The organism is Azoarcus olearius (assembly GCF_001682385.1).
GTDB classification, from domain to species: domain Bacteria; phylum Pseudomonadota; class Gammaproteobacteria; order Burkholderiales; family Rhodocyclaceae; genus Azoarcus; species Azoarcus olearius.
This window is the reverse complement of sequence record NZ_CP016210.1, coordinates 1,925,646-1,981,579: the sequence shown is the minus strand read 5'-3', so window position 1 is coordinate 1,981,579 and position 55,934 is coordinate 1,925,646. Positions and strand designations below refer to the sequence as shown.

55 protein-coding genes (2 of these 55 cut by a window edge) are annotated in these 55,934 nt (G+C 68.0%); 28 read left to right on the top strand and 27 right to left on the bottom strand.

The genetic code is table 11. From position 1 onward, the window contains the following. Both dqs_RS20495 and dqs_RS20490 read right to left on the bottom strand, forming a co-directional pair. Window positions 1-239, bottom strand: the 5' portion of a protein-coding gene (locus tag dqs_RS20495; RefSeq protein ID WP_236778745.1) for a DUF4254 domain-containing protein. It extends 1,267 nt beyond the left edge of the window; 239 of the gene's 1,506 nt are visible here — the first part of the coding sequence; the start codon lies at window positions 237-239; the stop codon falls past the left edge of the window. Beyond that, entirely contained in the window at window positions 232-792 is a 561-nt protein-coding gene (locus dqs_RS20490; protein WP_084018355.1) for a DUF2795 domain-containing protein, read from the bottom strand. Before dqs_RS20490 ends, dqs_RS20495 begins: the two co-directional genes overlap by 8 nt. Before the next feature lie 324 nt (window positions 793-1,116). On the opposite strand from dqs_RS20490, the gene dqs_RS09170 reads away from it, so the two are divergent. Next, window positions 1,117-1,383: a hypothetical protein gene (locus dqs_RS09170; protein WP_065340270.1), complete on the top strand. Its 267-nt coding sequence runs from the start codon at window positions 1,117-1,119 to the stop codon at window positions 1,381-1,383. A gap of 64 nt (window positions 1,384-1,447) precedes the next feature. Here the strand turns inward: dqs_RS09170 and radA are convergent, their stop codons facing one another. Together radA and dqs_RS09160 are read right to left on the bottom strand one after the other, a co-directional pair. Beyond that, complete coding sequence (radA, locus tag dqs_RS09165; protein ID WP_065340269.1) at window positions 1,448-2,818, bottom strand: DNA repair protein RadA; 1,371 nt, start codon at window positions 2,816-2,818, stop codon at window positions 1,448-1,450. Continuing rightward, a complete protein-coding gene (locus tag dqs_RS09160) occupies window positions 2,818-3,738 on the bottom strand; it encodes a LysR family transcriptional regulator (RefSeq protein ID WP_084018352.1) in 921 nt (306 codons plus the stop codon). The genes radA and dqs_RS09160 overlap by 1 nt, the downstream gene beginning before the upstream one ends. 155 nt (window positions 3,739-3,893) lie before the next feature. Between dqs_RS09160 and lplT the strand changes: the two genes are divergently transcribed. Continuing rightward, window positions 3,894-5,144 carry a lysophospholipid transporter LplT gene (gene lplT, locus dqs_RS09155; protein ID WP_065340268.1) on the top strand — a complete coding sequence of 417 codons (1,251 nt, stop codon included), beginning with the start codon at window positions 3,894-3,896 and terminating at the stop codon, window positions 5,142-5,144. A gap of 21 nt (window positions 5,145-5,165) precedes the next feature. Here the strand turns inward: lplT and dqs_RS09150 are convergent, their stop codons facing one another. The 4 genes from dqs_RS09150 to dqs_RS09135 all read right to left on the bottom strand — a co-directional run bounded on the left by dqs_RS09150 (window position 5,166) and on the right by dqs_RS09135 (window position 7,554). After that, window positions 5,166-6,017, bottom strand: a complete 852-nt coding sequence (locus tag dqs_RS09150) for a uracil-DNA glycosylase (RefSeq protein WP_065340267.1) — start codon at window positions 6,015-6,017, stop codon at window positions 5,166-5,168. Continuing rightward, window positions 6,014-6,436 carry a ribosomal protein S18-alanine N-acetyltransferase gene (gene rimI, locus dqs_RS09145; RefSeq protein WP_065341684.1) on the bottom strand — a complete coding sequence of 141 codons (423 nt, stop codon included), beginning with the start codon at window positions 6,434-6,436 and terminating at the stop codon, window positions 6,014-6,016. Before rimI ends, dqs_RS09150 begins: the two co-directional genes overlap by 4 nt. 29 nt (window positions 6,437-6,465) lie before the next feature. Continuing rightward, window positions 6,466-7,155 carry a tRNA (adenosine(37)-N6)-threonylcarbamoyltransferase complex dimerization subunit type 1 TsaB gene (tsaB, locus tag dqs_RS09140; protein WP_065340266.1) on the bottom strand — a complete coding sequence of 230 codons (690 nt, stop codon included), beginning with the start codon at window positions 7,153-7,155 and terminating at the stop codon, window positions 6,466-6,468. A gap of 69 nt (window positions 7,156-7,224) precedes the next feature. Continuing rightward, window positions 7,225-7,554, bottom strand: coding sequence for a hypothetical protein (locus dqs_RS09135; protein WP_065340265.1), 330 nt, complete (start codon window positions 7,552-7,554; stop codon window positions 7,225-7,227). 223 nt (window positions 7,555-7,777) lie between these two features. Between dqs_RS09135 and ompR the strand changes: the two genes are divergently transcribed. The 7 genes from ompR (at window position 7,778) to dqs_RS09100 (ending at window position 12,464) form a co-directional block, all read left to right on the top strand. Continuing rightward, a complete protein-coding gene (gene ompR / locus dqs_RS09130) occupies window positions 7,778-8,515 on the top strand; it encodes an osmolarity response regulator transcription factor OmpR (protein WP_041643492.1) in 738 nt (245 codons plus the stop codon). 34 nt (window positions 8,516-8,549) lie between these two features. Beyond that, window positions 8,550-9,926, top strand: a complete 1,377-nt coding sequence (locus tag dqs_RS09125) for an ATP-binding protein (protein ID WP_169823535.1) — start codon at window positions 8,550-8,552, stop codon at window positions 9,924-9,926. A gap of 104 nt (window positions 9,927-10,030) precedes the next feature. Next, window positions 10,031-10,444, top strand: coding sequence for a group II truncated hemoglobin (locus dqs_RS09120; RefSeq protein ID WP_011765440.1), 414 nt, complete (start codon window positions 10,031-10,033; stop codon window positions 10,442-10,444). A 43-nt stretch (window positions 10,445-10,487) separates the two neighbouring features. Beyond that, entirely contained in the window at window positions 10,488-11,096 is a 609-nt protein-coding gene (locus dqs_RS09115; RefSeq protein ID WP_065340263.1) for a septation protein A, read from the top strand. After that, window positions 11,096-11,395 (top strand): YciI family protein, encoded by a 300-nt coding sequence (locus dqs_RS09110; protein WP_011765438.1) that lies wholly within the window; start codon window positions 11,096-11,098, stop codon window positions 11,393-11,395. The genes dqs_RS09115 and dqs_RS09110 overlap by 1 nt, the downstream gene beginning before the upstream one ends. Further along, window positions 11,392-11,685, top strand: coding sequence for a BolA family protein (locus dqs_RS09105; RefSeq protein ID WP_011765437.1), 294 nt, complete (start codon window positions 11,392-11,394; stop codon window positions 11,683-11,685). Before dqs_RS09110 ends, dqs_RS09105 begins: the two co-directional genes overlap by 4 nt. After that, window positions 11,682-12,464 (top strand): peptidylprolyl isomerase, encoded by a 783-nt coding sequence (locus dqs_RS09100; RefSeq protein ID WP_011765436.1) that lies wholly within the window; start codon window positions 11,682-11,684, stop codon window positions 12,462-12,464. Before dqs_RS09105 ends, dqs_RS09100 begins: the two co-directional genes overlap by 4 nt. Before the next feature lie 90 nt (window positions 12,465-12,554). On the opposite strand, the gene dqs_RS09095 is transcribed toward dqs_RS09100, so the two are convergent. Genes dqs_RS09095 through dqs_RS09080 form a run of 4 tightly spaced genes read right to left on the bottom strand, consistent with a single transcriptional unit; the run spans window position 12,555 to window position 16,800 of the window. Further along, window positions 12,555-14,354 carry an acyl-CoA dehydrogenase C-terminal domain-containing protein gene (locus dqs_RS09095; RefSeq protein WP_065340262.1) on the bottom strand — a complete coding sequence of 600 codons (1,800 nt, stop codon included), beginning with the start codon at window positions 14,352-14,354 and terminating at the stop codon, window positions 12,555-12,557. Between the two features lie 60 nt (window positions 14,355-14,414). After that, window positions 14,415-15,080 carry an energy-coupling factor ABC transporter permease gene (locus dqs_RS09090; RefSeq protein WP_084018343.1) on the bottom strand — a complete coding sequence of 222 codons (666 nt, stop codon included), beginning with the start codon at window positions 15,078-15,080 and terminating at the stop codon, window positions 14,415-14,417. A gap of 38 nt (window positions 15,081-15,118) precedes the next feature. Then, window positions 15,119-16,051 carry an electron transfer flavoprotein subunit alpha/FixB family protein gene (locus dqs_RS09085; RefSeq protein ID WP_065340260.1) on the bottom strand — a complete coding sequence of 311 codons (933 nt, stop codon included), beginning with the start codon at window positions 16,049-16,051 and terminating at the stop codon, window positions 15,119-15,121. Then, window positions 16,051-16,800: an electron transfer flavoprotein subunit beta/FixA family protein gene (locus dqs_RS09080; protein ID WP_011765655.1), complete on the bottom strand. Its 750-nt coding sequence runs from the start codon at window positions 16,798-16,800 to the stop codon at window positions 16,051-16,053. The genes dqs_RS09085 and dqs_RS09080 overlap by 1 nt, the downstream gene beginning before the upstream one ends. Window positions 16,801-16,977: 177 nt before the next feature. Here dqs_RS09080 and dqs_RS09075 point away from each other — a divergent pair, with 177 nt between their 5' ends. Continuing rightward, on the top strand, window positions 16,978-17,601 hold the full coding sequence (locus tag dqs_RS09075) for a TetR/AcrR family transcriptional regulator (RefSeq protein WP_065340259.1): 624 nt from the start codon (window positions 16,978-16,980) through the stop codon (window positions 17,599-17,601). Here dqs_RS09075 and dqs_RS09070 read toward each other — a convergent pair. From dqs_RS09070 to ppx, 8 genes are all read right to left on the bottom strand, one after another. Further along, a complete protein-coding gene (locus dqs_RS09070) occupies window positions 17,569-18,390 on the bottom strand; it encodes a TatD family hydrolase (protein WP_084018768.1) in 822 nt (273 codons plus the stop codon). The genes dqs_RS09075 and dqs_RS09070 overlap by 33 nt on opposite strands. Window positions 18,391-18,392: 2 nt before the next feature. Further along, window positions 18,393-19,193 carry an enoyl-CoA hydratase gene (locus dqs_RS09065; RefSeq protein WP_065340258.1) on the bottom strand — a complete coding sequence of 267 codons (801 nt, stop codon included), beginning with the start codon at window positions 19,191-19,193 and terminating at the stop codon, window positions 18,393-18,395. 113 nt (window positions 19,194-19,306) lie between these two features. Beyond that, entirely contained in the window at window positions 19,307-20,959 is a 1,653-nt protein-coding gene (locus dqs_RS09060; RefSeq protein WP_011765428.1) for an acyl-CoA synthetase, read from the bottom strand. Window positions 20,960-21,007: 48 nt separating this feature from the next. Beyond that, window positions 21,008-21,640, bottom strand: coding sequence for an ABC-type transport auxiliary lipoprotein family protein (locus dqs_RS09055; RefSeq protein ID WP_169823511.1), 633 nt, complete (start codon window positions 21,638-21,640; stop codon window positions 21,008-21,010). 10 nt (window positions 21,641-21,650) lie between these two features. Further along, entirely contained in the window at window positions 21,651-22,589 is a 939-nt protein-coding gene (locus dqs_RS09050; protein WP_065340257.1) for an MlaD family protein, read from the bottom strand. Next, window positions 22,579-23,337 carry an ABC transporter ATP-binding protein gene (locus dqs_RS09045; protein ID WP_236778744.1) on the bottom strand — a complete coding sequence of 253 codons (759 nt, stop codon included), beginning with the start codon at window positions 23,335-23,337 and terminating at the stop codon, window positions 22,579-22,581. The genes dqs_RS09050 and dqs_RS09045 overlap by 11 nt, the downstream gene beginning before the upstream one ends. A 14-nt stretch (window positions 23,338-23,351) precedes the next feature. Continuing rightward, window positions 23,352-24,449 (bottom strand): MlaE family ABC transporter permease, encoded by a 1,098-nt coding sequence (locus dqs_RS09040; protein ID WP_065340256.1) that lies wholly within the window; start codon window positions 24,447-24,449, stop codon window positions 23,352-23,354. Window positions 24,450-24,554: 105 nt separating this feature from the next. Then, complete coding sequence (gene ppx / locus dqs_RS09035) at window positions 24,555-26,057, bottom strand: exopolyphosphatase (RefSeq protein ID WP_041642474.1); 1,503 nt, start codon at window positions 26,055-26,057, stop codon at window positions 24,555-24,557. A 140-nt stretch (window positions 26,058-26,197) separates the two neighbouring features. On the opposite strand from ppx, the gene ppk1 reads away from it, so the two are divergent. Continuing rightward, window positions 26,198-28,279 (top strand): polyphosphate kinase 1, encoded by a 2,082-nt coding sequence (gene ppk1, locus dqs_RS09030; RefSeq protein WP_065340255.1) that lies wholly within the window; start codon window positions 26,198-26,200, stop codon window positions 28,277-28,279. Window positions 28,280-28,315: 36 nt separating this feature from the next. Here the strand turns inward: ppk1 and dqs_RS09025 are convergent, their stop codons facing one another. Continuing rightward, entirely contained in the window at window positions 28,316-30,517 is a 2,202-nt protein-coding gene (locus tag dqs_RS09025; protein ID WP_011765421.1) for a RelA/SpoT family protein, read from the bottom strand. A gap of 169 nt (window positions 30,518-30,686) precedes the next feature. Here dqs_RS09025 and dqs_RS09020 point away from each other — a divergent pair, with 169 nt between their 5' ends. The 4 genes from dqs_RS09020 to dqs_RS09005 all read left to right on the top strand — a co-directional run bounded on the left by dqs_RS09020 (window position 30,687) and on the right by dqs_RS09005 (window position 36,142). Beyond that, window positions 30,687-33,716 (top strand): transglycosylase domain-containing protein, encoded by a 3,030-nt coding sequence (locus dqs_RS09020; RefSeq protein ID WP_236778743.1) that lies wholly within the window; start codon window positions 30,687-30,689, stop codon window positions 33,714-33,716. An 85-nt stretch (window positions 33,717-33,801) separates the two neighbouring features. Continuing rightward, window positions 33,802-34,707, top strand: a complete 906-nt coding sequence (locus dqs_RS09015) for a DMT family transporter (RefSeq protein WP_011765419.1) — start codon at window positions 33,802-33,804, stop codon at window positions 34,705-34,707. Between the two features lie 2 nt (window positions 34,708-34,709). Then, window positions 34,710-35,513, top strand: a complete 804-nt coding sequence (locus tag dqs_RS09010; protein WP_065340253.1) for a M90 family metallopeptidase — start codon at window positions 34,710-34,712, stop codon at window positions 35,511-35,513. Between the two features lie 191 nt (window positions 35,514-35,704). Then, a complete protein-coding gene (locus dqs_RS09005) occupies window positions 35,705-36,142 on the top strand; it encodes a host attachment protein (protein ID WP_011765417.1) in 438 nt (145 codons plus the stop codon). Between the two features lie 108 nt (window positions 36,143-36,250). Here the strand turns inward: dqs_RS09005 and ispF are convergent, their stop codons facing one another. Further along, entirely contained in the window at window positions 36,251-36,739 is a 489-nt protein-coding gene (gene ispF / locus dqs_RS09000) for a 2-C-methyl-D-erythritol 2,4-cyclodiphosphate synthase (protein ID WP_065340252.1), read from the bottom strand. Beyond that, window positions 36,736-37,446, bottom strand: coding sequence for a 2-C-methyl-D-erythritol 4-phosphate cytidylyltransferase (gene ispD / locus dqs_RS08995; protein WP_179948022.1), 711 nt, complete (start codon window positions 37,444-37,446; stop codon window positions 36,736-36,738). Before ispD ends, ispF begins: the two co-directional genes overlap by 4 nt. A gap of 116 nt (window positions 37,447-37,562) precedes the next feature. Here ispD and dqs_RS08990 point away from each other — a divergent pair, with 116 nt between their 5' ends. The 10 genes from dqs_RS08990 (at window position 37,563) to corA (ending at window position 48,617) form a co-directional block, all read left to right on the top strand. Further along, on the top strand, window positions 37,563-38,831 hold the full coding sequence (locus tag dqs_RS08990) for an MgtC/SapB family protein (protein ID WP_011765414.1): 1,269 nt from the start codon (window positions 37,563-37,565) through the stop codon (window positions 38,829-38,831). Window positions 38,832-38,878: 47 nt separating this feature from the next. Beyond that, entirely contained in the window at window positions 38,879-39,703 is an 825-nt protein-coding gene (amrB, locus tag dqs_RS08985) for an AmmeMemoRadiSam system protein B (RefSeq protein ID WP_011765413.1), read from the top strand. Beyond that, complete coding sequence (amrA, locus tag dqs_RS08980) at window positions 39,684-40,250, top strand: AmmeMemoRadiSam system protein A (RefSeq protein WP_065340251.1); 567 nt, start codon at window positions 39,684-39,686, stop codon at window positions 40,248-40,250. Before amrB ends, amrA begins: the two co-directional genes overlap by 20 nt. Window positions 40,251-40,290: 40 nt before the next feature. Then, entirely contained in the window at window positions 40,291-40,971 is a 681-nt protein-coding gene (locus dqs_RS08975; protein ID WP_065340250.1) for a Crp/Fnr family transcriptional regulator, read from the top strand. A gap of 93 nt (window positions 40,972-41,064) precedes the next feature. After that, on the top strand, window positions 41,065-41,406 hold the full coding sequence (cowN, locus tag dqs_RS08970; protein WP_050976110.1) for a N(2)-fixation sustaining protein CowN: 342 nt from the start codon (window positions 41,065-41,067) through the stop codon (window positions 41,404-41,406). Window positions 41,407-41,487: 81 nt separating this feature from the next. Next, window positions 41,488-42,561 (top strand): AmmeMemoRadiSam system radical SAM enzyme, encoded by a 1,074-nt coding sequence (gene amrS / locus dqs_RS08965; RefSeq protein ID WP_011765409.1) that lies wholly within the window; start codon window positions 41,488-41,490, stop codon window positions 42,559-42,561. Between the two features lie 69 nt (window positions 42,562-42,630). Next, window positions 42,631-43,338, top strand: a complete 708-nt coding sequence (locus dqs_RS08960) for a hypothetical protein (RefSeq protein ID WP_050976109.1) — start codon at window positions 42,631-42,633, stop codon at window positions 43,336-43,338. A gap of 76 nt (window positions 43,339-43,414) precedes the next feature. Next, a complete protein-coding gene (locus dqs_RS08955; RefSeq protein ID WP_065340249.1) occupies window positions 43,415-44,068 on the top strand; it encodes a putative metalloprotease CJM1_0395 family protein in 654 nt (217 codons plus the stop codon). 108 nt (window positions 44,069-44,176) lie between these two features. Further along, window positions 44,177-47,629, top strand: a complete 3,453-nt coding sequence (gene mfd, locus dqs_RS08950; protein WP_065340248.1) for a transcription-repair coupling factor — start codon at window positions 44,177-44,179, stop codon at window positions 47,627-47,629. A 22-nt stretch (window positions 47,630-47,651) separates the two neighbouring features. After that, entirely contained in the window at window positions 47,652-48,617 is a 966-nt protein-coding gene (gene corA / locus dqs_RS08945) for a magnesium/cobalt transporter CorA (protein WP_065340247.1), read from the top strand. 7 nt (window positions 48,618-48,624) lie between these two features. On the opposite strand, the gene dqs_RS08940 is transcribed toward corA, so the two are convergent. Together dqs_RS08940 and dqs_RS08935 are read right to left on the bottom strand one after the other, a co-directional pair. Beyond that, window positions 48,625-50,997: a putative bifunctional diguanylate cyclase/phosphodiesterase gene (locus dqs_RS08940; RefSeq protein ID WP_065340246.1), complete on the bottom strand. Its 2,373-nt coding sequence runs from the start codon at window positions 50,995-50,997 to the stop codon at window positions 48,625-48,627. A gap of 52 nt (window positions 50,998-51,049) precedes the next feature. Beyond that, window positions 51,050-51,577, bottom strand: coding sequence for a putative pterin-binding protein (locus dqs_RS08935; RefSeq protein ID WP_084018334.1), 528 nt, complete (start codon window positions 51,575-51,577; stop codon window positions 51,050-51,052). 182 nt (window positions 51,578-51,759) lie between these two features. Between dqs_RS08935 and dqs_RS08930 the strand changes: the two genes are divergently transcribed. Further along, window positions 51,760-52,836: a 3-deoxy-7-phosphoheptulonate synthase gene (locus dqs_RS08930; protein WP_011765402.1), complete on the top strand. Its 1,077-nt coding sequence runs from the start codon at window positions 51,760-51,762 to the stop codon at window positions 52,834-52,836. Next, the gene (serB, locus tag dqs_RS08925) at window positions 52,833-53,663 is read left to right on the top strand and encodes a phosphoserine phosphatase SerB (protein WP_065340245.1); all 831 of its coding nucleotides are present in this window, start codon (window positions 52,833-52,835) and stop codon (window positions 53,661-53,663) included. The genes dqs_RS08930 and serB overlap by 4 nt, the downstream gene beginning before the upstream one ends. A gap of 10 nt (window positions 53,664-53,673) precedes the next feature. Here serB and dqs_RS08920 read toward each other — a convergent pair whose 3' ends face one another. Further along, window positions 53,674-54,390 carry an ABC transporter ATP-binding protein gene (locus dqs_RS08920; RefSeq protein ID WP_011765400.1) on the bottom strand — a complete coding sequence of 239 codons (717 nt, stop codon included), beginning with the start codon at window positions 54,388-54,390 and terminating at the stop codon, window positions 53,674-53,676. Here dqs_RS08920 and dqs_RS08915 point away from each other — a divergent pair. Further along, entirely contained in the window at window positions 54,374-54,985 is a 612-nt protein-coding gene (locus tag dqs_RS08915; protein WP_065340244.1) for an arylesterase, read from the top strand. The two genes, dqs_RS08920 and dqs_RS08915, sit on opposite strands and share 17 nt — an antisense overlap. Before the next feature lie 6 nt (window positions 54,986-54,991). On the opposite strand, the gene selD is transcribed toward dqs_RS08915, so the two are convergent. Continuing rightward, window positions 54,992-55,934, bottom strand: partial view of a selenide, water dikinase SelD gene (gene selD, locus dqs_RS08910; protein ID WP_065340243.1) — the 3' portion only. It continues 98 nt past the right edge of the window; the window shows 943 of its 1,041 coding nt (coding positions 99-1,041); the start codon falls outside the window, past its right edge; it ends in the stop codon at window positions 54,992-54,994.

Sequence of the window (55,934 nt, the reverse complement as noted above, 5' to 3'; positions counted from 1 at the left end):
TCCTCGCCCCACAACGCGGTGTTGCAGCGGTGGTTCTCCTCGATCCAGCGCCAGATGTCGGTGTCGGCGCGCGGCGTACCTTCGGCCGGAGCGCCGCGCTGCAGGTAGGCGTCGTGGAAGGCGATCAGCGCCTGCGCGTCGAAGTCGAACGCGGGCCGGACCGTTTCCGGCTCCAGCCGTGCGCTGTCTGCGGTCACCGGCACGCGGGCCGGCTCCTGGGGGGCGGTGGTCTCAGTCAAGTTTGCCGACCTCCTTCGACACCGCCACCGGGCTTTCGTACTCGCCCTCCGGAATCCGCTCGAGGGCGTCGAGCACGCGCTCGTCCGCACCTTCGTCGCGCGCCTTCTGCACGATCTCGGCCTTGTCCACCGGGTAGTCCAGCCCGCCGAGGAACTTCTGCACCTGGATCGGATTGGGTGCACCGCCCTCGTCGTCTTCGTCGCGGGCGGAGCCGCGGCTGCGGTCCTCATCGCGCTCGTCGGCCTTGCGGTCTTCATCCTTGCGCGCTTCGTCGCGCTCGCCGCTGTGCGACCTGGCCTTGCGGTCCTCGTCGCGCTCGTCCTTCTCGTCGCGCTTTTCGCCGGCCTTGCGATCGCTCGCTCTGTCGCGCTCGTCCTTGTCGGCGCGCGCCTTGTGGTCGTCCTTTTCGTCGCGCTTCTCGTCCGCCTTGCGCTCGCGATCCTCGTCGTCCGCGTAGCGGCGCTCGGCGCGGCGGTCGTCGCTCTTGCCGTGCTGTCCGGCCGGTTGGCGGGTACCGCCGCCTTCCTGCTTGCGATGCTGGGTGCTGGCCATGGCTGTCTCCTGTGTGCAGCGTGCAACGCGGCTGACGCTGCAAACCCGGTGCCCGCGGACGGGGCATGCGGCAGCGCGCTGGCCGGGAGACAGCGGGAGACCGAACAGGCGGCGGGAAGGCCGGGTCTCCCTCCGCGCGCGGGCGCCTCTGGTTGAGGCTGGAGACAACCGCTGCGGCGCGCAAAAGCTACAGCGCAGCCGCAACAATTACCCGCGGATCAAGAACCCGAGGGGGTTCCGCCCGGTACGGGTAGTTGGCACGGCGGGAACGCCGCCTGCTGGATACCGCTTCCACCGTGAATCGCGTAGAGGCAGGAGCAGACCATGACCAAGTCCTACACCCCGGACGACAAGCCGCCGCTGGACAGCGGCAAGACACACGGCGGCATCCAGCCCGCTGGGCCGAAGGAGAAAGCGCCGCTGGCGACCGAGCCCGATCTGGCACTGGACCACGGCAAGACACTGGAGCTGGAGATCGAGAAGCCGGCACCGCGCGACGAGGGCGACAACCCGGAGGAGCAGGCGGCCGCGAAGGAACGCGCCCGGGAGAGCATTCCACCCGGCTCGCGGACCAAGCCCGGGCCGCGCTGAGCCTGCGGCGCCCCCGCTGCGAGGGACTTGAAGGTGCGCGGCGGGCGGCCTCGACGCGGAGCGCCTATTCCAGCTCGCGCACGCGCTCCAGTGCTTCCTCGATGCGGTCTACGCCGATTACCTGCAGGCCGTCGATGGCCTGGCGCGGCAGGTTGGCGCGCGGCACGATGGCGGCGGAGAAACCGAGCTTGGCCGCCTCCTTCAGCCGCTCCTGCCCGCGCGGCGCGGGCCGGATTTCGCCCGCCAGGCCGACTTCGCCAAACACCGCGAGGCCGTGCTTCAAGGGCTTGTCGCGCAGCGAAGACACGATGGCGAGCAGGATCGCCAGATCGGCCGCCGGTTCGGCGATCTTGACCCCGCCGACCGCATTGACGAACACGTCCTGGTCGAAACAGACGATGCCGGCGTGACGGTGCAGCACCGCGAGCAGCATCGCCAGCCGGGTCTGCTCCAGCCCCACGCTGAGGCGGCGCGGGTTGGGGCTGTGAGCGGCGTCGACCAGCGCCTGGATTTCGACCAGCAGCGGGCGCGTGCCCTCCTGCGTGATCAGCACGCAGCTGCCGGAAACGCGCTCGGCGTGCTGCGACAGGAAGATCGCCGACGGATTGGAGACCCCGCGCAGGCCGCGCTCGGTCATCGCGAACACGCCGAGTTCGTTCACCGCGCCGAAGCGGTTCTTGAACGCCCGCACCAGCCGGAAGCTGGAGTGGGTATCGCCCTCGAAGTACAGCACGGTATCGACGATGTGCTCCAGCACGCGCGGGCCGGCGAGCGCGCCGTCCTTGGTGACGTGGCCCACGATGATCAGCGCGGTGCCGCTCTGCTTGGCGTAGCGGGTGAGCTGGGCGGCGCACTCGCGCACCTGCGCAACCGAGCCGGGCGCGGATTGCAGCGCTTCGGAATAGATGGTCTGGATCGAGTCGATCACCGCGACGCGCGGCTTGGCCTCGCGCAGCGTGGCGAGGATGCGTTCCAGGTTGATCTCGGCCAGCAGTTGCAGCGTGCTGGCCGACAGTTGCAGGCGTTGCGCGCGCAGCGCCACCTGCTCGCCGGACTCTTCACCGCTGACATAGACCGCCGCCTGCGTGCCGGCCAGGTGCGACAGCGCCTGCAGCAGCAGTGTGGATTTGCCGATGCCGGGGTCGCCGCCGATCAATACCACGCCGCCCGCGACCAGCCCGCCGCCCAGCACGCGGTCGAATTCGTCGATGCCCGTGGGCGTGCGCGGCTCCTCCTTGGGTTCGAGTTCGGACAGCGCCTGCAGCCGGGCGGTGGTGCCCGCCAGCGCGGCGAAGCGCGAGCCGGCGCTGGGGGCGGGCTCGGCGATGCTCTCGACCAGGGTGTTCCAGGCATTGCATTGCGGACACTGGCCCTGCCAGCGCAGCGCCTGCGCACCGCATTCGGTGCAGACGAAAACCGTCTTCGCCTTGGCCATCAGTGGTCGGCGGCGAACTCGCCGGCGAGCGCGGCGAGCACCTCACAGGCATGGTCGGCGAAGGTGGTGATCAGGCGCGAGCGGAACTTGTCGCGCGGGATGATGACTTCGAGCGGGGTATACAGGCGCGGCTCGAGCGGTACCGCGGCGATCCGGCCCTCGCGCAGGTCGCGCAGGATGGCCGCGCGCGAGGCGATCGCATAGCCCAGCCCTTCGGCCGCGAGCAGCTTGACGGTGGCCAGGCTGCCCAGCTCGGCGCACAGCGTCACCTCGTTCATGCTGATCCCGGCGGCCTCGAAGAACTCCTCGGCGAGTTCACGGATGGCGTTGCCCGGATCGCGGGTGATGAAGGGATAGGCGATCAGATCGGAGGCGCGCAGCGATTTGGCCTTGGCGAGCGGATGCGAGGGCTGGCAGATCACCATCAGCTCGTCACGGGCGGCGCTGCGGTGCTCGATCGCCGGCTGCTCGGTGACGATTTCGATCAGGCCGAGGTCGAGTTCGCGCGCGGCCACGCGGTCTTCGGTGAGTTGCGAATTGCCGACCACCACGCGCGGGATCACGCGCGGGTAGCGCCGCTTGAAGCTCTCGAGCAGCGTCGGCAGCCAGTACGCGGCGATCGTGGTGCTGGTGCCGATGTTGAGCACGCCGGCCAGCTCGTCGGTCAGCTCGGACACGCGCGACTCCAGCTCCTCGGACAGGCCGAGGATGCGCTCGGCGTAAGCGAGCACCAGCTCCCCGGCCGGGGTCAGGGAAATCTTGCCGTGGCCGCGTTCCAGCAGCCGCGTGTTGTAGTGCTCTTCCAGCTGCTTGATCTGGAAGGTGACCGCGGGCTGGGTCATGAACAGATGCTCTGCCGCCCGGGTGAACGAGCCGTGTTTTGCCACGGCATGGAAGACCTGCAACCTGCGATCGGCCATGATTAGTGATAAGGCATATTTATGCCCGTAATTAGAGCACAGTTGCCGCTTTCGCGTCGTTTCCGCCTGTCGGCGGCCCGGTAGCACGTCGCAACACGTTTGACGGCTTCGTGATATAAACCGCGCTTCCGCTTTCGCGACGAGCAGTTTCACCGATGCCGCTAGGCTTTTACATCATCATGGCCGCGCAGTTTTGCTCCGCGCTGGCCGACAACGCCCTGCTCATCGTCGCCATCGCCCTGCTGCGGGACATGGCTTCCCCAGCGGAATACGAACCGCTGCTCAAGCTTTTCTTCACCGTCTCCTACGTGGCCCTGGCCGCGTTCGTGGGCGCTTTCGCTGACTCGATGCCCAAGTGGCGGGTCATGCTGATCAGCAACACGATCAAGATCGGCGGTTGCCTGATGCTGTTCTTCGGCATTCACCCGCTGCTCGCCTACGCGATCATCGGGCTTGGCGCCTCGGCCTACTCGCCGGCCAAGTACGGCATCCTCACCGAATACCTGCCCCACCGCCTGCTGGTGGTCGCCAACGGCTGGATCGAGGGCCTGACCGTCGGCGCGATCATCCTCGGCACCGTGCTCGGCGGCCTGCTCATCCGCCCCGATGTCGCCGGCTGGCTGAGCGGCCTCAACCTGCCGCTGGCCTCCACGCCCTTCGAAGCAGCGGTGTCCATCGTCGGTGTGCTCTACCTGCTCGGCGCGCTGTTCAACTTCTACATCCCCGATACCGGCGTCGATCACAAGCCGCTCAAGCGCAATCCGCTCTACCTGATCCACGACTTCAACCACTGCCTGCGACTGCTGTGGCGCGACAAGCTCGGCCAGATCTCGCTCGCGGTCACCACGCTGTTCTGGGGTGCCGGGGCCACGCTGCAGTTCATCGTGATCAAGTGGGCGGAGCAGCAGCTGGGGCTGACGCTGTCGCAGGCGTCGATGCTGCAGGGCGTGGTGGCGCTCGGCATCGCCGTCGGGTCGATTCTCGCCGCGCGCTTCATCACACTGCGCAAGGCGGTCACCGTCATCCCGCTCGGCATCGCGATGGGCTTCGCGGTGTTCCTGATGCTGGCCGTGAAGGACCGCACCGCGGCGATGCTGCTGATGGTGACGGTGGGCGCCCTGGCGGGCTTCTTCGTGGTGCCGATGAACGCGCTGCTGCAGCATCGCGGCCACATCCTGATGGGCGCCGGCCACTCGATCGCGGTGCAGAACTTCAACGAGAACCTGTCGATCCTGGTGATGACCGGCGGCTACGCGCTGCTGATTTGGGCCGGGCTCAGCATCAACGTGGTGATCGTGCTGTTCGGGCTTTTCGTGTCGGCCTCGATGTTCCTCGTCCAGCTCCGCCACAACGCCAATCAGCGCACCTTCGACTCGGTCGCCCTGCTGGACGACCGCGCGCACTGACAGCGCGCACGCGGCGCGCGCTCAGCCTTCCGGCTGCGCCAGGATACGCCGCACCAGGCACAGGTCTTCCCAGGCCTTGGCCTTGTCCTGCGGATTGCGCAGCAGATACGCGGGGTGATAGGTCACCAGCACCGGAATCCCGGCGCGCTCGAACGCACGTCCGCGCGCCTTGGTGATCGCAATCTCGGTGTCGAGCAATGACTGCGCGGCAGGCCGCCCGAGCGCCACCAGCAGCCGGGGCTGTACCAGCGCGATCTGGCGTTCCAGGTAAGGCAGGCAGGTTGCGATTTCGACCGCTTCAGGGGTGCGGTTGAGCGGTGGCCGGCACTTCACCGAGTTGGCGATATAGACCCCTTCGCCGCGCCGCAGGCCGATCGCGGCGAGCATGTTGTCCAGCAGCTTGCCGGCCTGGCCCACGAAGGGCTCGCCGCGCTGGTCCTCCTCCGCACCGGGCCCCTCGCCCACGAACATCACCCGCGCCTCGCGGTCCCCTACCCCGGGTACGGCCTGCTTGCGACGCTGACACAGCGCGCATGCGGTACAGGCGCGGATGTCGGCTTCGAGCTCGTCCCACCCCAGCGTGGCAATCCGCTGCCTGCGTTCGCGGTCGGTTGCGGACGCCACGACGGGGTCGGCCGCCGGCTCGGGCGCGGCCGGCACCTCGAACACCGGCCGCGGCGGGCGCGCCACAGCGGCATCGGCGGCAGGTTGCGGAAGCGGAGACGCAACCGGAATCACCGCTACAGTCGGCTCGCTGGCCTCGTGCGGCGCGGCGGCGTCCTCGACGGCAACGGACGATCGCAAGCGCCAGATCGGCCCCAGCCCCATCTCGCGGAGCATCGAGGCCTGCCGGCGCGACGCGGCCGGGCTCACAGGCTCTTCCTCATCACGATCGCATCCTCGCGGCCGTCATGCGCGGGGTAATACGCCCGCCGGCGCCCGATCACGTCGAATCCGTAGGCTTCATACAAGCCGAGTGCGGCGAGGTTGGAGGGCCGCACTTCGAGGAACAGCTGCGCAGCTCCGCGCTGCCGTGCGGTGTCGGCGACGAAATCCAGCAGCCGCCGCCCCAGGCCGCAGCCCTGAAAGGCGCGCTGGACGCTGATGTTGAGCAGATGGGCCTCATCCATCACCAGCAGTACCACGGCGTAGCCGACGGCGTTGTCGCCAATGCGCATCACCCATGCCGAATAGCCCGCGGCGAGGGAATCGACGAAATTGCCGCGGGTCCACGGAAAGGCGTGGAGATCCTTCTCGGCGACGACGACCCAGTCGAGATCGTTCTCGTCCATGGGCAGAAACACCGGGTCGGCCCCGCCCTTCACGCACGACCTCCACGGGCGAGCCGCTCCGCGGTGGTCAGCGCGACCTTGTCGCGTACATAAAGCGGCACTGCGTCTTCCGGCGCCAGCAGGCGTCCCGCGCGGCAGGCTTGCGCCGCGAGCACGGCGACGTCCTCGGCGCGCGGCACCGCATCGGGCGCGATGCCAAGCCAGCGGCCCGGCCAGCGCTCGGCCAGTGCATCTCCGTAGGCGGCAAACGCGGAACCAATGCCGTTCCAGTCGCCTTCGCCCAGCGCGAGTTCCTGCGGCAGCGAACACGCCGGCGCCGTGAGCTCGCGCAACGCATCGCCCTCGCGCTCGTAAGCGGCGTGGTAGATCTCGCCCATGCGGGCATCGGTGGCCGCCACGATGCGCGTGCCGGGCGCCCGGTTCGCCAGCGCAGCGAGGCTGCAGACGCCAACCAGTCCCAGGTCCGCACCAAGCGCCAGACCCTGCGCGATGCCGCACGCCAGGCGGACTCCGGTGAAGGCGCCCGGCCCTGAACCGAACGCAACGCAGTCGAGCTGCCCGAGACCGCACCCGCCCTCCGCCAGCAAGGCGGTGAGTGCGGAGATGATGTGTTCGGAATGATTGGCGTGACCGAGCAGCTCACGCGTCAGGCGCTCTCCGGACGAAAGCAGCGCAATGCTCGCGCGTTCGCTGGAGGTTTCTATGGCGAGTACTTTCATGGCCCCGCCATTCTACCGGAGAGCCGGAGTTCCCCACCGGGGCGGCGCAGGCGGGGCTCGATCAGCGGATCAGTTGGTGTCCTGCTGGCGCTTCTCGCCGTCCCGGTAGGCGCCGCGCATCGCGTTACGCAGATCGCGGTGAAGCGCGTCGCGCTCCTCCTCCGTCATGCGGCGCCGGTCGCTGGCGGCCGTCGGCAGTTCGGAGCCGGTTGCCAGCGCCCGCCGCAATTCGGCGCGCCGCAGTTCCGGCGGATGCGTCATCCCTTCCTCGATAACCCCGGGACCCTGCGCCAGCACGACCGCCGGCGCCAGAAAGCCGGCCGCCGCAGCACAGGCTGCGAGCTTGCGCCATGGCTTGCGGGAACAGGAAGACGACTGGACGGCACGGGAGGGCTTCATGGTTTTTTGTCCTGATGCGCGGGAAACGGGAGGATCTCCACGAGCGCATTCGAAAAATAGCGGCAATTTTCGCCCGCGAGGTGTGAATTGAGCAACGAATGTCCATGCTTTGTAAGGGCTTATTGCCCAAAACCACCTATTTACGAAGCGTTACCCGAAGACGCGCGACCCGCTCGGGGAGAGCCCTTGGCACCGGGCCGTGGTCGCAGCTACGATGCGCGCCATGAATACCAAGACACGATGCCGGGTCCTCCTCGTCGACGACGATGCCCGTCTGCGCGAGCTGCTGTCCCGCTACCTCCAGGAACAAGGGTTTGCCGTCAAGGCAGTGGTCGACGCACCGATGATGGATCGCGCGCTGCATCGCGAGCACTTCGACCTGATCGTGCTCGACCTGATGCTGCCAGGAGAAGATGGCCTGGCCATCTGCCGGCGCCTTCGCGGGGCGGAAAACCATATCCCGATCATCATGCTCACGGCCAAGGGCGACGACGTGGATCGCATCGTCGGCCTCGAGATGGGTGCGGACGACTATCTTCCCAAGCCCTTCAATCCGCGCGAACTCGTTGCCCGCATCCAGGCCGTGATGCGACGCCAGCCGCATTCGCTGCCGGGAGCGCCGACGCCCGAAGACGAGATCGTGGTGTTCGGACGTGTGCGGGTCAATCTCGGCACCCGTGCGCTGACCCGGGACGGCGAGGAAATCCAGCTCACCACCGGCGAATTCTCGCTGCTCAAGGTGCTGCTGCAGCATCCGCGTCAGCCGCTCTCGCGCGACAAGCTGATGGAACTGGCTCGGGGCCGCGAATATGGGGTGTTCGACCGCGCCATCGACGTCCAGGTGTCACGCCTGCGCAAGCTTGTGGAAGACGACCCGGCCAAGCCCCGCTACATCCAGACCGTGTGGGGATTCGGCTATGTTTTCGTACCGGACGACAACAAACCCGCCGAGGCTGAGTGAGCCGCGGGTGGCTCGTCCCATTACTTTGCGGCGGATCAGGGCAGTCGGTCGTTTTCTCTACGGATGGCTGCCGCGCACCCTGCTCTGGCAGACCTTCCTGCTGGTGGGACTGCTGCTGACGCTTGCGCTGGCGGCGTGGTCCCACATCTTCCGCTATTTCGAAGAACCACCACGCGCGCGAGATCTGGCGCAGATGGTGGTGAGCGTCGTCAACCTCACCCGCACCGCGCTGATCAACGCAGAGCCCGGCCGTCGCACCGAACTATTGATCGAACTCGCCGCGCTGGAAGGCATCCGCATCTATCCCGCCGAACCGAGCGACGAGGTGGAGCCCCTCCCCGACACCCGTCCGATGCGCCTGCTGACCGCCGAGGTCCGGCGCCAGCTGGGTGGCGACACGCGCTTCGCCGCCCGCTGGAAAACCCTGGACGGCTTCTGGGTGAGCTTCCAGCTGGACCCCGAGGACCGGGATGAATACTGGGTCATGCTGCCGCCGGACCGCCTCGAGAAAACCTATGCGCAGGAATGGGTGGCCTGGGGCAGCGGCGCGCTGCTCGCATCCCTGCTCGGCGCCTACCTGATCGTGCTGCGGGTCGGCTCGCCGCTACGGCAGCTGGCCAAGGCGGCGCGGCTCGTCGGCGGCCGCCAGACGCCGCCCCGCCTGGAGGAGAACGGCCCGCAGGAAATCGCCGTCGTCGCCCGGGCCTTCAACCAGATGACGGGCGACCTCGCGCGCACCGACGCCGATCGGGCCCTGATCCTCGCCGGGGTGTCGCACGACCTGCGCACACCGCTTGCGCGCCTGCGGCTGGGCATCGAGATGTCGGGTGCGCCCGAGGACGAAGTGGGCGCGATGGTGGCGGACATCGAAGAGATGGACCGCATCATCGGCCAGTTTCTGGACTTCGGCCGTGGCTCCGCGCAGGAGCCTCCGCAGGCGCTGGATCTCGTCGAACTCGTCGGCAGTGTGTGCGAACCCTACCGCCTGCGCGGTTGCCGCATCGAGCTGGAAATGCCCGCCTCGCTGGTCATCGCTGGCCGCGCCCTGCAATTGCGCCGGGCCCTCGCCAACCTCATCGACAACGCCCTGCGCTACGCCGGCGAGGACAAACCGCTGCTGGTGCGCGTGGAGCGAGGCATGGGTGAGGCCCTGGTGGAAGTGGCCGACCGCGGCCCCGGCATTCCCGAAAATGAAATCGAGCGCCTGCGCCATCCATTCACCCGGCTGGAGACCGCGCGCACCAACACCAAGGGGGCAGGACTCGGGCTGGCCATCATCGAGCGCGTCATGCGCGCCCACAGCGGCCGGCTCGACCTCCTGCCACGCGACGGCGGCGGGCTCCGTGCCATACTATGCCTGCCGCTCGGCGAGCAGACAGCCGGGACGGACCGGACAAGCCGCCGCCAATAAGCCCGCGCCGCCGGCGCCCGATCCAGCACCGCCGTCCGGGCGGAGGCAACCCACAACCTGGCGCTGCCCAGACCCGACCGCACTTCCTACAGGTTTCAATCACCATGCAGAAGGACGCCTCCCCCACCCTCCCCGTCGTCAGTCCCTACACCCAGATCGGCGGGGAAGAAGGCGTGCGGGCACTGGTCAGACGCTTCTATGCGCTGATGGACTCGCTCCCCGAGGTCAGCGGCATCCGCCGCATGCATCCCGACCTCGCGGTCGCGGAAGACAAGCTGTTCTGCTATCTCTCGGGCTGGCTGGGCGGCCCCAATCTCTATGTGGAACGCTTCGGACAGCCTTTCCTGCGTGCCCGCCACCTGCCGTTCTCGATCGGCGTGTCGGAGCGCGACCAGTGGATGGCGTGCATGAACCAGGCGCTGGACGAGCATGTGGCCGACGCGGCGCTGCGCGAGCGCCTGCGCGAAGCGTTCGCGGGTCTTGCCAACCACATGCGCAATCGCGCCGAACCCGCCTAGCCACGCCGGCTGCACTCAACCGAAGCCGCTATAATCCGCACGCATGAAGTTCTTTCTCGACCTCCTTCCGGTCATTCTTTTCTTCGTCGCCTACAAGTTTGCCGGGGCGGCGCCGGATGACTCCCACGCCCTCGTCGCCCAGCTCCTCGGCGCAGGGATTTCACCTAGCCAGGCCCCCATCCTGATCGCCACCGCGGTCGCGATCGCGGCAACGCTGGCCCAGGTGCTCATCGTCTGGTTGCGCCATGGCAAGGTGGACAAGATGCTGTGGGTGAGCCTGGCCATCATCACCCTGTTCGGCGGCGCCACCCTGGTCTTCCACAATCCGACCTTCATCAAGTGGAAGCCCACCGTCTTCTACTGGACCTTTGCCGGTGCGCTCGCGGTGTCGGCGCTGCTCTTCCGCCGCAACCTCGTACAAAAGATGCTCGAAGCCCAGATCCGTCTGCCCGCCCCCGTCTGGCAGCGTCTCAACCTGGCGTGGATCGGCTTCTTCACGCTAATGGGCTTCCTCAACCTTTACGTCGCCTACGGCTATTCCGAAGAGGCCTGGGTCAATTTCAAACTGTTCGGGGCCATGGGCTTGATGCTGGCCTTTTTCCTTGGACAGGGTTTCTATCTGTCGAGACACCTCGAAGAGGACGCGAAATAATGCTTTACGTACTACTCGGCGAAGATGCTCCGGGCAGCCTTGAAAAGCGCCTTGCGGTGCGCCCTGCGCACCTCGCCCGGATCGAAGCCTTGCGCGACGCCGGCCGCCTGGTTCTGGGCGGCCCGATGCCGGCCATCGATTCGCCTGATCCTGGCCCTGCAGGCTTCGCGGGCAGCCTGATCGTGGCCGAGTTCGCCAGTCTCACCGAAGCCGAGGAATGGCTTGCCGCGGACCCGTATGTGACCGAAGGCGTTTTTGCCCGCACCTCCGTCCGGCCGTTCAAGAAGGTTCTCCCGTGACCGTGATCGATCGCATCCGCGCCGCACTGGATGCGGGCTTCGCACCGCAAGACCTCGATATCCGCGACGACAGCGCCGAGCATGCCGGACATGCGGGCGCACGCGGAGGCGGCCACTACGCCATCTCGATCGTCTCCGACGCGTTTGCGGGAAAGAGCACGGTCGCCCGCCACCGGATGATCTACGCGGCGCTGGACGACCTGATGAAGACCCAGATCCATGCGCTCGCCATACGCGCACTCACGGCCAGCGAGGCCAGTATGCAACCCAACCAGAAGGAACCCCGATGAAACATTTTCCGAGCCGTCTCGCCCTCTTCCTGCTTGCCGGCTTCCTGACCCATGCCGCGCACGCCGCCGACGCCGTGGCGACCGTCAATGGCACGGCCATCCCGGCCGCCCGCAGCGAAGCCATGCTGGCCGAACAGCGCGCCCAGGGCGCTCAGGACAACCCGCAACTGCGCGATGCCGTCCGCGAAGAGCTGGTTCGCCGCGAAGTATTGAGCCAGGAGGCGGGCAAGAAGGGCATCGACAAGAAGGCCGACATCCAGGCCCAGATGGACATGGCCAAGCAGGCGGTGCTGATTCGCGCCTACCTGCAGGACTACGTGAAGAACAATCCGGTGACCGATGCCGAACTCAAGAAAGAGTACGACTCGATCAAGAGCCGCATGGGCGACAAGGAATACAAGCCGCGTCACGTGCTGGTGGAAAGCGAAGAGCACGCCAAGGAAATCATCGGCAAGCTCAACGGTGGCGCCAAGTTTGACGACCTCGCCAAGGAGTCGCGCGACCCTGGCTCCAAGGACAAGGGCGGTGACCTCGGCTGGACGACCCCGGACCGTTTCGTGAAGCCCTTCTCCGACGCCATGGTGAAGCTCGAAAAGGGCAAGTACACCGCCGCGCCGGTCAAGAGCGACTACGGCTTCCACGTCATCATGCTGGACGACGTGCGCGAGCTGAAAGCGCCTCCGTTCGAGGAGGTCAAGCCGCAGCTGCAACAGCGCCTGCAGCAGCAGAAGGTCGAGAAGCACATCCTCGATCTGCGCACCAAGGCCAAGGTCCAGTAAGACCGTCGCCTGACAAAGAAAAGGCCGGTTCCGCGGAGCCGGCCTTTTCCTTTTTGGGGAGGGAAAAAATGCCCTCCCGCTCCCACTGCCTTAGAACAGGTCTTCCGGCAGATCCAGCGCGCCGCGCGCGCCATTGACCACGGTGTAGGACAGTGCGGGCGCCTGGGCCAGCACGTGATCGGCGTAGAAGCGCGCGGTCACGACCTTCGCCCGGTAGAAGCCGCCGCCATCCTCACCAGCGTCAAGCTTCGCCTTCGCAATCAGCGCAGCCCTGGCCATCTGCCAGCCGCCGGCCACGATGCCGAACAGCTTGAGGAAAGGCACCGACCCGACCGACGCCGCCTTGATATCACCTGCATAGGTGGCGAGGATGTAGGCCACCGCCTGCTCCAGGGCCTCGATGCCCGCGTGCAGCGCGCGTCCGATCGCCGCGAGGGCTTCGTCGTCGCCCTCCGCGAGCTTCGCCCCGACGCTGCGCATCTCGGCAATCACGCTCTTGATCGTCACGCCGTTCTCGCGCGCAATCTTGCGGCCGATCAGGTCATTGGCCTGGATCGCGGTGGTGCCCTCGTAGATCGAAGTGATCCGGGCGTCGCGCAGATGCTGCGCCGCACCCGACTCTTCGATGAAACCCATGCCGCCGTGCACCTGCACGCCCGTCGAAGCAATCTCGATCGAGTTCTCGGTGCACCAACCCTTCACCACCGGGATCATCAGATCGACAAAAGCCTGGTTGCTGACGCGAACCGCCTCGTCCGCGTGGTGGTGGGCAAGATCGGTGGCCGCGCCGACAACATAGGCCAGCGCGCGCATCGCCTCGGTCTGGCTCTTCATCGACATCAGCATGCGCCGCACATCCGCGTGGTGGATGATGCTGACCTTGGGTCCGCCGCGCACGCCGGCCTCGGTCCCCTGGACGCGGTCCTTGGCATAGGCCAGGGCGTGCTGGTAGGCGCGCTCGGACAGCGCCAGACCTTCCATGCCCACCGCGAAACGGGCCTCGTTCATCATGATGAACATGTATTCCAGGCCGCGGTTGGCTTCGCCCACCAGCGTACCGATCGCTCCGCCCTTGTCGCCAAACGCGAGCACGCAGGTCGGGCTGGCGTGGATGCCGAGCTTGTGCTCGATGGAGACGCACTCCACGTCGTTGCGCGCGCCCAGCGAGCCGTCGGCATTCACCATGAACTTCGGCACGACGAACAGGGAAATGCCCTTCACGCCTTCCGGGGCGTCCGGCAGACGGGCGAGCACCAGGTGGATGATGTTGTCGGTGAGGTCGTGCTCGCCGTAGGTGATGAAGATCTTCTGCCCGAAGATGCGGTAGGTGCCATCACCCTGCGGTTCGGCACGGGTACGGACTGCGGCGAGATCGGAACCGGCCTGCGGCTCCGTGAGGTTCATGGTGCCGGTCCATTCGCCGCTCACCATCTTCGGCAGGTACATCGCCTTCTGCTCATCGTTGCCGCGCAGCAGGAGCGCCTCGATCGCGCCCGTGGTCAGCATCGGACACAGCGAAAACGCCATGTTGGCCGACTTCCACATCTCCATCACGGCAGTCGAGATCAGCTTCGGCAGCCCCTGTCCGCCAAACTCCGGCTCTCCCGCCAGCGCCGGCCAGCCCGCTTCGCAGAACTGGCGATACGCCTCGCGCCAGCCGGGCACCGTGGTGACGACGCCGCCCTGGCTCCACTTGGCGCCTTCCTCGTCGCCAATGCGGTTGAGCGGAGCGAGCACTCCCCCTGCAAACTTGCCCGCCTCTTCGAGAATCGCATCGACCAGGTCCGGCGAAACCTCTTCGTTGCCCGGCAAGGCGGCAACCTTGTCCAGACCCGCCAGTTCCTGCATGACGAACTGCATATCCCGAATCGGTGCGCTGTAGTTGCTCATCTGATCACTCCACGTTGTTATAGGACTTGCAGACCGCGCCCCACCCGGCAAGCGCTCCTTTCACTTGCCGTTCAGATAACGTCGATCGTCGAAAGTCGCCACCCATCCCGGTCGATAGACAACCAGCAAGGTCACGACGGCGCCGCTGATCCAGGCTTCGGAAAACCCGAGCAGCAGGAAGAACGGCAAATACTCGCTCAGCAGAAAGTCGGCGGTGTATGCGCCGCCAAGCACCAGCGCGACGGACGCCACGCAGCCCTGGACAAGAACTGCGAGCGCCGCGCCCACGAAACCGGACACGAAGATGAAGACAAAAAAATGGGCGGGCAGCCACCGCTCGACCCATTTGTGCAACCGCGCCGCAACGAGCACCGGAACAACCGCCATCAGCACGAAATTGATCGGCCAGGCTTGCCATTCGACGCTTCCATTCAGGGTGATGCCCGTCAGCGCCAGAGCGAGGGCCACGATCCCGAGTTGCGGCCCGAACGTGAGCGCCGCGGCCATCGCCCCCAGCATGTGGAGATTGAGGCCCGGCTTGACGCCGGCCTTGAGGCTCCATACCAGCGTCAATCCCACTGCAAAACCGAGCAACAGATTGAGCTGACTCGAATCGCGTAGCCGCCCCCACGGGGCGGTACGGAAAATCCAGCCGCAGACCACCAGAGCAATGAAGAACATTGCCCAATGCCAACCCGTATCGAACAGCGACGCAGACAGGTTCACATGCGTGATCCGCGGCTCCGGAACCCCGCGAGCGGTCTTTAACCGACCGCCGCGGTCAGCGCCGGCACCACCTCGAACAGGTCACCCACCAGACCGTAGTCGGCCACCTGGAAGATCGGCGCTTCGGGGTCCTTGTTGATCGCCACGATCACCTTGGAGTCCTTCATGCCGGCCAGGTGCTGGATGGCACCCGAGATGCCGACCGCGATGTAGAGCTGCGGCGCGACGATCTTGCCGGTCTGGCCGACCTGGTAGTCGTTGGGCACGTAGCCCGCATCGACCGCCGCGCGGCTCGCGCCGAGCGCGGCGCCCAGCTTGTCGGCGAGCGGTTCGAGCAGCGTGGTGTAGTTCTCGCCGCTGCCCAGGCCGCGACCGCCGGAGACGATGATCTTGGCGGCGCCGAGTTCGGGACGCGCGCTCTTGGTGATCTCGCGCCCGACGAGGTTGGACTGGCCGGCATCCGCGCCGGTGGCGACTGCTTCGATCGCGGCACTACCGCCCTCGCCTGCTGCTTCGAACGCGGTGGTGCGCACGGTGATGACCTTGACCGCGTCGGCGCTCTTGACGGTGGCCAGCGCGTTGCCGGCGTAGATCGGGCGCACGAAGGTGTCGGCCGCTTCCACACCGACGATGTCGCTGATCTGCGCGACGTCGAGCAGCGCGGCCACGCGCGGCAGCGTGTTCTTGCCGGCGGAAGTCGACGGCGCGAGCACGTGGCTGTAGGCCGGCGCGAGCGTCTGCAGCAGCACGCTCACGTTCTCGGCGAGCTGGGCGTCCAGATGCGGGGCGTCGGCCACCAGCACCTTGGCGACGCCCGCCACCTTGGCAGCGGCTTCGGCCGCGCCGGCGCAGTTGCTGCCCGCGACGAGAACATGGATGTCACCGCCGATCTTGGCGGCGGCCGTCACCGTGTTGAGCGTGGCGGCCTTGAGGGTGTGGTTGTCGTGTTCGGCAAGGACAAGAATGGCCATCAGAGCACCTTCGCTTCGTTCTTCAGTTTGTCGACCAGCTGGGCCACATCGGCGACCCGCACCCCGGCGCTGCGCTTGGGCGGCTCGGTCACTTTCAGCGTGGCGAGACGCGGCGCGACATCGACGCCCAGATCGGCCGGCTTCACCGTGTCGAGCGGCTTCTTCTTCGCCTTCATGATGTTGGGCAGCGTCGCGTAGCGCGGCTCGTTCAGGCGCAGGTCGGTGGTCACCACCGCCGGCAGGCTGATCGCCACGGTCTCCAAACCGCCGTCGATTTCGCGCGTCACCGTCGCTTTGCCATCCGCCAGCGTGAGCTTGGAGGCGAAGGTCGCCTGCGGCCAGCCCTTGAGCGCCGCCAGCATCTGGCCGGTCTGGTTGGAATCGTCGTCGATCGCCTGCTTGCCGAGGATCACCAGCGTCGGCTCTTCCTTGTCGGCGAGCGCCTTCAGCAGCTTCGCCACAGCGAGCGGCTGCAGCTCCACATCGGTTTCCACCAGAATGCCGCGGTCCGCGCCGATCGCCATCGCCGCACGCAGCGTTTCCTGGCAGGCCGCCACGCCGCAGCTCACCGCGACCACCTCGGTCGCCACGCCCGCTTCCTTCAGACGCACCGCTTCTTCAACCGCGATCTCGTCGAACGGGTTCATGCTCATCTTCACATTGGCCAGATCGACACCGCTGCCGTCCGCCTTCACGCGGACTTTCACGTTGTAATCAACCACGCGCTTGACGGGGACAAGAATCTTCAATGCCGCGCTCCTTTGGATATTCGATGACGTCGGCCATCAGGGCCAACAAGGCATTATCTCACTGCCTCTTTCGATTGACACTGAAGCGCCGGAAAGCACTCCAGGGCGCTTCCCATACGGCTCAGTATGGTCTGGATACGGTAGCGTACGGACGAACAATCGTCAATACTACGGCGTATGGAAAATGTGCCGAATAAACCGAGAATCCAGCTGGACCGCGATGCCTGGATTCAGGCCGCAACCGAGGTGCTTGCCGAAGAAGGCGTCGCGGGTCTGCGCGTCGAAGTCCTCGCCAAGCGCCTGAAAGTCACGAAGGGCAGCTTCTACTGGCACTTTCAGGATCGCAGGGACCTCCTGCTCGCCGTGCTGCAGCAGTGGAAGGACGGCCGGATCCGCGACATCATCAAGCAGACCCACGCACGGCCCGGACACGAACTGGAACAGATTTACCACGTCATCGACGTCTATAGCGCCAACCGCAGCCGCCGCGGGATGCTGATCGAGCTTGCGGTGCGCGACTGGGCCCGCCGCGATACGGACGCCGCCGCCATCGTCGCCGAAGTCGATGACATCCGCCTGCGCTGTGCGCGGGATCTGTTCCTGGCCTGCGGCGTGCCGACGGAAGAGGCTTCGAGCCGCTGCATGCTGCTCTACGCCTACGTATTCGGCATTTCGCTGATGATCTACGAGAATTTCGACAGCGACATTGCGCGCCTGAAGCGCGACATCGCGGATCTCATCGCCGGATCGGCACAACCGGCCCCGGCATCAGCGGCCGAGACGCGCAGCGAGTCCCGGTAGCGCATTGCACGCATTGCGCGTGGTCGCGCGCATCACCTCGGCCACCGGCACATCGCGCAGCTCGGCAAGCAAGGCAGCGTAGCGGGCCAGGTTTTCCGGCGCGTTGCGCTGGCCCCGCGCCCACGCGGGCGGAATATCGGGAGCGTCGGTTTCCAGCACCAGGCAGTCCAGCGGCAGTTCCCGCGCAAGTTCGCGAATGCGTCGCGACCCCTCGAAGCTCATCGCACCGCCGAAACCCAGCTTGAAGCCGAGCGCGATGAACGCTTCCGCCTGCTGGCGGCTGCCGTTGAATGCGTGTGCGATCCCACCGCGGACGCGGAAGCGGCGCAACTGCTTGAGAATCGCGTCGACGGCCCGCCGCACGTGGAGAATCACCGGAAGATCGAGGTCGTGGGCCAGCGCCAGCTGCGCGGTGAAAAAGCGCTCCTGAAGCATTGGATCCAGGCCCGGCACGAAGAAATCGAGGCCGATTTCGCCGATCGCAACCGCGCCGCCCTCCTCCAGCGCGGCTGCCAGCCGCACCAGGTCGTCGTCCTCGGCCTTGTCCACATAGAGCGGATGGATGCCGAGCGCAAAGACCACGTCGGTGCGCTGCGCGGCGAGCTGCCGAATACGGCCGAAGCTGGACACATCGACCGCAGGCACAACGAAGCAACTCACCCCGGCATTGCGTGCCGCCTGCGCCACTTCCGCACGGTCTGCGTCGAACTCAGCAGCGTCGAGATGGATGTGGGTGTCGACCAGCCCGAATTCCGGCTCGGCTGGATCGACACCCGCGGGTGAGGCCACGCTCAGCGTCCCGACCACTCCGGCTTGCGCTTGGCGATGAAAGCATCGATGCCTTCGGCGGCGTCGTCCGCCATCATGTTGCACGCCATCGTTTCGCCGGCCAGCTGGTAGGCCGCTTCCATGCCCATCTCCAGCTGCTTGTAGAACATCTGCTTGCCCATCCGGATCGCGAGCGGCGATTTGGCGCAGATGGCCGCCGCCAGACGCGCGATCTCTTCATCGAGCTGTTCGAGCGGCACGACGCGATTCACCAGCCCGCGGCGCTGCGCCTCGGCGGCGTCGATGAAATCGCCCGTCACCAGCATCTCGAACGCTTCCTTGCGACCGAGATTGCGCGACAGACCGACGCTGGGTGTGGCACAGAACAAGCCCACATTGATGCCGGAAACGGCGAAGCGCGCGACATCGGCCGCCACCGCGAGGTCGCACATGGAAACAAGCTGGCACCCGGCCGCGGTGGCGATGCCGTGGATGCGGGCGATCACCGGCTGCGGCAGCTCGGTGAGCTTCAGCATGAACTTGCTGCACAACCGGAACAGGGCCTGCTGGAAAGCGAGGTTGTGGTTGGCCCGCATCTCTTTCAGGTCGTGACCGGCGCAGAAGGCTTTGCCTTCGCCCGCGAGCACGACGACGCGCACGGCAGGATCGAGCGCAATCGCATCGATCTCGGTGATCAGCGCGTTCAGCATCGCCTCGGACAAGGCGTTGAACTGGGCCGGGCGGTTGAGGGTAAGGGTGGTGACGCCTTCGCGGTCGCTGCGCACGACCAGCGGAGCATCGGCCGTATGGGGCAATGCGCTCATGTCTCCTCCTGGGATTGAGGGCCTCGCGCGGGCCCTGGTGCTGCGGGCCGGCGCGCCTCCTGGGGGCGCCGGCCGGAAACAGGAACCCGCCCGAGCGGGTTCCATGCACGCCATTACTCGATGGCGGACGAGGACTTCGCCTGCTCGCGCAGCACGAATTTCTGGATCTTGCCGGTCGAGGTCTTGGGCAGCGCGCCGAAGATCACCTTTTTCGGCGTCTTGAAGCCCGCCAGGTGCTCGCGGCAGTGGGCAATGATCTCCTCGGCGGTCACGGTCGCGCCATCCTTCAGTTCGACGAAGGCGCACGGCACCTCGCCCCACTTCTCGTCGGGCGCGGCCACCACCGCGGCGGCCATCACCGCAGGGTGCTTGTACAGCGCGTCTTCGACCTCGATCGACGAGATGTTCTCGCCGCCGGAGATGATGACGTCCTTCGAACGGTCCTTGATCTTGACGTAGCCGTCCGGCTGCATCACCGCCAGGTCGCCGGTGTGATACCAGCCGCCACGGAAGGACTCCTCGGTGGCCTTCTCGTTCTTCAGGTAGCCCTTCATGACCAGGTTGCCGCGGAACATGATCTCGCCCATGGTCTCGTTGTCCCAGGGCACGGGTTCCATCGTGGTCGGATCCAGCACCGTGATGCCTTCCTGGGCGTGATAGCGCACACCCTGGCGACCGTTCTTGGCAACCTGCTCGGCCAGCGGCAGATCGCGCCATTCGTCGTGCTTGGCGCACACCGAGGCCGGACCGTAGGTTTCGGTCAGCCCATAGACGTGGGTGATGTCGATGCCGATCTTGGCCATGCCCTCGATCACCGCGGCCGGCGGCGGCGCCGCCGCGACCAGGCCCGAGACCTTGTGATTGATGCCCTTGCGCCACTCTTCGGGCGCATTGGCGAGCATGGAATGCACGATGGGCGCGCCGCAGTAGTGGGTGACGCCGTGCTCACGCATCGCGTCGAAGATCAGCCGCGGGTCGACACGGCGCAGGCAGACGTTGACGCCGGCATTGGCCGCCATGGTCCAGGCGAAGCACCAGCCGTTGCAATGGAACATCGGCAGCGTCCACAGATACACCGAGTGCGGCGGCATGCCCCACGACACGATGTTGGACATCGCGTTGAGGTAGGCGCCGCGATGGTGATAGACCACGCCCTTGGGGTTGCCGGTGGTGCCGGAGGTGTAGTTGAGCGAAATCGCGTCCCACTCGTCTCCCGGCTGCTCGTACTCGAATTCGGGATTGCCGGTTTCCAGCAGGGCCTCGTAGTCGAGCTTGCCGACGCGTTCGCCCGGACCGGTGTATTCGGGATCATCCACGTCGATCACGATCATGTCCGGGCGATTCGCCAGCTCGATCGCCTTGCCGACCATGCGCGAATACTCGCGGTCGGTGATCAGCACCTTGGCTTCGCCGTGGTTGAGGATGAAGGCCACGCCTTCCGCGTCGAGCCGGGTGTTGACGGTGTTCAGCACGGCGCCGCACGCAGGCACGCCGAAATGGCACTCGAACATTTCCGGCGTGTTGTTCAGGATCACCGCGACCGTGTCGTTCTTGCCCACGCCCAGTTGCTTCAGCGCCGACGCGAGACGGCGCGACCGCGTGTAGCTTTCCAGCCAGGTGTAGCGACGCTTGCCGTGGATCACGGCGACGCGGTCGGGGTAGATGTAGGCGCTGCGCTCGATGAACGTGAGCGGGGTCAGCGGTACATAGTTGGCGGCGTTTTTCTCCAGCCCCACGTCGTAGGGCGTCTGCTTCCTCTCGGTCATATCGACTCCGCTGTTATGCGTTTTATAAGATCTTGGGGTCGCCGCGTCTCACTGCCCGCAGCGCCCTCCGGTATTCAAACCTTGCCGCTCGTCATGGTCAAGCGCCCCGAGCCAGCGGCCAATGTCATCGACGAGTTGCTGGGTTGCGGCCCGGTGCGCACGTGCGCCCCCCGCCGCGTCCGCGCTCGGCGCCGGAACGGAAATCTGGAACGCGCGGCTCGCCAGGACCGCGCCCCCGCGCGCCGGCAGCCGGCTTGCCCGCACGCCCAGCGTCACCGTGCTGGCGGACGCGGAGTCGAAGTCCTGCACGAATTCGTCCAGTTCCACCCTCAGGCGGCAACTGCCGCCAGCCGTGCCGGCGCCCTTCAGGCCGCGCTCCAGGGCCTGTGCAAGCATCTCGCGCGGCGGCGCGATCCAGCGGCTGTCGGCAAAGCTGCGCCGTTGCTGCGGTTCCACCCAGGCCAGGCGGTACTGCATCTGCGCGCTTTCCAGCCACGAAGGGGCGCGCACCTCCACCACCGCGGGCACGGCGCCCGGTGGCAGGGCGCGCGCCTCGATCGCCCCCAGCTCGAAGCTGGCGACACTGCGCGGCGGCTTGCCGATCGAGCCACAGCCGGTCACCAGCGCCACAGCCAGCAGCACCCCTGGAATGAGGCGGCGGCGTCGACGCGCTCCGTCCATCACCCTGCCCTCAACGCCCATCAAAGCCCTCCTCGCCCGGCCCAGGCTCACGTTCTCCGCGCCCGGTCAGCAGCACCTGGGGCGCCCGCTCGACTTCGTCGATCAAGCCGCTGAGCCGGCGCGAGGTGTGCGCAAGTTCGCGCAGCAGCAGATTGACCTCGGGCAAGGTGCTGCCGGTGAGGTCACCGCCGGCCGTCGCGGCCGTCTGCTCCAGCCTTTCGCTGACGTCGCCCAGGCGGCGCAACAGCGTGCGGGCCTCCGCCACCGTCGGCGCCGCTTCGGCCGTGGTGCGCTCCAGATTGGCCAGCGCCGCCGACAGGCGCGCCACGTTCTGCGGGCTGAACGTGTTTCTCACGGCTTCCAGCGTGGCCGGCGCATGCGCGAGCGTGCGATCGAGCCCCGCGCTTGCCGCCTCCAGATTCGCCAGCGAACGCTTGATGCGCGCGATGTTCTCGTCATCCACCACGAGCGCGACACGATCGGCCACTGTCTTGAACCGTTCCGCCGCGGCCAGCGCGCGATCGGTGATCTGCTCCATCACGCCCGGCTCCAGGCGAATGCGCGGCGGCGAGCCGTCTTCGCCGACCAGCGGCGTCGGGTCCGTGCCGCGCTCGTCGAGCTGGACGAAGGCCAACCCGGTCAGGCCCTGGGTCGCGAGCATCGCCCGCGTGCCGCGCGTCACCGGCAGCCCCTCACGAATCCGGATTCGCACCAGGATCAGCCGCGGATTCTGCGGATCGAGCCCGATATGGGCGACATTGCCGGCGAGCATGCCGCGGTAGCGCACGCGGCCATGCACGTTGAGCCCGTTGACCGTACCCTCGGAAACCAGCACGTACTCGCGCATCGGCTCGCGCCCGTCGGAAAACCACCACAAGGCCAGCAGCAGGGCGCCGCCCATCAGCAGCGCGAACAGGCCGGCGGCGAGTGCATGCGCCCTATTCTCCATGCCGGCTCCCGCCCGGACGGCGCGGGCCGCCGTGGAAGAATCGCTGGACGAAGGGATGCGGCACCTTGATGGTCTCCTCGAGCGGTGCGTAGCTGACAATGCGCCGGTCGGCGAGCACGGCGATCCGCGTCGCGAGCGCCGCCAGGGTATCGAGATCGTGCGTCACCAGCACCACGGTGAGCCCGAGCTGGCGATGCAGCGCGCGGACCAGTTCTACGAAAGCGGCGCTGCGGTCGGGATCGAGCCCCGCGGTGGGTTCATCGAGCAGCAGCAATTCGGGTTCCAGGGCAAGTGCGCGGGCCAGCGCCGCGCGCTTGATCATGCCACCGGACAACTCGGCAGGCATCAGCCGCGCGTGCGCCGGCTCCATTTCCACCATCTCCAGCTTCAGCGCAACCAGGCTGCGGATCTCGTCCGATGTCGCGATCCCCAGCTCCTTCAGCGGAAAGGCGATGTTCTCGCCCACGCTCAGCGCCGAAAACAGGGCGCCATGCTGGAAAAGGACGCCGAAACGGCGCCGGCGTTCGATCTGCTCGCGCACGCTGCCGGACAGGACCGGCTCGCCGAACAGACGGACCTCGCCCGCTTGTGGCCGTGTCAGGCCGATCAGGTGATGCAGCAGCGTGGTCTTGCCGCTGCCCGAGCCGCCCACCAGCGCGACGATCTGTCCCGCTTCGATCGCGAGATCGACCCCGTCATGGACGAGGTTGTCGCCGAAGCGCGTGGTCACGCCATCCAGCGCGACCACCGGCGCCGCCGCGTTCAACCCGGCACCCCGATACGGCGGGTGGCAATCGCGAACAACGCATCGACCAGGATGACCACCGTGATCGCCGTGACGACGGACGCCGTGGTATTGGCCGACAGGCTTTCCGTGTTCGGCTTTACCCGCAGCCCGAAGTGGCAGGCCACCAGCGAGATCAGCAAGCCGAACACGAGGCCCTTGGTCAGGCCGACGAAGACGTTCGCCAGCGGCACCACGCGCGGCAAAGTCTCGAGGAAGAAGCCGAAGCTCATGCCGAGTTCCATCCAGGCCGACACCATGCCGCCGAACAGCGCCACCGCGGAGGTCCACAGCACCAGCAGCGGCATCGCCAGCGTCAACGCCAGCACCTTGGGCAATACCAGCCGCAGCGAGGCGGAGATGCCCATCGCGGCGAGCGCGTCGATTTCTTCCGTAACCCGCATCACACCAAGCTGGGCGGTCATCGCCGAGCCCGACCGGCCCGCCACGAGGACGGACACCAGCACCGGGCCGAGTTCGCGGATGATGCCGAGGCCGAGGATGTTGACGATGAAGATGTCGGCGCCAAAGGCGCGCAATTGCAGCGCCGACAGATAGGACAGCACCACGCCGATCAGGAAGCCGACCAGCGCGGTGACCGGCATGGCGCGCACCGCCACCTTGTAGAGATTGGCGGAAATCTCCAGCACTGGCCATTCGCGCCGATGCCGCAGCAGATGGACGACATCGAGCACGAGCTGGCCGAGCAGCACCGTCAGGTCGGCCAGATGGCGACGGAAACCCACCAGCCCCGCGCCGAGCAGGGTGATCGCTTCGGTGGTGGTGAAAGGCCGCGGCGGCGCAGGCGGATGCTCGGCGGCCGCGGCAACACGCGCAACGACCTCGCGCAGGGCGGCGGAGATCTCGATCGTCGCCGGCCAGTTGCGGCCCCATGCCTGCCACAACAGGGCAGCGCCAAAGCTGTCCAGGCGCAGCACGCCGGCGCAGGACCACGCGGCATCCGCCGGCACCGCCGCAAGCGCCGCCCGCACGCCGGCAATGTGCGGCGACAGGGCGCGCAGGGTCCAGTCGCCGGACAGTTCGCACACGCCTTCGGCGTGGCGCACCTGCGGCATGACGGCCTCCGCGCTCACCGGCTCACCCCGGGGTCGCCGATCGACAGCCTTCCCGAGGAAGGGCGGGCGCCCCCGTCGAGCGGCCGGGCGGCGGCGCTCATGGCCTCAGGCCGGTTGGCTGCGCCCACTGGGCGAGCGCACGAAAAGACCGCGCCCGACCGACAGCCACTGGCGCTGCTCTTCATCGAGCGCCGCGGCGGTCAAGGGCAGCTTCTGCAGCCAGCCCGGCGCCGTATTGACGGAAAACCCGCGCCCCTCGCGCGCCAACGTGATCGGCGGCACCCCGCGAGCATCACGCGCGCGGTGCAACACGGCGGCAAGCCGCAGACAGGCGATCAGCAGCCAGTCCGAGCTGCCCGGGTCGATGGCCGCAACGCGCTCCAGCTTGCCGCGGTGGGCCAGCACGATGCGCGACAGCCGCCCCTGGTCCATGCGCGAAAAACCCGGCATGTCGGCATTGGCGAGAATGTAGGCGGAATGCTTGTGATAGCTGGAATGCGCGATCGAGATGCCGACCTCGTGCAGCATCGCCGCCCAGCGCAGGAAGCGGCGGTCGGGATGTTCGGGCGCGGCGGCCGCCGGCTCCAGCTGTGCCAGGAAGGCGCACGCGGTGTCGGCCACCTGTTCGGCCTGGCGCACGTCGATGCCGTAGCGCTGCACGAATCCCGCCACCGTGGCATCGCGCAGGTCGTGATGGTGGTAGCGTCCGAGCAGGTCGTACAGCACGCCAAGACGCAGCGCGCCTTCCGAGAACACCATGCGCTCCAGGCCGAACTCCTTGAACACCGCGCTCATGATTGCAAGCCCCCCGAGCAGCACCGGGATGCGGTCGCCCTTCAGGCCGGGAAGATCCACCGCATTGATGTTGCCGGCGCGCAGCAGGATCGTCTTCAGCTTCTCCAGCCCGTTGCGGGTGATGCCGCCGTCCGAGAGGCCGTTCTGCTCCAGGATTTCCGCGAGCGCCTTCGCCGAGCCGCTGGAACCCACCGCCTCTTCCCAGCCGGCTTCGCGGTAGGCATGGGCGATGGCCTGGAGTTCGCGCCGCGCCGCCAGCTCGGCATCCTTCATGCCCTTCTTGTCGACGCGGCCGTCCGGGAAGTAGTTCAGGCTGTAGCCGACGCAGCCCATGTAGAGCGATTCGAGCAGCAGCGGCTGGAAGCTCTTGCCGATGATGAACTCGGTGGAGCCGCCGCCGATGTCCACCACCAGTTGCTGGCGGTGCGGATTGGGCAACGTGTGCGCGACGCCGACGTAGATCAGGCGCGCTTCCTCGCGGCCCGCGATCACCTCGATCGGAAAACCGAGCGCGGCTTCGGCGCGGATCAGGAATTCCGGCGCGTTCTTGGCCACCCGCAGCGTGTTGGTCGCCACGGCCCGCACGGAGTCGAGCGGAAAGCCGCCAAGGCGTTCGTGGAAGCGTTGCAGCGCGGCGACGCCCCGCTGCTGGGCGGCGAGGTCCAGCCATTTTTCGGGGGACAGGCCCGCGGCCAGCCGCACCGGCTCCTTCAGCCCGTCCAGCGGGTAGATCTGGTCGTTGACGATCCGACCGACCTGCAAACGGAAGCTGTTGGAACCGAGGTCAATCGCGGCGATCAGTTCTTTCATCATGACAACGGGAGGGCCTTGCGACGCTGCGAAAGGCCCCGATTCTAGCATCGCCGCCCGGCCCCGCCCGCCCTGGCGGCCGTCATGTAAACGCAATGGAAATGTCACATAATCAGCGCCGGTCACTCTGCGCCGGACAGCACATGTACAAGCCCAACAACACCAGACGCTTCCCCACCGACCATTTCATCAATCGCGAACTTTCGCTGCTCGAATTCCAGCGTCGGGTACTCGCCCAGGCGGCCGACGAAACCGTACCGCTGCTCGAACGCCTGCGCTTCCTGTGCATCGTCTCCAGCAACCTCGACGAGTTCTTCGAGATCCGCGTGTCCGGCGTCAAGGAACAGATCCGCCTCGCCACCCACGGGGCCGGCAACGACGGCCTGTCGCCCACCGAGCTGCTGGCGCGCATCAGCACCGAGGTGCACAAGCTGATCGCCCAGCAGTACGCGCTGCTCAACGACGAAATCCTGCCGGCACTTCACGCCGAAGGCGTGGTGTTCCTGCGCCGCAGCGTGTGGACCGAAGCCCAGCGCGCCTGGATCGCGCGCTACTTCCACGACGAAGTGATGCCGGTGCTGACGCCGATCGGGCTCGATCCGGCGCACCCGTTTCCGCGCGTGCTCAACAAGAGCCTCAACTTTGCCGTGGAGCTGGAAGGCCGCGATGCCTTCGGGCGCGACTCGGGCGCCGCCATCGTGCAGGCGCCGCGCGCGCTGCCGCGGGTGATCCGGCTGCCGCGCGAGGTGTGCGACGCGGAGTACAGCTTCGTGTTCCTGTCCTCCATCCTGCACGCCCACGTGGGCGAACTCTTCAGCGGCATGAACGTGCTCGGCTGCTACCAGTTCCGCGTCACGCGCAATTCCGACCTGTTCGTCGACGAGGAAGAGGTGAAGGACCTGCGTGCGACGTTGAAGGGCGAACTGCAGCAGCGCCATTACGGCGATGCGGTGCGGCTGGAGGTGGCCGACAACTGCTCGGAGGACATGGCGGACTTCCTGCTGCAGCATTTCCGGCTCGAACGTGCCGACCTCTATCGCACGCCCGGCATCGTCAACCTGGTGCGGCTGATGCAGGTGCCGGACTGGGTCGAGCGCCCCGACCTCAAATACCCGCCGTTCCAGCCCGGTCTGCCGAAGGCACTCGACAAGCGGCGCGAAATCTTCGCGGCGATCCGCAGCCAGGACATCCTGCTCCACCACCCCTTCCAGAGTTTCGGCCCGGTGATCGACCTGCTGCGCGCCGCTGCCGACGACACCGAGGTGGTGGCCATCAAGATGACCGTCTATCGCACCGGAACCGATTCCGTGCTGATGGAACACCTGGTGCGTGCCGCGCAGAAGGGCAAGGAAGTGACGGTGGTGCTCGAGCTGATGGCGCGCTTCGACGAGGAGGCGAACATCTCGTGGGCGAACCGGCTGGAAGAGGTCGGCGTGCACGTGGTCTATGGCGTGTTCGGCTACAAGACGCACGCCAAGCTGCTGATGCTGGTGCGGCGCGAGGATGGCGGCCTGCGCCGCTACGTCCATCTGGGCACCGGCAACTACCACCCGCGCACGACGCGCTTCTACACCGACTTCGGCCTGCTCACCTGCAACGAAGCCATCGGCGAGGACGTTGCCGAAGTGTTCAAGCAGCTCACCGGCCTCGGCACCGCGTCAGCGCTGCGCCACCTGTGGCAGGCACCGTTCAGCCTGCAGCCCAAGGTGGTGGAGGCCATCCAGCGCGAGGCCGAGATCGCGCGCAACGGCGGCAAGGCCCGCATCATCGCGAAGATGAATGCATTGCTGGAACCCGAAACGATCGAAGCCCTGTACACCGCGTCCCAGGCCGGCGTGGAAGTCGATCTCATCATCCGCGGGCCGTGCGCGCTGCGCCCGGGCGTGCCGGGGCTGTCGGACAACATCCGCGTGCGCTCGGTGATCGGCCGCTTCCTGGAACACCACCGCATCTTCCACTTCCATGCCGACGGCGAGGAAGTGATCTACCTGTCGAGCGCCGACTGGATGGACCGCAATTTCTTCCGCCGCATCGAGATCGCCTTCCCGGTGCTCGACCCGCGTCTGAAGCGGCGGGTGATGAAAGAAGGCCTGCGCCCCTATCTCGGCGACAACTGCCAAGCGTGGGACATGCTGTCCGACGGGAGCTACCGGCGCAAAACCCCGCGCGGCACGCGCCGCGCCGCGCAGCTCATCCTGCTCGCCGAACTCGGCAACGCCGGCTGATACACCGCGGGCGCCGCAGCAGCGGCGCCCGCAGCTTCATTTTCGCTGGGCGTCGATCACGCCCGGCACCTCGCGGATGAGCGTGATCGCGCGCTGCAACTGCGTCACCCCGCCCACCTCCATCGTGAAACGCATGAAGGCGGTGCCCTTCTTCGTGAGCGTGTTGACTGCGGTAACGTTGAGCTTTTCGCGCGACAGCACCTCGGAGATATCGCGCAGCAAACCCTGGCGATCGTTGGCCTGGACCGCGATATCGACCGGGTAGACCGCCTGCGCGTTGTTGTAGGCCTGATCGCCCCACTCCGCCGAGATGACCCGCTCCGGGTGGCGTCGGGCCAGCAGCTGGAAATCGTGGCAATCCACGCGGTGAATGGAAATGCCGCGACCGCGCGTGACGAAGCCTTCGATTGCATCGGGCGGCGCCGGCTTGCAGCAGCGCGACAGCGAAGTCAGCAGCTTGCCGACGCCGACGATCAGGATCTTGTCGGAGTTGTCGCCGGAGCGGCTGCGGCCGACGACGATCTCGGGTTCGGCCGGCGCATCGACCACCGCGTCCGCCTCGCGCAAGGCCATCTGCACTGCGCGCGGACCGATTTCGCCGCGGCCCGCGGCCAGATAGAGCGCATCGGCCGACTTGAAGCCGAGCCGTTCGGCCAGGCCTTCGATATTCGCCTGGCCATGCCCGTCGCGCTGCATCTCGCGCGTGATCGAGGTGCGCCCGCGCGCCAGCAGTTCTTCCTCTTCGAGCTGGCTGAAGTACTGCTTGATCTTGGTCCGCGCACGCGAGGTCGCGACATAGCCCTGGCGCGAATCCAGCCAGTCGCGCGAGGGGCCGCCCTCCTTCGCCGCGGTGATCTCCACCGTCTGCCCGCTTTGCAGCGGGGTGTTGAGCGGCACCAGATGACCGTCGACCTTGGCGCCGCGGCAGCGGTGGCCGAGATCGGTATGCACCCGGTAGGCGAAATCCACCGGCGTCGCGCCCTGCGGCAGATCCACCACACGCCCCTGGGGCGTCAGCACGTACAGCGTGTCGTCCAGCGACGCGCGCTTGAACTGCTCCACCCAGCGGGCCGAATCGGCCACCTCGTCGCGCCACGACAGCAGGTTGCGCAGCAGCGCGATCTTGTCGTCGTAGTCGCCCCCGTGGCCGCTGCCCTCCTTGTAGCGCCAGTGCGCCGCCACCCCCAGCTCGGCGTGGCGGTGCATGTCGTGGGTGCGGATCTGCACCTCGAGCGCTCGGCCGTCACCCGCCAGGACCGCGGTGTGCAGCGACTGGTAGTTGTTGCCCTTGGGCTTGGTGATGTAGTCGTCGAATTCCTTGTTGATCGGCTGCCAGATCTGGTGCACAAGCCCGAGCACCGTGTAGCAGTCCTTCACCTCGTCCACCAGCACCCGCAGCGCGCGGATGTCGTACACCTGGGAGAAGTCGAGGCGCTTGGCGCGCATCTTGTTGTAGATGCTGTAGATGTGCTTGGGCCGCCCCTGGATCTCGGCCTTGATGCCCACCGCCGCGATTTCGCTGCGCAGCCGTTCGATCGCGTTGCGGATGAATTCCTCGCGCTCCACCCGACGCTCGTCGAGCATCTTGGCGATGCGCTTGTAGGTGTCCGGCTCCAGAAAGCGGAAGGAGAGGTCTTCCAGCTCCCACTTGAGCTGCCACACCCCCAGCCGATTCGCCAGCGGCGCGTAGATATCCAGGCTTTCGCGCGCGATGTCCTGCCGGTTCTCGGACTTGGTATCGGCGTAGTAGCGCAGCGTCTGGGTGCGCGAGGCGAGACGGATCAACACCACCCGGATGTCCTCCACCATCGCCAGCAGCATCTTGCGCAGCACTTCGGTCTGCGCGCGGATTTCAGGTGCGGAGGCGGTGGCGGTCATGCGGGTGACGACGCGCAGGCCGTTCAGCTTGCGCAAGCCTTCGACCAGGCGCGCGACGCTGCCGCCGAAGCGCTCTTCGATCAGCGTCGGTGCATCGTCCAGATATTCGTTGGCTGAAAACAACAGTGCGGCGATCCGCGTATCGGCGTCCAGCCTGAGCGACGCGGCGATCAGCGCGGTGCCCATGGCATGGGTCCAGACCGATTCGCCGGTGCCGAGGACGTGGCCCTCGTAGATGTCGGCGGCAAGGTCGAGCGCCTTCTGGATCAGCGCTTTTTCGTTGGCGCACAGACCGGCGGAAAGCAGTTCGACCGGCGGAACGGCGGCGTCCTGGGAGATCGCGTGGGAGACGGAAACCATGGCGCGGATTATCCCATATCGCCCAACGCGAGGTGCTAAGATCACGCGCCGAAGTCACCTCGCCGCCCGCATTCCAGCAGCATCCCCGCCTCGCACACGGCCCACCGAAATGCAAGAAACACCGCAAGCCCAACAGGCAGACCCGCGCCCTCGCAAGCGCACGCGCCTCGTGCGCCTCGTCGTACTCGGTGTGCTGGTCGCGCTCGTCATCGTCGGCGGCGTCCTGGTCGCGGACGAACTGCGGACCTCGCGGCTGCAGGCGCGCTGGCTGGCCGAGCTGGCCGCCGAGATCGGCTTCACCGTCGAACCCGGCCGCGCCGAGCTGCTGCCGGCGCCGCCCTCCGGCCCGTACGACACCCGTTTCGGCTACAACCAGATGCCGGCTTTCGTCGACCGCCTGGTCGAGCGCGGCTACACCGTCACCAGCCAGGCCCGGCCCTCGCCCCGGCTGGTGGAATTGACCGAGCTGGGCCTGTTTCCGATCTACCACGAGAAGAACCAGGGCGGATTGCGCCTGAACGACTGCACGGGCGAGGCGCTCGCCACCGCGCGCTACCCCGAGCGCACCTACGAACGCTTCGACGATGTGCCGCCGCTGCTGGTGCAGGCGCTGCTGTTCATCGAAAACCGAGAACTCCTCGATCCCAGCGAGCCGCGCCGCAACCCGGCGGTGGACTGGAACCGCTTCGCCAAGGCCGCATTCGACCAGGTCGCCAGCCTCGTTCGCGAAGACCACGACACCCCGGGCGGCTCCACGCTCGCAACGCAGATCGAGAAGTACCGCCACTCGCCCGAGGGGCGCACCACCTCGCGCACCGACAAGCTGCGCCAGATGGGCAGCGCGTCGGTGCGCGCCTATCTGGATGGCGAGGAAAACCTGCCGGCGCGGCAAAGGATCGCGCTCGACTATCTCAACACCGTGCCGCTCTCGGCCAAGCCGGGCTTCGGCGAGGTCAACGGCATCGGCGACGGCCTGTGGGCCTGGTACGGGCGCGACTTCGGCGAGGTGAACGCGCTGCTCGGCAAGGGCGGCGAACCGGCCGAGGGCGATGACGGGGAACTGCTGCTGCGCCGCGCACTGGCCTTCAAGCAGGCGCTGTCGCTGATGATTGCGCAGCGGCGCCCGACCTATTACCTGGCCGGCGCCGCGCAGGGTCTGACCCAGCTCACCGACGCCCACCTGCGGCTGCTGGCCGAAGCGGGCATCATCCAGCCGGCGCTGCGCGACGCCGCGCTGGCCATGCCGCTGAAACTGCGCGAGGAGCCCGCCACCGCCCCGCCGCCGAGCTTCGTCACCCGCAAGGCGGTCAACGCGCTGCGCAACCATCTCGCCGGCCAGCTCGGCGTGCCGCGTTTCTACGACCTCGACCGGCTCGACCTCACCGCCACCGGCACCTTGCACGGCGAAACCCAGCGCGCCGTCAGCACGCTGCTGCGCGACATCTACGATCCGGCGCGCGCGCGCGAAGCCGGCCTGTTCGGCCACCGCATGTTCGCCGAAGGCCAGGATCCATCGCGGGTGATGTTCAGCTTCACGCTGTACGAACGCGGCGAGCAGGCCAACTACCTGCGCATCCAGACCGACAACTACGATCAGCCCTTCGACATCAACGAAGGCGCCAAGCTCGATCTCGGCTCCACCGCCAAGCTGCGCACCCTCGTCACCTACCTGGAAATCGTCGCGGCGCTGCACGAGCGCTACGCCGCGCTCGAACCCGCGGCAGTGCGCGAGGTGGGCCGCAAGGCCAACGACAATCTCACCCGCTGGGCGGCGGATTACCTCGCCACCGCCGGCGACCGCTCGCTGCGCCCCATGCTGGAGGCCGCGATGGACCGCCGCTATTCGGCGAGCCCGCAGGAACAGTTCTTCACCGGCGGCGGCGTCCACACTTTCGAGAACTTCAGCCGCGACGATGACAAGAAGGTCCTCGACGTGCGCGAGGCCTTCCGCAACTCGGTCAATCTGGTGTTCATCCGCATGATGCGCGACATCGTGCGTTACCACGTCGCCAACAACCCCGCGGCCTCCGGGCTCTTCGACGACCCCGCCGATCCGCGCCGGCGCGAATACCTGTCGCGCTTCGCCGACCGCGAGGGCCGCACCTTCCTGGGTGGATTCTTCCGCAAGCACCAGGGCAAGCAGGGCGATGAAAGCGTGGAGCAACTGCTCGAAGGCACCCGCATGACGCCCAAGCGGCTCGCCGTGGTGCTGCGTTCGGTGCGCCCGAACGCGGACTATGCCGAGTTCGCCGAAGCGATGAAGCGCCACCTCGCCGCCCGCGAAGACCTGTCCGACAGCGTCCTGCGCGACCTCTACGAGCGCTTCGCGATCGAACGCTACTCGCTGCCCGACCGCGGCTACCTTGCCGGCGTGCATCCGCTCGAACTGTGGCTCGTCGGCTTCCTGCACGACCACCCGGGGGCCACGCTGGGACAAGTGCTGGAGGCCAGCCGCGACCAGCGCATCGACGTCTACAACTGGCTGTTCCGCACGCGCCACAAGAACGCTCAGGACGTGCGCATCCGCAGCCTGCTCGAAGTCGAAGCCTTCATCGAGATCGCGCAATCCTGGCGCCGGCTGGGCTACCCGTTCGAAACCCTGACGCCGTCCTACGCCACCTCGATCGGCAGTTCGGCCGACCGCCCCGCGGCACTTGCCGAACTGGTCGGCATCCTGGTCAACGAAGGCCGCCGCAAACCCATCGTCCGTATCGAGTCGCTCGACCTCGCGGTCGGCACGCCGTACGAAACCCATGTCGAGCGCGGGCCGGGCGCAGGCGACGAGCAGGTGCTGCCGCCGGAGCTGACCGCCGTGGTGCGAAACGCGATGATCGACGTCGCCGAGAACGGTACCGCGCGCCGCTTGAAGGGTGCCTTCGTCGGCGCGGACGGCAAGCCGCTGGTGGTCGGCGGCAAGACCGGCACCGGCGACCACCGCTACGAGGTCTTCGGCCGCGGCGGCGCTCTGGTGTCGTCACGCGTGGTCACGCGCTCGGCCACGCTGGTCTTCCTGATCGGCGACCGCTTCTTCGGCACCCTCACGGCCTACGCGGCGGAGCCCTACGCCGAGAGCTACCAGTTCACCAGCTCGCTCGCGGTGCAGCTCGCCCGCACGCTGGCGCCCACCCTGCAGCCACTGCTGTCGGGCGGCACCGGGCCGGCCGCCACCGGCTGCCCGATCCCCGCTGCGGCGCCCTGAGCGGCCGTATCAGGGCATTGCCGGATGCCGCCACGGCGGCATCGCATGCCATCATCGTCCTTCCCTCGGCAACCGTTCCTCCCCGATGACGCGCCTTTCCGCCCGGCTGTCCGCCCATCCCTACGTCCTGCTGACGCTCACCGCCCTGTTCTGGGCGGGCAACATGGTGATGGGCCGCGGCATCCGCGCCGACGTGCCGCCGATCGCGCTCGCGTTCTGGCGGTGGACGATCGCGCTGGCGCTGGTGCTGCCCTTTGCCCTGCCCCACCTGCGCAGCCAGTGGCCCGCGCTGCGCCAGGCCTGGCGTCCGGTGCTGGCGCTCGGCGTGCTCGGCGTGGGCTGCTACAACACCTTCGCCTACCTCGCGCTGCAGCACACCACGGCCACCAACGCCACCCTGCTCAACTCCTTCATCCCGATCGCGACCATCGCGCTTGCCTTCGTCCTGCTCGGCAAGCGCCTGTCCAGCCTGGAAGCGGCGGGCGTGCTGGTCTCGCTCGCCGGCGTCGTCACCATCGTCAGCCACGGCAGCCTCGACACCCTGCTCGGCCTGTCGCTCAACACCGGCGACCTGTGGATGCTCGGCGCCGTGCTGACCTGGGGCATCTACACGGTGGGCCTGCAGTGGCGGCCGCAAGGCGTCGATCCGATGCTGATGCTGGCGGCCTTTACCGTGGTCGGGCTGGCGATGCTGGTGCCGCTGTATGCGTGGGAGCTTTCCGGCGGGCGCCATATCAACCCGTCGGTCGCCGGCATCGGCGGCATCCTGTATACCGGCATCTTCCCCGGCTTCCTGGGCTACATCTTCTACAACGCGGGGGTCGCGGCGGTCGGGCCCAGCCGCTCCTCGCTGTTCATCCACCTGATGCCGGTGTTCGGCACCCTGCTCGCGGCGCTCTTCCTCGGCGAGCGGCCTTACTGGTATCACTTTGTCGGCATCGGCCTGGTGTTTGCCGGCATTGTGCTGACCACGCGCAAGGCGGCGCGCTGACCATGCTGGAGAAGCTGGGCCGCTGGCTGACCGAGCGCTTCGGCAGGACGCCGCCCGAGGTCGCGGAAGCCGATTGGCAGCAGGCCGAAGCGGGCCTGCCCTTCCTCGCCTATCTGGACGACGCCGACCGCCTGCGGCTACGCGAACTGGCGCGGCGGTTTCTGGCCGAAAAGCAGTTCCACGGCGCCCACGGCCTGCAACTGACGGACCACATGCTGCTGACGATCTCGCTGCAAGCCTGCCTGCCGGTGCTCAATATCGGCCTCTCGGCGTATCGCGGCTGGGTGGGCGTGGTGGTTTACCCCGGCGATTTCGTCATTCCGCGCCAGGAGGTGGATGAGGCCGGCGTGGTGCACGAGTACGACGACGAAGTGCTGGGAGAAGCCTGGTCCGGCGGTCCGGTGCTGCTGTCGTGGTTCGACGAGGGCGCGCCGGAGGGCGTCAACGTGGTCATCCACGAGTTCGCGCACAAGCTCGACATGGAAAACGGCGGCGTGGACGGACTTCCGGTGCTGCCGCCGTCGATGTCGCGCAGTGCCTGGGCACAGGTCTTCGGCGAGGCCTACGAGCGCTTCTGCGACCAGGTCGACCATGGCATCGACGGCCTGCTCGACCCTTACGCGGCCGAGCATCCGGCGGAATTCTTCGCCGTGGCGGCGGAAGCCTTCTTCGAGATGCCGCTCGACCTGCGCGACGAATTCCCCGCGGTGTACGACCAGCTCGCCCGCTATTTCCGGCTGGACCCGGCGCACCGCGCCTCAAGCCTGCTGCTCACCCCGGACCCCACCTCCTTCCCGCCCCCCTGAAGGCGTCGCGCCACGCGCGGCAACGCACCTTCGGCGTATGACCCGCAGCGGCAGGCCGTCGCCTTGCACCCTGCGCAAACGCCTTCCGCAAAGCGGCAACGGTCGTCGTTGGCGTTTGATAAGCCCTTGTCTAAGCTGAAAGAACTGTCACCACTGGGGTGGCAGCCTCTTCTTGCGTCGGAGGGTGTGTTATGTCTATTACCTGGATTCTGGTGGCCAACGCCAGCCTGGCGAAGCTGTACGCGAACTTCGGTCCCAACAAGGGACTCAAGCTGGTCAAGGAGTTGATCCACCCGGAAAGCAGGCAGAAGAACTCGGAACTCGTCACCGACCGCTCGGGCGCGATGGCCGGCGTCGCCGGCATCGGCTCGATGCAACCCCAGACCTTGCCGAAGCAGCATGAGGCGCAGGTCTTTGCCCAGGAGATCGCGCAGGAGCTTTACCGCGGCCGCGCCAGCAACGCCTTCAAGCGCGCCATCATCGTGGCGCCGCCGGCCTTCATGGGCATGTTGAACAACGTGCTCGACGGCCCGACCTCACAACTCGTGACCGACCGCTTCGAGAAGGACTACACGAAGACGCCCGAACCCGAACTGGCCGCGAGGTTGTCCGACCGGATCTACCTCTAGACACCGATTCTTGGAGCGTCTCCCTCGGGGAGACGAAAGGGCCGTCCCGGGCGGCCCTGACCCACGCGGGGCGCTTGGCGCCCCGCTTCTTTTGTGCGTCGCGCCCGGTTAATCCGCGCGTGCCAGCAGCGCGACGACCTGCGCCGCGATGCCTTCGCCGCGCCCGGTGAAGCCGAGCTTTTCGGTGGTCTTGCCCTTGATGTTGATCGCCGCCGCATCCATGCCGAGGTCGGCCGCGATGTTGGCGACCATCGCCGGCGCGTGCGGCAGGATGCGGGGCGCCCGGCAGATCAGCGTCGCGTCCACATTCACCGCTTCCCAGCCGGCCGCCTTCACCCGCGCGTAGGCCTCGCGCAGCAGCACCCGGCTGTCCGCGCCGGCATGCGCCGGATCGGTATCGGGAAAGAGCCGCCCGATGTCGCCCAGTCCGGCGGCACCGAGCAGCGCGTCGGTCAGCGCATGCAGCAGCACGTCGGCGTCCGAATGGCCGAGCAGCCCGGCGGAGAACGGAATATCGACCCCCCCGACGATCAGCGCCCGGCCCGGCACCAGCGCGTGTACGTCAAAGCCCTGGCCGACGCGGAACGGACATTTCATTGCTGCACTCCAGTACGGTTGTTGAGAATCCACTCGGCCAGGTGGAGGTCGAGCGGATAGGTCACCTTCAGGTTGGTCGCGTCACCCTGCACCAGCCGTGGCCGCAGGCCGGCCGCTTCGATCGCGCTTGCCTCGTCGGTAACGTCGGTAGCGCTTTCCAGCGCGCGGCGCAGCATCACGTAGCGGAACATCTGCGGCGTCTGCGCCTGCCACAGGCTGTCGCGCGGCACCGTCGCCGCCACATGGCGGTGGCCGTCGGCGCGCTTCAGCGTGTCGGCCACCGGCACCGCAAGCAGTCCGCCGACCTCGTCGCCGGCGAGTTCGCGCACCAGCTTGTCGATATGCCAGGGCGCGAGGCAAGGCCGCGCCGCGTCATGCACCAGTACCCAGTCGCTCTGCACCGCCTCGCCGGCGATCGCGCGCAGGCCGGCCAGAACCGAATCCGCGCGCGTCGGACCGCCGCAGAACAGCGGCACCAGCTTGGGCCCCAGCGCGCGCCAGTCGTGGCGGCCCCACTCGGCATCGCCGACCGACAGCACGACGAACACCTTGTCGATCTCAGGCGCGGCGCACAGCACCGACAGCGTGTGATGGATGAGGGGCTTGCCGAGCAGCGGCAGGTACTGCTTGGGACGCTCGCTGCCCATGCGGCTGCCGCTGCCGGCGGCGGGCACGATGGCGAAATGGCGGGGATGGAAATTCTGCATGGCGCGGATTCTAACCGCGCCAGCCGCCGCGCCCGCAGCCGGTTTCCGCTTCCACCCGCATCGACTACAGTGCTGGCACCTCCCGCCCACGCCAAACCACAACAAGGACCCGTGGCATGCCCTACTCCGTGCCCTTCGACCCCGCGCAGATCGAAGCCTTCCTGATCGCGATCGGCATCGGCCTGCTGATCGGCCTGGAGCGCGAACGGGTGCCGTCGGCGCGCGCCGGCCTGCGCACCTTCGGGCTGGTCGGCATGCTGGGTGCGCTGGCGGCGCTGCTCGGCCAGAGCCTGCACAGCATCGCGCCGCTCGCGGTCGGCATGGCGGCGGTGGCGACCATGATCATCGCGGCCTACCTGCGCCACCCCGACCCCACCGATCCAGGCACCACTTCGGTCGCGGCGCTGCTGGTGTGCTTCTGCCTTGGCGCCGCAGTGTGGTACGGCTACGCCCGGTTGGCGGTGATGCTGGCGGTGGGCACCACCGTGCTGCTCTACTTCAAGGCCGAACTGCGCGGCATGGTGGCGCGGCTCAGCGCGCGCGATCTCATCTCCATCCTGCAGTTCTCGGTGCTGTCGCTGGTGATCCTGCCCATCCTGCCCGATGAGGAGTTCGGCCCCTACCAGGCGCTCAACCCCTACCAGATCTGGCTGATGGTGGTGCTGATCTCGGGCGTCAGCCTGGCCGGCTATGCGGCGTTGCAGATCGCCGGGGCGCGCTACGGCGCCGCTTTTGTCGGCCTGTTCGGCGGCCTGGCCTCGAGCACGGCGACCACGCTGGTCTATGCGCGCAATGCGCGCGAATCCGATGCGGTTGCGCCGATGGCAGCGCTGGTGATCCTGATGGCCAACCTCGTCATGGTCGTGCGCGTCACCGCGATCGCCGCGGTGGTATCTCCCGCCGTCGTGCCGGGGCTCGCCGCCGTCGCGGCGCCCGCCCTCGTCCCCGGCGTGCTGGCCCTGCTGTGGAACTGGCGCCAGCTCGGCGGCACCGCGGTACTGCCCAGCACCGGCAACCCCACCGAACTGCGCACCGCGCTCGGTTTCGGCGTGCTCTACGCGGTGGTGCTGCTGTGCGCGGCCTGGCTGTCCGACCTCGTCGGAACCGGCGGCCTCTACCTCCTGGCGATCGTCTCCGGCCTTACCGACGTGGACGCGATCACGCTGTCCAGCTTGCGCCTGTTCAACCTCGACAAGCTGGAAGCCGGCCCCACCGTCGTCGCGATCGGCCTCGCGATGTTCGCCAACCTCGGGTTCAAGGCCGGCCTTGCCACCGTGATCGGCGGACGCGCACTCGGCGCACGGGTCCTCGCGGGCATGACGGCGGTCGGGCTGGGCCTGCTGGCGGGGATAGGCTGGCACGCCTTCGCCGCCCCCGGCCTATAATTTCACCATCAGCTTCGCACCGCCCGGCTTTCCGCCCGCTCCTCATCATGGCCATCGCTTCCGTCCGCCCGGCCGCCGTCGCCGGCCAGTTCTACCCCGCCGACGACCTCGTGCTGCGCACCCAGATCGGCGAAATGCTCAGTTCCGCCGTTCCGCTCAATGTCGTCTACGCGCCCAAGGCCATCGTCGTGCCGCACGCGGGCTATATCTATTCGGGCCCGGTGGCGGCCAGCGCGTTTGCCGCCGTCGCGCCGCTGCGGCGCGAGATCAGCCGCGTCGTGCTGCTCGGCCCGGCGCACCGGATGGCGGTCGACGGCTTCGCGCTGCCGGCCGCGCAGTCCTTCGCCACCCCGCTGGGCGAAGTCCGCCTCAGCCGCCCCGACTGGCTGACGCTGCAGGATCACCCAGGCGTGGTGGTGGACGACCGCCCCCACGCCTTCGAACACTGCCTCGAAGTGCAATTGCCCTTCCTGCAGACCGTGCTGGAATCGTTCGAACTGGTGCCGCTGCTGGTGGGCAACGCGAGCAGCGAGGACACCGCCGCGCTGCTGGAAACCCTGTGGGGCGGACATGAAACCCTGGTGGTGATCAGCAGCGACCTGTCCCACTACCACCCCTACCGCCAGGCGCAGACCTGCGACCGCGCCACCATCGAACAGGTGTTGTCGCTGCACGGCACCGTGGAGCACGACCAGGCCTGCGGCGCCACCCCGCTCAATGGCCTGATCCGCGTCGCGCGCCGCCACCACCTCCAGCCCCATCTGCTGGATTTGCGCAACTCCGGCGATACCGCCGGCGACCGCAGCCGCGTGGTGGGCTACGCCAGCGTGGCCTTCTGCGACCAGATACCCGATGCCGCCCTCCACCACTGACCTCGGCCCCCGCCTGCTGGCCCGCGCGCGCCAGGCGATCGCCCACCACCTCGGCCTCGCGGCGGCGCCCGCCGACGCCACCGAGCCCGAGCTGACCGCGCGCGGTGCCTGCTTCGTCACCCTGCGCCAGCGCGGCGAGTTGCGCGGCTGCATCGGCAGCGTGCGCGCGCAACGTCCGCTCGCGGAAGACCTCGACACCAACGCCGTCGCAGCCGCCAGCCGCGATCCCCGCTTTCCGCCGCTGACCGCCGACGAACTCGATCACACCGAGATCGAGGTGTCGCTGCTGTCCGAACCGGAATTCCTCGACTTCGCCGACGAAGACGCCCTGCTCGCGCAATTGCGGCCGGGCGAAGACGGCCTGATCCTGTTCTCCGGCTGCCGCAGTGCCACCTTCCTGCCCCAGGTGTGGGAGCAGTTGCCGCAGCCGCAGGACTTTCTCGCCGCGCTCAAGCGCAAAGCCGGGCTCGACCCGCAGCGCCCGGCCGCCAATCTGATGGCCGCCCGCTACCAGGTGCAGAAGTGGCTGGAGGCGCCGCGCGCATGAGGCCGGCACGCTGTCGCGCGGCCGCGGCGGGCACGACACGGTGAAGCCGGGCTCCGGTCATCCCGCCGGCGTCGCGCTGGACGTCGCCAGCCATCCGCTGGGCGCGGCGCTCGGCGCCGACCAACCTTTCCAGACGCCCACCGTGCGCCACTACAGCCGCGGCAGCTTCATCGCCACCCCCGGCGCGGGCGGCAACACGGTGTTCGTGCTGCAGCAGGGCCGGCTGCGGGTCTTCCTGTCCGGCGAGGACAAGGAGCTGACGCTGGCCTTCCTCGAACCCGGCGAGGTCTATTGCACCCACACCCGTGCCTGGGTGGAGGCCGTCACCGACTGCACGCTGCTGATGGCCGATACCGCGCACTTCCAGGGCCGCCTGCTCGCCGACCCTGCGCTGATGCCGGTCACGATCCGCGTCTTCGCGCGGCTGCTCGCGCGCTCGATCGACATCATCGAAAACCTCGCCTTCCGCGACGTCGCGGCGCGGCTTGCCAACTTCCTGCTCGGCCTCGCGCGCGGCGCAGACCCCGCCCTGCCGGCCGGACTGCGGATACCGGTGCAGCTGCGCACCGAAGACATCGCCCGCCTCCTTGGCACCTCGCGGCAGACGGTGTCGTCGCTGATCAACCAGCTGGTGCGTGAAGGCGTGATCGCGCGCGACGGCCGCCGCGCGGTGCTGCTGCTGGACCCCGCGGAACTGAAACGCCGCGCGCAAGGCGACTGAACGCGGCGCGTTTTGTCGTCTGGCTGACAGACGCGCGCCCAGGGCATCCGGACAATGCCGTCCGTCATCCACCCTTTTGCGCCGCGACCCGCCATGAACGCTCCCGACCCGCGCGACCAGCTCGCCCGCCCGCTCAACAATCCCTTCGCCGAAGCGCTCGACAAGCCCGACCGCTATGTCTCCTTCTGCGGCATCGACTGCGACGGCAATGCTCGCATCCTGATGCAGCACATCCGCCGCCACATCGACGACCCGACGAAGGGCAACGCCTTCTGGGACAAGTTCCGCGACAAGCTGGAAGGCCGCAGCAGCGAACGCTGCGACGAACTCTTCCTGGTCCACAGCTACATCAACATGATCCGCGAGCTGTTCGAAACCTACGAGGACGACGACGCACTCGCGCTGCTGCAGAAAATCGAGGAAGAGTGCTGCTGAATCCCGCATCGGCGGGGTCGTGGCGGAAACCGCGCGGCGCCCACCCTGTCCTACTCCGGTAAGGCCCGCGCCGGAGTCCCGATGAACCACCCCGCCCGCTACTGGCACCGTCTCGACGACGGCCGCATCCAGTGCGACCTCTGCCCCCGCTACTGCAAGCTGCACGCCGACCAGCGTGGCGCCTGCTTCGTGCGCATGCGCGAAGGCGACGCGATGGTGCTGACCACCTACGGCCGCAGCTCCGGCTTCTGCATCGACCCGATCGAGAAGAAGCCGCTCAACCACTTCCTGCCGGGCACCAGCGTGCTCTCCTTCGGCACCGCGGGCTGCAACCTCGCGTGCAAGTTCTGCCAGAACTGGGACATCTCCAAGTCGCGCGACATGGACCGGTTGATGGATCAGGCATCTCCGGACGAGATCGCCCGCACCGCGGCCGACCTCGACTGCGCCAGTGTCGCCTTCACCTACAACGACCCGGTGATCTTCGCCGAGTACGCGATCGACGTTGCCCAGGCCTGTCATGCGCGCGGCCTGAAAACGGTGGCAGTCACCGCGGGCTACATCACCGAAGCGGCGCGCGGCGACTTCTACGCCCACATGGACGCCGCCAACGTCGACCTCAAGGGTTTCACCGACGACTTCTATGTCCAGCTCTGCGGCGCACACCTGCAGCCGGTGCTCGACACCCTCGTGTGGCTGCACCACGAAACCGACGTCTGGGTGGAAATCACCACCCTGCTGATTCCCGGCCGCAATGACAGCGATACCGAGTTGCAGGCGCTCAGCCGCTGGGTGCGCGACGAACTCGGCGACGAGGTACCGCTGCACTTCACCGCTTTCCACCCCGACTTCAAGCTCACCGACCTCCCCGCAACGCCGCCTGCCACGCTATCGCGGGCCCGGCGGATTGCGCTCGACGCCGGCCTGCACCACGTCTATACCGGCAACGTCCACGACAGCACCGGCGGCACCACCTGCTGCGCGGGCTGCGGCACCCGGCTGATCGTGCGCGACTGGTACACCATCCTCGAATACCGCCTGCAGGACGACGGCACCTGCCCCGACTGCGGCCGGCCGCTTGCGGGCCGCTTCCGCCACTTCGACACACCCTTCGGGCCACGCCGCATCCCGGTCGCCATCCACCGCGGAACCTGAGCATTTCTGCCTTGTCGCGGCCCGGGCGCTATGCGATGCTCGACTCACCATTCCGCTGCCCCGCCCACCGTGAAGCTACGCCACACCCCGATCGCCATCTCCGCCGACACCGTCTGGCTGGAAGGGCTGCTGTCCCACGCGCCCGACGTGCGCGGGCTGGCGGTCGTGCTCGAACCCGGCGGTGCCGAAGCGCAGCGGCGCCAGGACGAAGCGGTCGCCCACAGTCTGCAGGAGAGCGGCTTCGCCACCTTGACGCTGAAGCTGCTGAGCCCTTACGAGCAGGTGCGCGATCCCGACGTCCGCTACAACACCGCACTGCTTGGCCAGCGCCTGCTCGCCGCCTCGGAATGGATCGGCCACCAGCCGCCGCTCGCGGCGCTGCCGGTCGGGCTGGTGGCCAACGACACCGCGTGCGCGGCGGCGATCCGCGCGGCGGTCAAGTCGCCGGAACGCTTTGCCGCCATCGTCTGCCTGGGCGGCCGCGCCGACCTCGCCGGCGCAGGCCAGTTGCGCGCACTGCGCGTTCCCACCCGTTTCATCGTCGGCCGCAGCGATCCCCACCACGCGATGCTGCAACAGGCCTACGAACTGCTCGGCAGCAGCCGCGACTGGCAGCGCGTGGAGGGTGACGAGCTGCACCATGCCGGTGAGGCCGTCGTGGCCTCGGCGGCACGACTGACCGCCGAATGGCTGGCGCAGAAGCTGCCGGCCGCGGCCCACCCGTCCGCGGCGGACAACGCGCCGCTGGTTCCCCCGCTCGCCGACGGCGTGGCCTGACCCCGCGGAAGACCGCCGTGCCGCCGTTGGCCCACAGCACTGAACGCGCCGGCCGCCGCCGGCCAGCCCTACGTTCATGATCGGCGCAGTGGCCGGGGCCAGCGGTGCCCTCCCCTATTACCCCATCCGCCCGGCGGCGCCGGAACAGCGTTCCGCAAAAGAACCGGGCGGCGACGCCGCCCCCGCCGAGGACGGCGGCGCGCAGCAAGCTGCTGCGCCGGGCGCAGCTGCCGGCTACAACCGCCTCAGCGAAGCCGAGCAACGCGTGCTGCAGGCCCTGCAGCAGCGCGACGACGAAGTGCGCGCCCACGAGGCCGCCCATCTCGCCGCCAGCGGCGGGCTGGCGATGGGCGGCGCCAGCTTCAGCTATGAAACCGGACCGGACGGCAAGCGCTACGCGGTCGGTGGCGAAGTCAGCATCGACACCTCGGCGGGCCGCAGCCCCGAGGAAACCCTGCGCAAGGCCGAACAGATCCGCGCCGCGGCCCTCGCCCCCGCCGAACCCTCGGCGCAAGACCGCCGGGTGGCCGCAGAGGCAGCGCAAATGGCCGCCGAAGCGCGCGCCGAACTGCAGCAGGCCGAACGGGCCGGTGCCGACAAGACCGCGCCGGGGAGCGGGCGCGAGGCGGCTGACCCCGGCCCGGGACGAGACCACCGCGCCGCGCTCGAACGCCTGATCGCCGGCACGCGACCGGATACCGGCGGGCAGCAGATCAACGCTTACGCCTGAGCGCCGGGCGGATCGCCGCCCCCCTCGCCTATAATCCCTTCTTCCTATCACGCCGGCAGCCGGATTTCCCCGCACTGCCGGCACTTCCGTTCACTGTCCGTTTTGCCCATGCCCCGTTCGTTCGATTCCCTGCTGCCCGCCATCGCCCGCCTTGCCTTTCCGAAACCCGGAGCCCGGCTCGACCTGCCCGCCCTGGCCGGCTCGGCCGACGCGCTCGCAATCGCCCAGCTCGCGGGCCAGGGCCGGATGATCGCGGTGATCACCGCCAACCCGATCGACGCCCAGCGCCTGCAGGACGAACTCGCCTGGGTGGCGCCGGACCTGCGCAGCCACCTGCTGCCCGATTGGGAAACCCTGCCCTACGACAGCTTCTCGCCGCACCAGGACCTGATCTCCGAACGCCTATCCACGCTGTACGCGGTCAGCCGCGGCGAGGTGGACGTGGTGCTGGTGCCCGCCCCCACCGCCCTCTACCGCCTGGCGCCGCCGGCCTACCTGGCGGCCTACACCTTTTTCATGAAGCAGGGCGACAGGCTCGACGTGGAAGCCCTGCGCAAGCAGATGGCGCTGGCCGGCTACGCCCACGTCACCCAGGTGGTCAGCCCGGGCGAATTCTCGGTGCGCGGCGGGCTGGTCGATCTCTACCCCATGGGCTCGGCGCTGCCCTACCGCATCGACCTCTTCGACGACGAAGTCGAGAGCATCAAGACCTTCGATCCCGACTCGCAGCGCACGGTGTATCCGACCAAGGAAATCCGCCTGCTGCCGGCGCGCGAGTTTCCGCTCGATGACAAGGGCCGCACCCATTTCCGCAGCCGCTTCCGCGAAAGCTTCGAGGGCGACCCCACCCGCGCGGCGGTCTACAAGGACGTCTCCAACGGCATCGCGCCGGCCGGCATCGAGTATTACCTGCCGCTGTTCTTCGACGAGACGGCCACGCTGTTCGACTACCTGCCCACCCATGTTCCGGTGCTGCTGCATCGCGACGTGCCCGGGGCGATCGCCGAGTTCTGGCGCGACACGCGCTCGCGCTACGACCTGCTGAAGGGCGACCGCAGCCGCCCGGTGATGCCGCCCGAGCAGCTCTTCCTGAGCGAGGAAGCCTTCTTCCTCGCGTTGAAGGACCGGCCGCGGATCGCGATCGGAGCCGACAGCAAGCTCGCCGATGCGGCCCTGCCGCTGCCGGAGCTGGCGGTGGAGCGCAAGGCGACCGATCCGCTCCACAAGTTCAAGGCCTTCCAGGCGGGTGAGTGGGGCCGCGACGGCGGCCGCATCCTGCTGCTGGCCGATTCGCCGGGCCGGCGCGAGACGATGGCCGAGTTTCTCGCCGAATACGGCCTCAAACCCGCGGCGAGCGCCGATTTCGCCGGTTTCCTCGATACCGACGCGCCGCTCGCGCTCGGGGTCGCGCCGCTTGCCGCCGGCTTCCTGCTGCCCGACGCGAAGATCGCGGTGGTCACCGAGGCCGAGCTGTACGCCACCACCGCCCGCAGCCGCGCCCGCCGCGAGTCGAAGAAGGCGGCGACGATGGAGGGCTGGCTGCGCGACCTCTCCGAACTCAAGCTGGGCGATCCGGTGGTCCATGTGTCGCACGGCATCGGCCGCTACCTCGGCCTCATCCACATGAACCTCGGCGAGGGCGACACCGAGTTCCTGCACCTGGAATACAACGGGGGCGACAAGCTCTACGTGCCGGTGTCGCAGCTGCATGTGATCACCCGCTACGCCGGTGCCGACCCGGAGGCGGTCGATCTGCACCGCCTCGGCTCCGGCCAGTGGGAAAAGGCCAAGAAGAAGGCGGCGATGCAGGTGCGCGACACCGCCGCCGAACTGCTGGCGCTCTACGCCCAGCGCGCCGCCCGCCCCGGCCACCGTTTCGATTTCAAGCAGCACGACCTCGAAGCCTTCGCCGAGGCCTTCGGCTTCGAGACCACGCCCGACCAGCAGGCCGCGATCGACGCGGTGGTGGGCGACATGAAGTCCGGCCGGCCGATGGACCGCCTGGTGTGCGGCGACGTCGGCTTCGGCAAGACCGAAGTCGCGCTGCGGGCTGCCTTCATCGCGGTGGCCGACGGCAAGCAGGTGGTGGTGCTGTGCCCGACCACGCTGCTGGCCGAACAGCACTACCAGACCTTCGCCGACCGCTTCGCCGACTGGCCGATCAAGATCGCCGAGCTGTCGCGCTTCAAGTCCGCCAAGGAACAGGCCGAAGCGCTCAAGCAGCTGGGCGAAGGCAAGGTGGACATCATCATCGGTACCCACCGCCTGCTGCAGAAGGACGTGCTGTTCAAGCGCCTCGGGCTGGTGATCATCGACGAGGAACACCGTTTCGGGGTGCGCCAGAAGGAAGCCTTGAAGCAGCTGCGCAGCGAGGTCGACATCCTGACGCTGACCGCCACGCCGATCCCGCGCACGCTGGGGCTGGCGATGGAGGGGCTGCGCGAGTTCTCCGTGATCGCCACCGCGCCGCAGAAGCGCCTCGCGATCAAGACCTTCGTGCAGCGCTGGAGCAAGGGCATCGTGCGCGAGGCGGTGCTGCGCGAATTCAAGCGCGGCGGCCAGGTGTATTTCCTCCACAACGAGGTCGACACCATCGAGAACGTGCGCAACGAGCTGGCGGAGCTGCTGCCGGAAGCGCGCATCGTCGTCGGCCACGGCCAGCTGCCGGAGCGCGAGCTGGAACGCGTGATGCGCGACTTCACCCAGCAGCGCGCCAACCTGCTGCTGTGCACCACCATCATCGAAACCGGCATCAACATCCCCACCGCCAACACCATCGTCATCAACCGCGCCGACCGCTTCGGGCTGGCCCAGCTGCACCAGCTGCGCGGCCGCGTCGGGCGGTCGCACCACCAGGCCTACGCTTACCTGCTGACGGACGCCCACGCCAAGCCCACCGCGCAGGCGCAGAAGCGGCTGGAAGCGATCTCGATGATGGAAGAGCTGGGCTCCGGCTTCTACCTGGCGATGCACGACCTGGAGATCCGCGGCGCCGGCGAGGTGCTGGGCGAGAACCAGTCGGGCGAGATCCAGCAGGTCGGTTTCAGCCTCTACACCGAAATGCTCAAGCGCGCGGTCAAGGACCTGCAGGCCGGCAAGGAGCCGGACCTGTCGCAGCCGCTGGAGGTCGTCTCCGAGATCAACCTGCACACCCCGGCGCTGCTGCCCACCGACTACTGCCCCGACGTGCAGGAACGGCTGACGCTGTACAAGCGCCTCGCCAACTGCGAATCCGAGGACGACCTGCGCGCGCTGCAGGAAGAGCTGATCGACCGCTTCGGTGAACTGCCGCCGCAAACCGTCGCGCTGATCGAAACCCATCGCCTGCGGCTGCTGGTGCAAAGCCGCGGCGTGCAGAAGCTGGACGCCTCCGAGGCGCAGATCAGCGTGCAGTTCGGGCCCAATCCGCCGATCGACCCGGCCAAGGTCATCTTCCTGATCCAGAAGGACAAAAGCACCAAGATGGCCGGCCCCGACAAGCTCATCCGCCGCGCCAACCTGCCCGACCTGCGCCAGCGCGTGAAGGCGGTGCGCGAACTGCTGGATGCGGTGAAGCTGTAGCCCTCGCCCGCTGGAGACGCCCATGCTCATCAACTGCATCGCCTACCAGCACGGCCGCAAGCTCGCGGCGCTGGACGTGGAGGAAATCTCCGACTACCTGCAGAAGCCGGACTGCTTCGTGTGGGTGGCGCTGAAGGACGCCACGCCGGAGGAAATGGCGCAGATGAAGGAGGAGTTCAACCTCCACGAACTTGCCGTCGAGGACGCCAACCACGGCCATCAGCGCCCCAAGGTGGAGGAGTACGACGACGAGGTGTTCGGCGTGATGCACCTGATCGAGGAGGAAGGCAACCAGCTCGTCGTCGGCGAGGTGCACGCCTTCGTCGGCCGCAACTACATCCTCTCGGTACGCAACGGCAGCAAGCAGAACTTCCTTGGCGTGCGCGCGCGCTGCGAGCGCGAACCGAAGATGCTGGCGAAGGGCTCGGGCTACGTGTTCTACGCGCTGATGGATGCGGTGGTGGACCGCTACTTCCCGCTGATCGAAAAGCTGGAGACCGACCTGGAGGCGATGGAGGAACGCATCTTCACCAAGGGCGCCGCGCGCTCCAACATCCGCCGCCTCTACCGCCTGAAGCGCAAGGTCACGGTGCTCAAGCACGCGGTGACGCCGCTGATGGAAGCGACCGGCAAGCTGCACAGCGGCCGCGTGCCGCCGGTGTGCGCCAACAGCCGCGAGTACTTCCGCGACGTCTATGATCACCTCACCCGCCTCAACGCCACGCTGGACAGCGTGCGCGAGACCATCGCGACCGCAATCCAGGTCAACCTGTCGATGGTGACGATCGACCAGACCGAGGTGAGCAAGCGCCTCGCCGCCTGGGCAGGCATCTTCGCGGTGGCGACCGCCTTTGCCGGCATCTGGGGCATGAACTTCTCCCACATGCCGGAACTGGACTGGAAGTACGGCTATCCGCTGGCGCTGCTGCTGATCGGCGGTTCCTGCGGTTTCCTCTACTGGCGCTTCAAGAAAGCCAACTGGCTGTAGCCGCGCCTCAGTGCAGCGTGGCGCCGCGCCCGGCGTGGCCGAGTTCGGCATGCGGACGGCCGAACAGATAGCCCTGGAAACTCTGGCAGCCGTGGCGCAGCAGGAAGTCGTGCTGCTCCGCGGTTTCCACGCCCTCGGCCAGCACATCCAGCCCCAGGCTCTGGCCCAGCGCGATAATGGTGCGGGCGATGATCGCGTCGTTGGGATCGGTCATCACGTCGCGCACGAAGGAGCGGTCGATCTTGAGCTGGTCCAGCGGCAGGCGCTTGAGGTAGGCGAGCGAGGAATAGCCGGTGCCGAAGTCGTCGAGCGAAAAGCCCACGCCCAGCCGCTTCAGGCGGTCCATGCGCTCGATTGCGTCCTCCACGTCTTCCAGCAGCAGGCTCTCGGTCAGTTCCAGCTTGAGCCGCCCCGGGGCCACGCCGGTGCGCTGCAGGACACGCTCGACCTGGTCGCAGAAGCCCGGGTGGCGGAACTCGCGCACGCTGACATTGACCGCCAGCGTCAGATGCGCGGTTTCCGGATCGGCCGCCCACTCCGCCAGTTTGTCGCAGGCGTTCTCCAGCACCCAGCGTCCCAGCGGCAGGATCAGGCCGGTGCGTTCGGCCAGCGGAATGAAGGCTGCGGGCGACACCAGCCCCTGTTCCGGGTGATGCCAGCGCACCAGCGCCTCGGCGCCGGTCATCCGCCCGTCGCGGTCCAGCTGGGGCTGGAACAGCAGCGCGAAGTTGCCCTGGCGCAGGCTGCGGCGCAGCTCGGATTCGAGCGCGGAATGCGCATCCACCGTGGCCTGCATCACCGGATCGAAGAAGCGCAGCGTGTTACGGCCGGCTTCCTTGGCCTGGTACATCGCAAGGTCGGCGCGCTTGAGCAGTTCGGCGATCTCGGCGTCGGCGGCATCGAACAGCGTGATGCCGATGCTGGGCGTGCTGTGGGCCTCGCGGCCGTCGAGCTGGTAGGCGTCGTTGAGCGCGGCAAGAATCTTCTCGCCCGCGGATTCGGCCTGGCGCGCTGCCGCGCCCTTGTCGCGGTCGAGGTCTTCAAGCATCACGACGAATTCGTCGCCGCCGAGGCGGGCGACGGTGTCGGCCTCACGCACGCAGGCGGACAGCCGCGCCGCCACCTGGCGCAGCAGCATGTCGCCGTACTGGTGGCCCTGGGTGTCGTTGAGCGTCTTGAAGTTGTCGAGGTCGATGAACAGCAGTGCGCCGTGGTGGCGGCTGCGCGCATGGGTGGCGAGCGCATGGCGCAGGCGGTCCATCAGCAGGCGGCGGTTGGGCAGCCCGGTCAGCGGATCGTAGAAGGCGAGATGGCGGATCTCGTCCTCGGCGGCCTTGTAGGAGCTGACGTCGTGGCAGTGGCCATGCCACAGCGTCGCGCCGTCGCGTTCGCGCTGCGGGGTGGCGAACACGCTCATCCAGCGGTAGCCGCCGCCCGCGCGTTCGATGCGGTATTCGCACACCCAGGGCTGCAGGGTTTCGGCCGAGCGGCGGATCGCGCCGGCGACCACCTCGCGGTCGTCGGGGTGGATTGCCGCCAGCACCGCCGAACCGTCACGCGCCGCGACCTCGGGCGTGATCCCGAACATGGTGTGCAGGCCGCGGCTGGCATACGGGAATTCGATGTGCCCGTCCGCGCAGCAGCGGAACTGGTAGATCACCCCGGGCACGTTGTCCGCGATCTTCTCCAGCCGTTCGCGCAGTTCGCGCTGCACCGCCTCGCCGCGCCGCAGTTCGCGGTCGCGCTCTTCGAGCGCCTTGATGCTGCCCTGCTGGCGCAGCAGCATCGCCACCAGGCCGAGGCCGAAGGCGCCGAGCAGCACGATCATCGCGGTCGAGGTGCTGCCGAGCCGGTCCAGCGCGGCCCGCTGCGCGGAAGCCTGCTGCATCGAACGCTGGAACACCGCGTCGTTGAGGCGCTGGAGATCGCTCCGCAGCACCGCGACTTCGTCGACATGGCGCACGAGCGTCGCGGCCGCGGTGTCGCCGCGCTGCAGGCTGGCGTCGATACCTTCCAGCACGGCGTCCAGCCGCGCGCTGATCTCGCCCACGCCGTCGAAGCGCGAGTCACCGTAGCTGGCGGCGTTGTCGCGCTGGCGCAGGAAGGCCATGTCGAGGCCGAAGGCAAGCCGTTGCAGGTGTTCCGGGGTGGGCGCGGCGGCGGCAAGCTCCAGCTTGGCCTCGAGTTCGAGCACGTCGGTCAGCAAAGCCGCGAAGTCGCGCTCCTTGTACAGCGAGGTCAGCGGCAGCGCCGACGCGATCCGTCCGACGCTGGACGACAGCAGCATCACGCCCGCCAGCGAACCGACGAACACGATCAGCGCCAGCAGCGGAAAGCGGTTGCGATGGACGCGGGCCAACCACGCACGCACGGCGTTCATCGGGCGACTCCCCGGCGGCAACGCACCACCGCGGCCGACTGCAGGGATGGGCTCATTCGGCCACCGCCTCGATGCTGCGGATGAGCCACACCCAGCGCAGCCGGTAGATCGGATCATCCAGTGCCGGGCTCATGTCGCGCGGGTAGATGATGCGGAACGGCCCCTTGTTGCGCACGCTCATCGGCTTGCCGTCGCGGCGGGTGGCCAGCAGCACCGGCCAGCGCATCCAGTCGGCGCGCGGCAGCAGCTGCGAAAAACCATCGAGCGCGGCCACGCGCACCGCCAGGGCATCGCCCAGGCCGGCGGCCTTCAGCACGTCGCGCAGCAACACGCCCTGGTAGACGCCGTCGTCCGCCGGCCAGAACGTGGCGGTGCGCACCTCGTGCAGCCCCAGCGCCTCGATGTCGGCCAGGGACAACTCGCGCACGCTGCCAGCGCTAGCGAAGCGCAGGGTCTGCGAGGCATCGGGATGCGCGGCCGCGGGCAGCCGTACCGGTTCGGGCACCGGACCCGCGGCGGCGAAGGCCACCCCGCAGGACAGGCAGCAACAGGCGAGCAGGACGGCGGCGCGAAGCTTCATCGGCGCGGTTGGGCGAACGGAAAATCGCGCGATTATAGTGGTTTACACCTAGCCGGGGCCGGCCCGATCGCGCGCGCAGCGGGGCATGCGTCACGCCCCGCGGCATCGACACCGCCGCAGGCGAGCCGAAGCCCTTCGGAGTTACAATTCCGCCTTTTCCAGGCCGCATCCGGGAGCGCCTCATGTCTGTCGCCCAGACCGAAAACCTCAACATCGCCACCGTCGACCACATGCCGTCGCCCGAAGAGATCAAGGCGCGCGTGCCGCTGTCCGACCGCGCGGCGGCCACCGTGCTGGCGGGGCGCAAGGCGCTCGCCGACATCCTCGAAGGCCGCGACAAGCGCCTGTTCGTCGTCGTCGGCCCCTGCTCCATCCACGACCCGGTCGCCGGGCTGGACTACGCGCGGCGCCTGAAGGCGCTCGCCGACGAAGTCTCCGACACCATGCTGCTGGTGATGCGCGTCTATTTCGAGAAGCCGCGTACCTCGACCGGCTGGAAGGGCTTCATCAACGACCCCTTCATGGACGACTCCTTCCGCATCGACGTGGGCATGGAAAAGGCCCGCCGCTTCCTGCTCGACGTGTGCGAGATCGGCCTGCCCACCGGCACCGAGGCGCTGGACCCGAACGCGCCCCAGTACTACGGCGACCTGGTGACGTGGACCGCGATCGGTGCCCGCACCTCGGAATCGCAGACCCACCGGGAGATGGCCTCCGGGCTGTCGACCCCGGTGGGCTTCAAGAACGCCACCGACGGCGATCTTGAAGTGGCGATCAACGCGATCATCTCGGCGGCGCACCCGCACAGTTTCCTCGGCATCAACGGCCAGGGTCAGTCCGCCATCCTGCGCACCCGCGGCAACCGCCACGGCCATGTGGTGCTGCGCGGCGGCGGCGGCCGCCCCAACTACGACACGGTGTCGGTGTCGCTTGCCGAGCAGGCGCTGGCCAAGGCCAAGCTGCCGGTGAACATCGTGGTCGATTGTTCGCACGCCAACTCGTGGAAGAAGCCCGAGTTGCAGCCGCTGGTGATGAAGGACGTGATCCACCAGATCCGTGAAGGCAACCGCTCGGTGGTCGGGCTGATGATCGAGAGCAACCTCGAAGCCGGCAACCAGGCGATCCCGGCCGACCTGTCGCAGCTGAAGTACGGCTGTTCGGTCACCGACGCCTGCGTGGGCTGGGACACGACGGTGGACATGATCCGCAGCGCCCACGGCGTGCTGCGCGACGCGCTGGCCCGCCGGGAGCGCGCATGAACCTTGTCGTGCAGGGCGCGGACGTCGATACGGTCGCGCTCAAGGCGCTCGCCAAGCTCACCGCGGCGCGCGGCATCGAGCAGGTCACGGCCGAGTCCTTCCGCCTGCTGGGCGCGCAACCCGTGGAGGGCATCGCCGCCCACTGCGCCGCGGCGGCGCTCGACTGGGCCTGGATCGAGGACGGACGCCGGCTGAGCGACTTCGGCCTCTTCGTCACCGACATGGACTCGACGCTGATCAACATCGAGTGCATCGACGAGATCGCCGACATGCAGGGGCTGAAGGCCGAGGTGGCGGCGATCACCGAGGCCGCAATGCGCGGCGAGATCGACTTCCGCGAATCGCTCACGCGCCGGGTCGCGCTGCTGGCCGGCCTGCCGGAAACCGCGCTGGAAGCGGTGTACCGCGAACGCCTGCAGCTCAACCCCGGCGCCGAGCGGCTGCTGAAGGGGCTGCAGGCGGCCGGGATCACCACGGTGCTGGTGTCGGGCGGCTTCACCTACTTCACCAGCCGGCTGCAACAACACCTCGGCTTCGACCACGCCTACGCCAACGTGCTGGAGGTGACCGACGGCCGCCTGACCGGCCGGGTGGTGGGCGACATCGTGGATGGGGCGGCGAAGGCCGCGCACCTGGTGCGCCTGCGCGACCAGCTTGGGCTCGCGCCCGCCCAGGTGATCGCCGCCGGCGACGGAGCCAACGACATCCCGATGCTGAGCGCCGCCGGCTTCGGCGTTGCCTACCGGGCCAAGCCGGTGCTGCGCACCGTGGCCAGCTGCTGTCTCGACCACGTCGCGCTCGACGGCATCCTCAAGTTTTTCGACTGAAGCGCAGGGATCAGCCGGCGGTCGCGACCGCCTCGGTCAGCCGCCCGCTCTGCATCCGCAGCACGCGGCCGCAGCGGGCGGCGAGATGTTCGTCGTGCGTTACCAGGATCAGCGTGGTACCTGCCTCGCGGTTGAGGCTGAACATCAGCTCGATGACCGCGCGCCCGGTTTCCGCGTCGAGATTGCCGGTGGGCTCATCTGCCAGCAGCAGGCGCGGATCGGGCGCGAAGGCGCGGGCGAGCGCAACGCGCTGCTGCTCGCCCCCGGACAAATGCTTGGGATAGTGGCGCAGCCGCCCGCCCAGACCAACCCGCTCCAGCCAGCGCACCGCCACCGCGCGGGCGTCGCTGTTGCCGGCCAGCTCCAGCGGCAGCATCACGTTCTCCAGCGCGGTCAGCGCCGGCAGCAGCTGGAAGGACTGGAACACGAAGCCGACCGATTCGCCGCGCAGCGCCGCGCGCTCGTCCTCGTCGAGCTGGAACAGGTCGCGCCCCTGTATCTTCACGGTGCCGCCGGCGGGAACATCCAGCCCGGCAAGCAATCCCAACAGCGTCGATTTGCCCGAGCCGGATGCGCCCACGATGGCGACGGATTCGCCCGCGTCCACCGAGAAGCACACATCCTCGAGGATGTGCAGTTCGCCCTGGCCCTCGGCCACCGGCACCCGCTTGGCGAGCCGATCGACCTCGATAACCGGAATGGAGAATTCAATGCCGCTGCGATCCATCGTCACCCTGCTGTTCATCATGTTGTCGGGCGCCGCGCAGGCCGCCACCATCCTGGTGTGGGGTGACAGCCTCTCGGCCGGCTATGGCCTGAAGAACGGACAGGCCTGGCCCACCCTGCTGCAGACGCGCCTTGCCCGCGAAGGGTTCCGCCACACGGTCGTCAACGACAGCGTGTCGGGCGAGACCTCGGCCGGCGGGCGCTCCCGGCTGCCGGCCGCGCTCGCGCGCCACAAGCCGGACATCCTGATCCTCGAACTCGGCGCCAACGACGGCTTGCGCGGTCTGCAGCCCGCCGTGCTGGCGGAAAACCTGGGCGCGATGATCGACACCGCGCACAAGGCCGGCGCCAAGGTGCTACTGGTGGGCATGCGCATGCCGCCGAACTACGGCACAAGCTACACCACCCGCTTCGAAGCCGCCTTTGCCGACGTCGCGCGCGAGCGCAAGGTGCGGCTGGTGCCTTTCCTGTTCGACGGCTTTGCCGACAAGCCGGAGCTTTTCCAGGCCGACGGCATCCACCCGGCCGCCGACGCGCAGCAGCTGATGCTCGACACCCTGTGGCGCAGCGGCCTGCGCGACATGCTCAAGGGCTGAAGGGCCTCAGCCCAGCCTCAGCCGCGCCGGCCCCGTCTCCATGCATCCGATGACGCGGGCCGGACTGCCCTGTACCGCAGCCACCGTCGCCAGCACTTCGTCGGCCACTTCGGGGGCACAGGCGACGAGCAGCCCGCCCGAGGTCTGCGGATCGGTCAGCAGCTTGCGCTGCCAGTCCTCGAAATCCGCCGGCAACTCGACGTCCTCGCCGTAGCTCGCCCAGTTGCGGGCGGAGGCGCCGGTGGCGACGCCGTCGCGCACGAGGCCCACCGCCTCTTCGATCAGCGGCAGCGCATCGAACGACAGGCGGGCCGCGAGGCCGGCGCCGCGGCACATCTCCAGCAGGTGCCCCGCAAGGCCGAAGCCGGTCACGTCGGTCACCGCGTGCACGCCCTCCACCGCCGCCAGACGGGCGCCGGCGCGGTTCAGCGTCGTGGTCCAGCGCAGCATTTCGGCGTAGCCCTCCGCGCTCAGCAGGCCCTTCTTGAGCCCCGCGGAGAGCACGCCGACGCCGAGCGGTTTGGTAAGGAGCAGCACGTCGCCGGCGCGGGCCCCGGCATTGGTGCGAACCTGCGCGGGATCCACCACGCCGATGCCGACCAGCCCGTAGATCGGTTCGAGCACATCGATTGAATGACCGCCCGCGATCGGGATGCCCGCCTCGCGGCACACCGCGGCCCCGCCTTCCAGCACGCGCGCGATCACCTCGCGCGGGAGCTTGTCGAGCGGCATGCCGACCACCGCCAGCGCCATGATCGGCGTGCCGCCCATGGCATAGACGTCCGACAGCGCGTTGGTCGCCGCGATGCGGCCGAAGTCGTAAGGATCGTCGACGATGGGGGTGAAGAAGTCGGTGGTGGCCACCACCGCCTGGCGCTCGTTCAGCCGGTAGACCGCGGCATCGTCCGCGGTTTCGGTGCCGACCAGCAGGTCGGGCGGGACGATGCCC

Bases quoted from the DNA above. Each gene is read 5' to 3' on its own strand.
- dqs_RS09055 (WP_169823511.1), bottom strand. From the start codon at position 21,640: ATGGACGGAGCGCGTCGACGCCGCCGCCTCATTCCAGGGGTGCTGCTG.
- dqs_RS09110 (WP_011765438.1), top strand. From the start codon at position 11,096: ATGCTTTACGTACTACTCGGCGAAGATGCTCCGGGCAGCCTTGAAAAG.
- dqs_RS09085 (WP_065340260.1), bottom strand. From the start codon at position 16,051: ATGGCCATTCTTGTCCTTGCCGAACACGACAACCACACCCTCAAGGCC.
- serB (WP_065340245.1), top strand. From the start codon at position 52,833: ATGAACCTTGTCGTGCAGGGCGCGGACGTCGATACGGTCGCGCTCAAG.
- dqs_RS09120 (WP_011765440.1), top strand. From the start codon at position 10,031: ATGCAGAAGGACGCCTCCCCCACCCTCCCCGTCGTCAGTCCCTACACC.
- amrA (WP_065340251.1), top strand. From the start codon at position 39,684: ATGCCGCCCTCCACCACTGACCTCGGCCCCCGCCTGCTGGCCCGCGCG.
- dqs_RS09075 (WP_065340259.1), top strand. From the start codon at position 16,978: ATGGAAAATGTGCCGAATAAACCGAGAATCCAGCTGGACCGCGATGCC.
- dqs_RS08920 (WP_011765400.1), bottom strand. From the start codon at position 54,390: ATGGATCGCAGCGGCATTGAATTCTCCATTCCGGTTATCGAGGTCGAT.
- dqs_RS09010 (WP_065340253.1), top strand. From the start codon at position 34,710: ATGCTGGAGAAGCTGGGCCGCTGGCTGACCGAGCGCTTCGGCAGGACG.
- dqs_RS09100 (WP_011765436.1), top strand. From the start codon at position 11,682: ATGAAACATTTTCCGAGCCGTCTCGCCCTCTTCCTGCTTGCCGGCTTC.
- dqs_RS09050 (WP_065340257.1), bottom strand. From the start codon at position 22,589: ATGGAGAATAGGGCGCATGCACTCGCCGCCGGCCTGTTCGCGCTGCTG.
- dqs_RS08935 (WP_084018334.1), bottom strand. From the start codon at position 51,577: ATGAAGCTTCGCGCCGCCGTCCTGCTCGCCTGTTGCTGCCTGTCCTGC.
- dqs_RS09025 (WP_011765421.1), bottom strand. From the start codon at position 30,517: ATGGTTTCCGTCTCCCACGCGATCTCCCAGGACGCCGCCGTTCCGCCG.
- ppx (WP_041642474.1), bottom strand. From the start codon at position 26,057: ATGATGAAAGAACTGATCGCCGCGATTGACCTCGGTTCCAACAGCTTC.
- ispF (WP_065340252.1), bottom strand. From the start codon at position 36,739: ATGAAATGTCCGTTCCGCGTCGGCCAGGGCTTTGACGTACACGCGCTG.
- amrS (WP_011765409.1), top strand. From the start codon at position 41,488: ATGAACCACCCCGCCCGCTACTGGCACCGTCTCGACGACGGCCGCATC.
- amrB (WP_011765413.1), top strand. From the start codon at position 38,879: ATGGCCATCGCTTCCGTCCGCCCGGCCGCCGTCGCCGGCCAGTTCTAC.
- corA (WP_065340247.1), top strand. From the start codon at position 47,652: ATGCTCATCAACTGCATCGCCTACCAGCACGGCCGCAAGCTCGCGGCG.
- radA (WP_065340269.1), bottom strand. From the start codon at position 2,818: ATGGCCAAGGCGAAGACGGTTTTCGTCTGCACCGAATGCGGTGCGCAG.
- dqs_RS09005 (WP_011765417.1), top strand. From the start codon at position 35,705: ATGTCTATTACCTGGATTCTGGTGGCCAACGCCAGCCTGGCGAAGCTG.
- dqs_RS08990 (WP_011765414.1), top strand. From the start codon at position 37,563: ATGCCCTACTCCGTGCCCTTCGACCCCGCGCAGATCGAAGCCTTCCTG.
- dqs_RS09095 (WP_065340262.1), bottom strand. From the start codon at position 14,354: ATGAGCAACTACAGCGCACCGATTCGGGATATGCAGTTCGTCATGCAG.
- ispD (WP_179948022.1), bottom strand. From the start codon at position 37,446: ATGCAGAATTTCCATCCCCGCCATTTCGCCATCGTGCCCGCCGCCGGC.
- cowN (WP_050976110.1), top strand. From the start codon at position 41,065: ATGAACGCTCCCGACCCGCGCGACCAGCTCGCCCGCCCGCTCAACAAT.
- dqs_RS09160 (WP_084018352.1), bottom strand. From the start codon at position 3,738: ATGGCCGATCGCAGGTTGCAGGTCTTCCATGCCGTGGCAAAACACGGC.
- dqs_RS08955 (WP_065340249.1), top strand. From the start codon at position 43,415: ATGATCGGCGCAGTGGCCGGGGCCAGCGGTGCCCTCCCCTATTACCCC.
- ppk1 (WP_065340255.1), top strand. From the start codon at position 26,198: ATGTACAAGCCCAACAACACCAGACGCTTCCCCACCGACCATTTCATC.
- mfd (WP_065340248.1), top strand. From the start codon at position 44,177: ATGCCCCGTTCGTTCGATTCCCTGCTGCCCGCCATCGCCCGCCTTGCC.
- dqs_RS08915 (WP_065340244.1), top strand. From the start codon at position 54,374: ATGCCGCTGCGATCCATCGTCACCCTGCTGTTCATCATGTTGTCGGGC.
- rimI (WP_065341684.1), bottom strand. From the start codon at position 6,436: ATGGACGAGAACGATCTCGACTGGGTCGTCGTCGCCGAGAAGGATCTC.
- dqs_RS09135 (WP_065340265.1), bottom strand. From the start codon at position 7,554: ATGAAGCCCTCCCGTGCCGTCCAGTCGTCTTCCTGTTCCCGCAAGCCA.
- ompR (WP_041643492.1), top strand. From the start codon at position 7,778: ATGAATACCAAGACACGATGCCGGGTCCTCCTCGTCGACGACGATGCC.
- dqs_RS20490 (WP_084018355.1), bottom strand. From the start codon at position 792: ATGGCCAGCACCCAGCATCGCAAGCAGGAAGGCGGCGGTACCCGCCAA.
- lplT (WP_065340268.1), top strand. From the start codon at position 3,894: ATGCCGCTAGGCTTTTACATCATCATGGCCGCGCAGTTTTGCTCCGCG.
- dqs_RS09015 (WP_011765419.1), top strand. From the start codon at position 33,802: ATGACGCGCCTTTCCGCCCGGCTGTCCGCCCATCCCTACGTCCTGCTG.
- dqs_RS09115 (WP_065340263.1), top strand. From the start codon at position 10,488: ATGAAGTTCTTTCTCGACCTCCTTCCGGTCATTCTTTTCTTCGTCGCC.
- dqs_RS09060 (WP_011765428.1), bottom strand. From the start codon at position 20,959: ATGACCGAGAGGAAGCAGACGCCCTACGACGTGGGGCTGGAGAAAAAC.
- tsaB (WP_065340266.1), bottom strand. From the start codon at position 7,155: ATGAAAGTACTCGCCATAGAAACCTCCAGCGAACGCGCGAGCATTGCG.
- dqs_RS08930 (WP_011765402.1), top strand. From the start codon at position 51,760: ATGTCTGTCGCCCAGACCGAAAACCTCAACATCGCCACCGTCGACCAC.
- dqs_RS08940 (WP_065340246.1), bottom strand. From the start codon at position 50,997: ATGAACGCCGTGCGTGCGTGGTTGGCCCGCGTCCATCGCAACCGCTTT.
- dqs_RS09040 (WP_065340256.1), bottom strand. From the start codon at position 24,449: ATGCCGCAGGTGCGCCACGCCGAAGGCGTGTGCGAACTGTCCGGCGAC.
- dqs_RS09170 (WP_065340270.1), top strand. From the start codon at position 1,117: ATGACCAAGTCCTACACCCCGGACGACAAGCCGCCGCTGGACAGCGGC.
- dqs_RS09065 (WP_065340258.1), bottom strand. From the start codon at position 19,193: ATGAGCGCATTGCCCCATACGGCCGATGCTCCGCTGGTCGTGCGCAGC.